Annotated in this window: 55 protein-coding genes (1 of these 55 running past the window's edge); 39 read left to right on the forward strand and 16 right to left on the reverse strand. The window is 53.5% G+C overall.

The window, feature by feature from the left end; genetic code table 11:
* Nucleotides 1-27 precede the first annotated feature (27 nt).
* The 3 genes from V1572_RS13505 to V1572_RS13515 all read left to right on the forward strand — a co-directional run bounded on the left by V1572_RS13505 (nucleotide 28) and on the right by V1572_RS13515 (nucleotide 21,458).
* On the forward strand, nucleotides 28-18,033 hold the full coding sequence (locus V1572_RS13505) for an Ig-like domain-containing protein (RefSeq protein WP_395299210.1): 18,006 nt from the start codon (nucleotides 28-30) through the stop codon (nucleotides 18,031-18,033).
* Between the two features lie 72 nt (nucleotides 18,034-18,105).
* Nucleotides 18,106-20,286 (forward strand): type I secretion system permease/ATPase, encoded by a 2,181-nt coding sequence (locus tag V1572_RS13510; RefSeq protein ID WP_395299211.1) that lies wholly within the window; start codon nucleotides 18,106-18,108, stop codon nucleotides 20,284-20,286.
* Nucleotides 20,283-21,458: an HlyD family type I secretion periplasmic adaptor subunit gene (locus V1572_RS13515; protein WP_045910492.1), complete on the forward strand. Its 1,176-nt coding sequence runs from the start codon at nucleotides 20,283-20,285 to the stop codon at nucleotides 21,456-21,458. Before V1572_RS13510 ends, V1572_RS13515 begins: the two co-directional genes overlap by 4 nt.
* 35 nt (nucleotides 21,459-21,493) lie before the next feature.
* Here V1572_RS13515 and V1572_RS13520 read toward each other — a convergent pair whose 3' ends face one another.
* Nucleotides 21,494-22,378, reverse strand: coding sequence for a hypothetical protein (locus tag V1572_RS13520; protein ID WP_048223123.1), 885 nt, complete (start codon nucleotides 22,376-22,378; stop codon nucleotides 21,494-21,496).
* A 276-nt stretch (nucleotides 22,379-22,654) separates the two neighbouring features.
* On the opposite strand from V1572_RS13520, the gene V1572_RS13525 reads away from it, so the two are divergent.
* A complete protein-coding gene (locus V1572_RS13525; protein ID WP_395299212.1) occupies nucleotides 22,655-24,118 on the forward strand; it encodes an EAL domain-containing protein in 1,464 nt (487 codons plus the stop codon).
* Nucleotides 24,119-24,149: 31 nt separating this feature from the next.
* Here V1572_RS13525 and V1572_RS13530 read toward each other — a convergent pair whose 3' ends face one another.
* From V1572_RS13530 to V1572_RS13540, 3 genes are all read right to left on the reverse strand, one after another.
* Nucleotides 24,150-24,422 carry a YqjD family protein gene (locus tag V1572_RS13530; RefSeq protein ID WP_045910495.1) on the reverse strand — a complete coding sequence of 91 codons (273 nt, stop codon included), beginning with the start codon at nucleotides 24,420-24,422 and terminating at the stop codon, nucleotides 24,150-24,152.
* Between the two features lie 119 nt (nucleotides 24,423-24,541).
* Entirely contained in the window at nucleotides 24,542-25,210 is a 669-nt protein-coding gene (locus V1572_RS13535) for an epoxyqueuosine reductase QueH (protein WP_063621585.1), read from the reverse strand.
* Nucleotides 25,211-25,334: 124 nt separating this feature from the next.
* Nucleotides 25,335-25,811 (reverse strand): GNAT family N-acetyltransferase, encoded by a 477-nt coding sequence (locus tag V1572_RS13540; RefSeq protein ID WP_126533907.1) that lies wholly within the window; start codon nucleotides 25,809-25,811, stop codon nucleotides 25,335-25,337.
* Nucleotides 25,812-25,901: 90 nt separating this feature from the next.
* Here V1572_RS13540 and V1572_RS13545 point away from each other — a divergent pair, with 90 nt between their 5' ends.
* The 5 genes from V1572_RS13545 to V1572_RS13565 all read left to right on the forward strand — a co-directional run bounded on the left by V1572_RS13545 (nucleotide 25,902) and on the right by V1572_RS13565 (nucleotide 28,293).
* Complete coding sequence (locus V1572_RS13545; RefSeq protein ID WP_233100164.1) at nucleotides 25,902-26,900, forward strand: LysR family transcriptional regulator; 999 nt, start codon at nucleotides 25,902-25,904, stop codon at nucleotides 26,898-26,900.
* Between the two features lie 166 nt (nucleotides 26,901-27,066).
* On the forward strand, nucleotides 27,067-27,153 hold the full coding sequence (locus tag V1572_RS13550) for a hypothetical protein (protein ID WP_324252045.1): 87 nt from the start codon (nucleotides 27,067-27,069) through the stop codon (nucleotides 27,151-27,153).
* A 10-nt stretch (nucleotides 27,154-27,163) separates the two neighbouring features.
* Entirely contained in the window at nucleotides 27,164-27,424 is a 261-nt protein-coding gene (locus V1572_RS13555) for a bacteriocin immunity protein (RefSeq protein ID WP_395299213.1), read from the forward strand.
* Nucleotides 27,425-27,494: 70 nt separating this feature from the next.
* A complete protein-coding gene (locus V1572_RS13560; RefSeq protein WP_395299214.1) occupies nucleotides 27,495-27,773 on the forward strand; it encodes a hypothetical protein in 279 nt (92 codons plus the stop codon).
* A 16-nt stretch (nucleotides 27,774-27,789) separates the two neighbouring features.
* The gene (locus V1572_RS13565) at nucleotides 27,790-28,293 is read left to right on the forward strand and encodes a hypothetical protein (RefSeq protein ID WP_395299215.1); all 504 of its coding nucleotides are present in this window, start codon (nucleotides 27,790-27,792) and stop codon (nucleotides 28,291-28,293) included.
* A gap of 52 nt (nucleotides 28,294-28,345) precedes the next feature.
* Here V1572_RS13565 and V1572_RS13570 read toward each other — a convergent pair whose 3' ends face one another.
* From V1572_RS13570 to V1572_RS13610, 9 genes are all read right to left on the reverse strand, one after another.
* Entirely contained in the window at nucleotides 28,346-28,840 is a 495-nt protein-coding gene (locus tag V1572_RS13570; RefSeq protein ID WP_395299216.1) for a surface-adhesin E family protein, read from the reverse strand.
* Nucleotides 28,837-29,460, reverse strand: a complete 624-nt coding sequence (locus V1572_RS13575) for a hypothetical protein (protein WP_223540473.1) — start codon at nucleotides 29,458-29,460, stop codon at nucleotides 28,837-28,839. Before V1572_RS13575 ends, V1572_RS13570 begins: the two co-directional genes overlap by 4 nt.
* Nucleotides 29,461-29,675: 215 nt before the next feature.
* On the reverse strand, nucleotides 29,676-30,956 hold the full coding sequence (locus tag V1572_RS13580; protein WP_395299217.1) for an Arm DNA-binding domain-containing protein: 1,281 nt from the start codon (nucleotides 30,954-30,956) through the stop codon (nucleotides 29,676-29,678).
* On the reverse strand, nucleotides 30,956-31,168 hold the full coding sequence (gene xisR, locus V1572_RS13585) for an excisionase family protein (protein WP_058659973.1): 213 nt from the start codon (nucleotides 31,166-31,168) through the stop codon (nucleotides 30,956-30,958). The genes V1572_RS13580 and xisR overlap by 1 nt, the downstream gene beginning before the upstream one ends.
* A gap of 151 nt (nucleotides 31,169-31,319) precedes the next feature.
* Complete coding sequence (locus tag V1572_RS13590) at nucleotides 31,320-31,535, reverse strand: hypothetical protein (protein WP_333073470.1); 216 nt, start codon at nucleotides 31,533-31,535, stop codon at nucleotides 31,320-31,322.
* Complete coding sequence (locus V1572_RS13595) at nucleotides 31,535-33,403, reverse strand: exodeoxyribonuclease VIII (protein WP_395299218.1); 1,869 nt, start codon at nucleotides 33,401-33,403, stop codon at nucleotides 31,535-31,537. Before V1572_RS13595 ends, V1572_RS13590 begins: the two co-directional genes overlap by 1 nt.
* A 289-nt stretch (nucleotides 33,404-33,692) precedes the next feature.
* Nucleotides 33,693-33,890 carry a DUF1482 family protein gene (locus tag V1572_RS13600; RefSeq protein ID WP_395299219.1) on the reverse strand — a complete coding sequence of 66 codons (198 nt, stop codon included), beginning with the start codon at nucleotides 33,888-33,890 and terminating at the stop codon, nucleotides 33,693-33,695.
* Entirely contained in the window at nucleotides 33,841-34,029 is a 189-nt protein-coding gene (locus V1572_RS13605) for a hypothetical protein (RefSeq protein ID WP_395300009.1), read from the reverse strand. The genes V1572_RS13600 and V1572_RS13605 overlap by 50 nt, the downstream gene beginning before the upstream one ends.
* Nucleotides 34,022-34,327: a hypothetical protein gene (locus V1572_RS13610; RefSeq protein ID WP_395299220.1), complete on the reverse strand. Its 306-nt coding sequence runs from the start codon at nucleotides 34,325-34,327 to the stop codon at nucleotides 34,022-34,024. The genes V1572_RS13605 and V1572_RS13610 overlap by 8 nt, the downstream gene beginning before the upstream one ends.
* A gap of 239 nt (nucleotides 34,328-34,566) precedes the next feature.
* Between V1572_RS13610 and V1572_RS13615 the strand changes: the two genes are divergently transcribed.
* Nucleotides 34,567-35,013: a hypothetical protein gene (locus tag V1572_RS13615; protein ID WP_395299221.1), complete on the forward strand. Its 447-nt coding sequence runs from the start codon at nucleotides 34,567-34,569 to the stop codon at nucleotides 35,011-35,013.
* Here V1572_RS13615 and V1572_RS13620 read toward each other — a convergent pair.
* A complete protein-coding gene (locus V1572_RS13620; protein ID WP_395299222.1) occupies nucleotides 34,958-35,179 on the reverse strand; it encodes a hypothetical protein in 222 nt (73 codons plus the stop codon). The genes V1572_RS13615 and V1572_RS13620 overlap by 56 nt on opposite strands.
* A 165-nt stretch (nucleotides 35,180-35,344) precedes the next feature.
* Between V1572_RS13620 and V1572_RS13625 the strand changes: the two genes are divergently transcribed.
* Nucleotides 35,345-35,845 (forward strand): hypothetical protein, encoded by a 501-nt coding sequence (locus V1572_RS13625; protein ID WP_395299223.1) that lies wholly within the window; start codon nucleotides 35,345-35,347, stop codon nucleotides 35,843-35,845.
* Nucleotides 35,846-36,077: 232 nt separating this feature from the next.
* On the opposite strand, the gene V1572_RS13630 is transcribed toward V1572_RS13625, so the two are convergent.
* Nucleotides 36,078-36,488, reverse strand: coding sequence for a helix-turn-helix domain-containing protein (locus tag V1572_RS13630; protein WP_234099698.1), 411 nt, complete (start codon nucleotides 36,486-36,488; stop codon nucleotides 36,078-36,080).
* Between the two features lie 80 nt (nucleotides 36,489-36,568).
* On the opposite strand from V1572_RS13630, the gene V1572_RS13635 reads away from it, so the two are divergent.
* The 6 genes from V1572_RS13635 to V1572_RS13660 all read left to right on the forward strand — a co-directional run bounded on the left by V1572_RS13635 (nucleotide 36,569) and on the right by V1572_RS13660 (nucleotide 39,346).
* Nucleotides 36,569-36,808, forward strand: a complete 240-nt coding sequence (locus V1572_RS13635) for a Cro/CI family transcriptional regulator (protein WP_395299224.1) — start codon at nucleotides 36,569-36,571, stop codon at nucleotides 36,806-36,808.
* Complete coding sequence (locus V1572_RS13640; RefSeq protein ID WP_333073485.1) at nucleotides 36,808-37,248, forward strand: toxin YdaT family protein; 441 nt, start codon at nucleotides 36,808-36,810, stop codon at nucleotides 37,246-37,248. Before V1572_RS13635 ends, V1572_RS13640 begins: the two co-directional genes overlap by 1 nt.
* Nucleotides 37,249-37,377: 129 nt before the next feature.
* Entirely contained in the window at nucleotides 37,378-37,524 is a 147-nt protein-coding gene (locus tag V1572_RS13645) for a DUF4222 domain-containing protein (protein ID WP_234099735.1), read from the forward strand.
* Nucleotides 37,521-38,459: a helix-turn-helix domain-containing protein gene (locus tag V1572_RS13650; protein WP_395299225.1), complete on the forward strand. Its 939-nt coding sequence runs from the start codon at nucleotides 37,521-37,523 to the stop codon at nucleotides 38,457-38,459. The genes V1572_RS13645 and V1572_RS13650 overlap by 4 nt, the downstream gene beginning before the upstream one ends.
* Nucleotides 38,460-38,487: 28 nt before the next feature.
* Nucleotides 38,488-39,144, forward strand: coding sequence for a DUF1627 domain-containing protein (locus tag V1572_RS13655; protein WP_395299226.1), 657 nt, complete (start codon nucleotides 38,488-38,490; stop codon nucleotides 39,142-39,144).
* On the forward strand, nucleotides 39,137-39,346 hold the full coding sequence (locus V1572_RS13660; protein WP_395299227.1) for a hypothetical protein: 210 nt from the start codon (nucleotides 39,137-39,139) through the stop codon (nucleotides 39,344-39,346). Before V1572_RS13655 ends, V1572_RS13660 begins: the two co-directional genes overlap by 8 nt.
* 212 nt (nucleotides 39,347-39,558) lie before the next feature.
* Here the strand turns inward: V1572_RS13660 and V1572_RS13665 are convergent, their stop codons facing one another.
* Nucleotides 39,559-40,320: a hypothetical protein gene (locus V1572_RS13665; protein WP_395299228.1), complete on the reverse strand. Its 762-nt coding sequence runs from the start codon at nucleotides 40,318-40,320 to the stop codon at nucleotides 39,559-39,561.
* Nucleotides 40,321-40,918: 598 nt separating this feature from the next.
* Here V1572_RS13665 and V1572_RS13670 point away from each other — a divergent pair.
* The 22 genes from V1572_RS13670 to gpFI all read left to right on the forward strand — a co-directional run.
* A complete protein-coding gene (locus tag V1572_RS13670; protein ID WP_395299229.1) occupies nucleotides 40,919-41,938 on the forward strand; it encodes a hypothetical protein in 1,020 nt (339 codons plus the stop codon).
* Between the two features lies 1 nt (nucleotide 41,939).
* The gene (locus V1572_RS13675; RefSeq protein ID WP_395299230.1) at nucleotides 41,940-42,551 is read left to right on the forward strand and encodes an NADAR family protein; all 612 of its coding nucleotides are present in this window, start codon (nucleotides 41,940-41,942) and stop codon (nucleotides 42,549-42,551) included.
* A 184-nt stretch (nucleotides 42,552-42,735) separates the two neighbouring features.
* Nucleotides 42,736-43,071 carry a hypothetical protein gene (locus V1572_RS13680; RefSeq protein ID WP_395299231.1) on the forward strand — a complete coding sequence of 112 codons (336 nt, stop codon included), beginning with the start codon at nucleotides 42,736-42,738 and terminating at the stop codon, nucleotides 43,069-43,071.
* 82 nt (nucleotides 43,072-43,153) lie between these two features.
* Nucleotides 43,154-43,408 (forward strand): hypothetical protein, encoded by a 255-nt coding sequence (locus tag V1572_RS13685; RefSeq protein WP_395299232.1) that lies wholly within the window; start codon nucleotides 43,154-43,156, stop codon nucleotides 43,406-43,408.
* Between the two features lie 154 nt (nucleotides 43,409-43,562).
* The gene (locus tag V1572_RS13690) at nucleotides 43,563-44,495 is read left to right on the forward strand and encodes a hypothetical protein (RefSeq protein WP_395299233.1); all 933 of its coding nucleotides are present in this window, start codon (nucleotides 43,563-43,565) and stop codon (nucleotides 44,493-44,495) included.
* Nucleotides 44,485-45,234, forward strand: a complete 750-nt coding sequence (locus V1572_RS13695) for an HIRAN domain-containing protein (protein ID WP_395299234.1) — start codon at nucleotides 44,485-44,487, stop codon at nucleotides 45,232-45,234. The genes V1572_RS13690 and V1572_RS13695 overlap by 11 nt, the downstream gene beginning before the upstream one ends.
* A gap of 78 nt (nucleotides 45,235-45,312) precedes the next feature.
* Nucleotides 45,313-45,570 (forward strand): DNA polymerase III subunit theta, encoded by a 258-nt coding sequence (locus V1572_RS13700; protein WP_395299235.1) that lies wholly within the window; start codon nucleotides 45,313-45,315, stop codon nucleotides 45,568-45,570.
* Between the two features lie 659 nt (nucleotides 45,571-46,229).
* Nucleotides 46,230-46,541 carry a Ref family recombination enhancement nuclease gene (locus V1572_RS13705; protein ID WP_333073503.1) on the forward strand — a complete coding sequence of 104 codons (312 nt, stop codon included), beginning with the start codon at nucleotides 46,230-46,232 and terminating at the stop codon, nucleotides 46,539-46,541.
* The gene (locus V1572_RS13710; protein ID WP_395299236.1) at nucleotides 46,538-47,137 is read left to right on the forward strand and encodes a hypothetical protein; all 600 of its coding nucleotides are present in this window, start codon (nucleotides 46,538-46,540) and stop codon (nucleotides 47,135-47,137) included. The genes V1572_RS13705 and V1572_RS13710 overlap by 4 nt, the downstream gene beginning before the upstream one ends.
* 376 nt (nucleotides 47,138-47,513) lie before the next feature.
* Nucleotides 47,514-48,056 (forward strand): hypothetical protein, encoded by a 543-nt coding sequence (locus tag V1572_RS13715; protein ID WP_319853913.1) that lies wholly within the window; start codon nucleotides 47,514-47,516, stop codon nucleotides 48,054-48,056.
* The gene (locus tag V1572_RS13720) at nucleotides 48,056-49,207 is read left to right on the forward strand and encodes a DGQHR domain-containing protein (RefSeq protein ID WP_333073509.1); all 1,152 of its coding nucleotides are present in this window, start codon (nucleotides 48,056-48,058) and stop codon (nucleotides 49,205-49,207) included. The genes V1572_RS13715 and V1572_RS13720 overlap by 1 nt, the downstream gene beginning before the upstream one ends.
* Before the next feature lie 130 nt (nucleotides 49,208-49,337).
* Entirely contained in the window at nucleotides 49,338-49,709 is a 372-nt protein-coding gene (locus tag V1572_RS13725; protein WP_333073510.1) for a hypothetical protein, read from the forward strand.
* A 33-nt stretch (nucleotides 49,710-49,742) separates the two neighbouring features.
* On the forward strand, nucleotides 49,743-50,225 hold the full coding sequence (locus V1572_RS13730; RefSeq protein WP_395299237.1) for a TIGR02594 family protein: 483 nt from the start codon (nucleotides 49,743-49,745) through the stop codon (nucleotides 50,223-50,225).
* A gap of 8 nt (nucleotides 50,226-50,233) precedes the next feature.
* Nucleotides 50,234-50,422, forward strand: coding sequence for a hypothetical protein (locus V1572_RS13735; protein WP_333073516.1), 189 nt, complete (start codon nucleotides 50,234-50,236; stop codon nucleotides 50,420-50,422).
* 212 nt (nucleotides 50,423-50,634) lie between these two features.
* The gene (locus tag V1572_RS13740; RefSeq protein ID WP_395299238.1) at nucleotides 50,635-51,201 is read left to right on the forward strand and encodes a hypothetical protein; all 567 of its coding nucleotides are present in this window, start codon (nucleotides 50,635-50,637) and stop codon (nucleotides 51,199-51,201) included.
* A complete protein-coding gene (locus tag V1572_RS13745; protein WP_395299239.1) occupies nucleotides 51,188-53,053 on the forward strand; it encodes a phage terminase large subunit family protein in 1,866 nt (621 codons plus the stop codon). Before V1572_RS13740 ends, V1572_RS13745 begins: the two co-directional genes overlap by 14 nt.
* Before the next feature lies 1 nt (nucleotide 53,054).
* Entirely contained in the window at nucleotides 53,055-53,291 is a 237-nt protein-coding gene (gpW, locus tag V1572_RS13750; RefSeq protein WP_395299240.1) for a gpW family head-tail joining protein, read from the forward strand.
* Complete coding sequence (locus V1572_RS13755) at nucleotides 53,288-54,856, forward strand: phage portal protein (protein WP_395299241.1); 1,569 nt, start codon at nucleotides 53,288-53,290, stop codon at nucleotides 54,854-54,856. The genes gpW and V1572_RS13755 overlap by 4 nt, the downstream gene beginning before the upstream one ends.
* Entirely contained in the window at nucleotides 54,856-56,142 is a 1,287-nt protein-coding gene (locus tag V1572_RS13760; RefSeq protein WP_395299242.1) for a S49 family peptidase, read from the forward strand. Before V1572_RS13755 ends, V1572_RS13760 begins: the two co-directional genes overlap by 1 nt.
* Nucleotides 56,139-56,462, forward strand: a complete 324-nt coding sequence (locus V1572_RS13765) for a head decoration protein (RefSeq protein ID WP_395299243.1) — start codon at nucleotides 56,139-56,141, stop codon at nucleotides 56,460-56,462. The genes V1572_RS13760 and V1572_RS13765 overlap by 4 nt, the downstream gene beginning before the upstream one ends.
* A 59-nt stretch (nucleotides 56,463-56,521) precedes the next feature.
* The gene (locus tag V1572_RS13770; protein WP_395299244.1) at nucleotides 56,522-57,556 is read left to right on the forward strand and encodes a major capsid protein; all 1,035 of its coding nucleotides are present in this window, start codon (nucleotides 56,522-56,524) and stop codon (nucleotides 57,554-57,556) included.
* A gap of 37 nt (nucleotides 57,557-57,593) precedes the next feature.
* Nucleotides 57,594-57,671, forward strand: partial view of a DNA-packaging protein FI gene (gpFI, locus tag V1572_RS13775; RefSeq protein WP_395299245.1) — the 5' portion only. Its footprint extends 330 nt past the window's final position; 78 of the gene's 408 nt are visible here — the first part of the coding sequence; the start codon lies at nucleotides 57,594-57,596; its stop codon lies beyond the right edge, outside the window.

Raw genomic sequence — 57,671 nt, forward strand, 5'->3', positions numbered from 1 at the left:
AATCCGTACACCTGCAAGGAGAGAAATATGAGTAACATAAAGGTTGTTGATGTCATCATTCGCAAAACGGCGGAGAAAACGAAATTAACCGGCGAAGGGAATTTGTCGGTCTCTATTTCATCCCCGAGCGTGATTGAAATCCAGGGTTCTGCTCAGGATGTGGCGCGTTATGTCCGTCAGGGGAAAGACCTCCTCATTTATATGAAAGATGGCAGCGTGATTCGCTGCAATAACTATTTTGTTGAAGATCCTGAAACGCATACTCAGTCAGAGCTGGTATTCAACGATCGTCAGGAACTGACGCATATTTCTTTTGCCGATGCCGGGGAAGCATCAGGCGTGGCGGTGACCGAGTTAACCGCGCAGGCCACACCGATTAGCAGCATTCAACCTTTCCTGGAGCAGGAAAGCGTCTTAAGCGATGCGCCGTGGGGCTGGATTGCGGGAGCTGCATTAGGCGGCGGTGCCATCGGGGCGCTGCTGGCAAACGGCGGCGACGGCGATACTAAAACAAAAGTTATTGATAATACGAAAGAGGTGGAAAGCGCCACGCCAACCTTCCTGCTGTCGGATAAAGCGGGCGACAAGCAGGGCGTGCTGACAGCAAACGCGATCACGGATGACAACACGCCAACCTTTAGCGGTACCGGTCAGCCGGGCGCGACGATCCAGATTAAAGACAGCAGCGGCAGCACCATCGCCAGCGCCATGGTGAGTAAAGAGGGCACCTGGACGGTAAAATTACCGACCCAGACGGACGGGGAACACACCTGGTCGGTGGTGCAGATCGACGGCAGTAAGACTACCGATGCGGGCAATATCACCGTAACGGTCTCGACCGCCGAGGCCGCCATTACGCTGGCCACCACGGCGGGCGATAACGTGCTTAACGCCAGCGAGCAATCCGCAGGCTTTACGCTCTCCGGCGCCAGCAAGAATCTGGCGCAGGGCACCGAACTTACCGTGACGCTGAACGGTAAAACCTACGGGGCCGTGGTGGGCGCTGACGGGACGTGGAGCGTTAACGTACCCGCGGCCGACGCGCAGGCGCTGGGCGATGGCACCTGGACGGTCAACGTCAGCGGCAAAGACGCGGCGGGTAACACCGTGAGCGGCAGCCAGACAATCGGCGTGGATACCGTCGCGCCAACCCTCTCTGTCGATACCCTCTCGCAGGACAACATTATTAATGCCGCCGAGCACAGCCAGCCGCTGACGCTGACCGGCAAAACGAATGCGGAAGCCGGTCAGATCGTCACGGTCACGCTGAACGGTAAAAACTACAACGCCACGGTGGGCAGCGACGGCACCTGGTCCGTCACGCTTGCGGCGGGCGATGTGCAGGCGCTCAGCGAGGGCAATCACACCCTGACGGTGAACGTCAGCGATAAAGCGGGCAACGGCTCGTCTGTCACCGCCGATTTTGCGGTGGATACCACCGCGCCGGTCGTCACCATCGATACCGTGGCGGGCGACGATATTCTCAATACCAGCGAGCAGGGCCAGGCGCAGATTATCTCCGGGCAGGCAAACGGCGCCGCCGCGGGGGATGTGGTCACCGTGACCGTTGGCGGCCAGTCCTTCACCGGCGTGGTGCTGGCGGACGGCAGCTGGAGCGTAGGCGTTCCGGCGTCCGTGCTGGGCGCGCTGGGGGAAGGTAACCATACGATTTCAGTTTCCGTGACCGACGCGGCAGGCAACACCGGCAGCGCCACACACGGCATTACGCTGAGCGGCAACCCGCCAGAATTTACGATTGATGCCATTAGCCAGGACAACGTGTTGAATGCTCAGGAGGCAATGCAACCGCTGAGCCTGACCGGCACCAGCAACCTGCCTGACGGCAGCGCCATCACCGTGACGCTGAACAACGTCAGCTATCAGGCCACCGTTGAAAACGGCATCTGGGCGGTCCAGGTGCCGGTTTCCGACGTCCTGAATCTGGCGAACACCCTTTACACCGTCAGCGTCAGCGGTACTGACAGCGTGGGTAACAGCGGCTCTGCCGCGGCGACGCTGCTGGTGGATACCGTGCTGCCGCAGGTGATCATCAACACCTTTGCGGGGGACAACCTGGTCAATAACGCCGAAGCGGGTGTGGATCAAACGCTCAGCGGTCGCGTCACCGGCGCGGCGGCGGGCGATACCGTTTCTGTCACCGTGGGCGGAAAGAGCTACACCGCCACGGTGGGCAGCGATCTGACCTGGAGCGTAAAAATCCCGTCAGCGGATCTTCAGGCGTTCGGCGACGGCGATTTAACCTTCACCGCGTCGGTGACCAATTCGCACGGCAATACCGGTACCGGCGAGCGCGATATCAACATCAACGCACAGCTGCCGGGCCTGCGTGTGAACACCATTTCCGGCGATGACGTGGTCAACGCCATTGAGCAGCAGCAGGATCTGACCGTCACCGGCTCCAGCACCCATCTGGCTGCCGGCACGCAGATTACCGTCACCATCAATAACGTTGAGTACGTTACCGCGGTGAACGCCAGCGGCCACTGGCAGATCGGCGTCCCGGCCGCGGACCTGCAGGCCTGGACGGCGGGAGAGGTGACGGTAAGCGTCAGCGCTGAAGATGCCTGGGGCAATACCGTTGCGGCTGAACACCCGATTGAACTCGATCTGAACGCCGTGGCGGTCACCATTGATACCGTCTCCGGCGACGACCTGCTGAATGCGGCAGAAAAAGGCGCCGATTTAACCCTTTCCGGCCAGACGCAGGGCGTGGAGGCGGGGCAGACCGTGGTGGTGAAATTCGCCGACCAGACCTTTACCGCACAGGTGCAGCAGGACGGCTCCTGGAGCCTGACCGTGCCTGCCAGCGCCATGGAAACCCTGATCGACGGGCGCGCGCAGGTGAGCGTCAGCGTCACGAACGTCAACGGCAACAGTGCCGACGCGTCGCGCGTGGTCACGGTGGATACGCTGCCGCCAGCGATTACGCTCGATAATCTGACCGCCGACAACATCATCAACGCGGCTGAGGCGCAGCAGGATTTAGCCTTGAGCGGCACCAGCAGTGCGGAAGCAGGCCAGACGGTCACCGTGACGCTGAACGGCAAAACGTACCAGACCACGGTCCAGACGGACGGTACCTGGCAGCTGATCGTACCGGCGGCTGATGTCGGCGCCCTCAACGATGGCATCGTGACCGTGACGGCCACCGTGAGCGACGTGGCGGGCAACAGCAGCAGCGCCGACCGCGTGGGTCTGGTGGACGCGACCGTGCCGCAGGTGACCATTAACGACTTTGTCACCGACACTAACACCGTTAACCAGCTCGCCCATTCACAGGCGCAGATCCTGAGCGGCTCCGTCACCGGTGCGGCGGCGGGCGACCTTGTGACCATTACCATTAACAGCGTCGATTACACCACCGTGGTGGATGCAGCGGGCAACTGGAGCCTTGGCCTGCCGGCGTCCGTCGTGCAGGGGCTGACGGACGGCACCTGGACCATCGACGTCTCCGTGACCGACAGGTCCGGCAATACCGGAAGCACTTCGCTGGATGTGGTGGTGAATACCGTGACGCCTGTCATCGGTATCAACACGCTGGCGGCAGACGACGTGATTAACGCGACCGAGAAAGGCGAAGATCTGCAGATTTCCGGCACCAGCAACCAGCCGGAAGGCACGACCATTACGGTGACCCTGAACGGCATACACTATACGGCCACCGCTGACGCCAGCGGCAACTGGAGCCTGACCGTTCCGGCGGCAAACGTCTCGGCGCTGGGCGAAGCGAATTACACCGTGACGGCGAACGTCACCGATAGCGTAGGCAACAGCGCCTCAACCTCGCACGATGTGCTGGTGGACAGCTCGCTGCCGGTGGTAACGATCAACACGCTGGCGGGCAACAATATCGTTAACGCGGCGGAAGTGGTGGCGGGGCAAACCCTTTCCGGTAAGGTGACGAACGCGGCGGCAGGTGACACTGTCACGATTATCCTCGGCGGTCAGACATACACGGCAACCGTGCAGGACGATCTCACCTGGAGCCTGCCGTTAACGGAGAGTCAGTTCACCGCGCTCGGCAACGGCGATCTCACCGTATCGGCCAGCGTGACCAACGGCCACGGCAATACCGGCTCTTCTTCTCTCGACTTCACCATCGACGCCCAGCTTCCGGGGCTACGTATTGATACGGTCGCAGGCGACGACGTGATTAACGTGATTGAACACGCGCAGAACCTGATTGTGTCCGGCACCAGCACCGATCTGGCGGCGGGCAGTGCCGTGACCGTGACCATCAACGGCAAAGCGTATTCCGCAACGGTGCTGGCAGACGGCTCCTGGCAGGCGGCGGTACCGGCGGCGGACGTGTCCCAGTGGGCGGATGGCTCGCTGGATATCAAGGCAAGCGCGCAGGATGCCTCCGGCAACCCGGTAACCATCGGGACCGTCGTGGACGTCGATCTCGCGCCGGTCGCCATCACCATCAGCAGCGTGACCGACGATAACGTGCTTAACGCGGCGGAAAAAGGCCAGGATCTGGTGCTGTCCGGTACGACATCCAACGTTGAAGCGGGCCAGACCGTCACCATCACCTTCGCAGGGAAAACGTATACCACGACGGTGGATGGCAATGGCGACTGGACCTGGACCGTTCCGGCTGCCGATCTGAGCGGCCTGAAAGAGGGCGACGCCAGCGTGCAGGTCAGCGTCACCAACGTGAACGGCAACACGGCCTCTTCGGCGCAGGCATTCAGCGTCGACACCACCGCGCCGACGGTGACCATTAACACCATCAGCGGCGATAACATGCTGAATGCGGCTGAGGCGGCGCAGGATCTGACCCTGAGCGGGACGTCTACGGCCGAAGCAGGCCAGACGGTCACCGTGACCTTCAACGGCAATCAGTACAGCGCGCAGGTGCAGGCGGACGGCAGCTGGACGCTCGACGTGCCTGCGGCGGATCTGGCAGGCATTACCGACGGCAGCGCGGCGGTCACGGCGACCGTGTCCGATAAAGCAGGTAACCCGGCCAGTGCGGGATCCTCGGTGCTGGTGGACACCACCGTGCCGCAGATCACCTTCAACATCGTTGCCGGCGACGACATCGTGAATATTGCCGAGCACGGCCAGGCGCTGATCGTCTCCGGTAAGGTGACGGGCGCGCAGGCGGGCGACGTGATTACCGTGACCCTGAACGGTAAAGACTACACCGCCATGCTGGACGCGTCCGGCAACTGGAGCGTGGGCGTTCCGGCGGCGGACGTGGGCGCGCTGGCCAATGGTGACCAGACGATCTCCGCGACCCTCACCGACAAAGCCGGTAACAGCGCCACTGCGACACACGAATTTGACGTCTCCCTGACCGCGCCGGTCATTGCCATCAATACCCTGGCGGTTGACGACGTGATCAACGCGACCGAGAAAGGCCAGGATCTGCAGGTATCCGGCACCAGTAACCAGCCGGACGGAACGACCATTACGGTGACCCTGAACGGAATCAGCTATACGGCCACCACCGACGCGAGCGGGAACTGGAGCGTGACCGTTCCGGCGGCAAACGTCTCGGTGCTGGGCGAAGCGAGCTACGTCGTGACGGCGAGCGTGACTGACGCCGCGGGCAACAGCGCGAGCACCGGCCACAGCGTGCTGGTCGACAGCGCGCTGCCGCAGGTCACCATCAACCCGGTCGCCACGGATGATGTCATTAACGCCGCGGAAGTAGCTGCCGGGCAGACCCTGAGCGGGAAAGTGAGCGGTGCGGCGAGCGGTGACACTGTCACAATTTCCATCGGCGGCAATATCTATACTGCGACGGTTCAGGACGATCTGAGCTGGTCGGTCAACGTGCCGTCCTCGGTCTTAACCGCCATCGGTAACGGCGATCTGACGGTGTCAGCCAGCGTCACCAACGGCCACGGCAACACCGGCACCGGCGAGCGCGACATCAGCATCGACGCAAACCTGCCGGGCCTGCGCGTCGATACCGTGGCAGGCGACGATGTGATCAATAGCATTGAGCACGCTCAAAACCTGGTTATTACCGGCTCCAGCGACGGACTGGCGAGCGGCTCCGCGCTGACGGTCACCGTCAACGGCAAAACCTACGCGGCCACCGTACTGGCGGACGGCACCTGGACGGCGGCCATTCCGGCGGCAGACGTCAGCGCGCTCGGCGCGGGCACGGTTACCGTGACCGTGGAGGGGCAAAGCGCGGCGGGGAATCCGGTGACCATCAGCCATGACGTGAAGGTGGATCTGGCGGCAGTCGCCATCAGCATTAACCCGATTGCCTCTGACGACGTGATTAACGCGGCAGAGAAAGGCGCGGACCTGGTGCTGTCCGGCTCCACCACCAACGTGGAAGAAAACCAGACCGTTACCATCACCTTCGGCGGCAAGTCGTACACCGCGACGGTCGATGCCGACGGCAACTGGACGGCTACCGTACCGTCTGCCGACGTGGGCAGCCTGAAGGACGGCGACGCCAGCGTGCAGGTGAGCGTGACCAACGTGAACGGCAACAGCGCGTCGGCGGGCCGTGAGTACAGCGTGGACGCGACCGCGCCGACGGTGTCTATTGAAATCATCAGCGACAACAACATCATCAATGCGGCTGAAGCGCAGCAGGATCTGGTGATAAACGGCGTCACCAACGCCGAAGCGGGCCAGACCGTCACCGTGACCCTGAACGGTGTGGACTATACCACCACCGTGCAGGCCAACGGCAGCTGGAGCGTGACCGTGCCGTCCGCGGATCTCAACGGTATTACCGACGGGAACTACACCGTCAGCGCTGCCGTATCGGACAAAGCGGGCAACCCGGCCTCCGCGGATCGCGACGTGCTGGTGGATACCACCGTTCCACAGTTGACCATTCACACCGTGTCCGACGACGACGTGATCAACAGCGCCGAGCATGCGCAGGCCCTGATTGTCACCGGTTCCGTGACGGGCGCGGCGGCGGGCGACGTGGTCACGGTCACCCTCAACGGCAAATCGTACACCGCCACCCTGGACGCCTCCGGCAACTGGAGCGTGGGCGTGCCTGCGGCGGACGTCACCGCGCTGGCCGCCGGGGATTACACTATTACCGCGGCGCTGACCGATAAAGCGGGCAACAGCAACAGCGCCACGCACGGCGTGGAGGTGAACCTGACCGCGCCGGGGCTGACCATTGACACCGTTTCCGGTGACGATGTGATCAACAACACAGAGAAAACCCAGGACCTGACCCTCTCCGGTACGGCTTCCGGCCTGGCGGCAGGCGCGGTGGTGACCGTGGTGCTGAACGGCAAAGCGTACAGTGCGCAGGTGGACGATAACGGAAAATGGACCACCACCGTTCCGGCGAGCGAAGTCGGTCAGCTGGGCGAGGCGCTTTACACCGTCACCGCCTCGGCGACGGACAGCGTCGGTAACAGCACCAGCGCGTCGCACACCGTAAACGTGGAGTCCGTTCTGCCGGGCGTGATCGTCAACACCATTGCGGGCGACGACGTGATTAACGCCGCCGAGCTGGCTGCCGGCCAGACCATCAGCGGTAAGGTGGTGAATGCCGAAGCGGGCAACACCGTGACCGTGACCATTGGCGGCAACAGCTACACCGCAACGGTGCAGAGCGATCTCACCTGGTCCGTTAACGTGCCGTCGGACGTGCTGACTGCGCTGGGTAACGGCGATTTGACGGTGTCGGCCAGCGTGACCAACGGCGTCGGCAACAGCGGATCCGCTGAGCGCGATATCACTATCGACGCTAACCTGCCGGGCCTGCGCGTGGATACCGTGGCGGGTGACGACGTGATCAACAGCATCGAACACGGGCAGAACCTGATTATCACCGGCACCAGCGACGGGCTGGCGGCGGGCGCGGCGCTGACCGTGACCGTCAACGGCAAAACCTATCCGGCGACCGTGCTGGCGGACGGCACCTGGCGCGCGGCGATCCCGGCTGCGGACGTGGGTGCGCTGAATGCAGGCACGGTCACCGTGACCGTGGCAGGCCAGAGCAGCGCCGGTAATCCGGTCTCCATCAGCCATGATGTGACGGTGGACCTGGCGACCGTTGCCATCAGCATCGATGCGATTGCCGCCGACGACGTGATTAACGCCGCCGAGAAGGGCGCGGATCTGGTGCTCTCCGGGGCGACCTCGAACGTTGAGGAAAACCAGACCGTTACCATCACCTTCGGCGGCAAGAGCTACACCGCGACCGTAGGCGCTGACGGCAAATGGACGACCACGGTGCCAGCCGCCGACCTGGCGGGTCTGAAAGACGGCGACGCCAGCGTGCAGGTGAGCGTCACCAACGTGAACGGCAACAGCGCCTCGGCGGGCCGCGAGTACAGCGTGGATGCGACCGCGCCGAGCGTGACCATCAACACCCTGGCGACGGACGACATCCTTAATGCCGCCGAAGCGAAGAGCGATCTGACCGTGTCCGGTACCAGTACCGCCGAAGCGGGCCAGACAGTCACCGTGTCGTTGAACGGCAAAGACTACACCACCACCGTCAGCGCGGATGGCAGCTGGACGCTGAACGTTCCGGCGGCCGATGTTGCGGCCCTGACGGACGGCAGCGTGACCGTGACCGCAAGCGTCAGCGACAAGGCGGGTAACCCGGCGTCCGTGGACCACAACCTGACGGTGGATGTGACCGTTCCTGCGGTCACTATCAACACCATCGCGGGTGACGATGTGATTAACGTGGCTGAACACAGTCAGGCACACGTTATCAGCGGCACCGCCACCGGCGCGGCAGCGGGCGATAAGGTGACCGTCACCATCGGCGGCCAGACGTACACCACCGTGCTGGACGCGGCGGGGAACTGGAGCGTGGGCGTACCGGCCAGCGTGATTTCCGGCCTCAGCGACGGCACCGTGACCGTCACGGCGTCGGTCACCGACGCGGCGGGCAACACCGGCACCGGCAGCCATAACGTGACCGTCGATACCGGTCTGCCATCGGTCAGCTTCAACGCCATCAGCGACGATAACGTGCTGAACGCGGTGGAGAAAGGTCAGGATCTGAGCGTGAGCGGCACCAGCGCCAACCTGGCGGAAGGCACCGTGGTGACCGTGACCCTGAACGGCAAAAACTACACGGCGACGACTGCGGCAGACGGTACCTGGAGCCTGACGGTTCCGGCGGCGGATCTGGCCGGTCTGGGTCAGGCCAACTACACCCTGAACGCGACCGCCACCAACGGGGTGGGCAACAGCGTCAGCAACACCGCGAACCTGCTGGTAGACACCGCGCTGCCAACGGTCACCATCAACACCGTGGCGGGCGATAACGTCATTAATGCGGCGGAAGTGGCCTCAGGCCAGACCCTGAGCGGCACCGTGGCGAATGCCGAAGCGGGCAATACCGTGACCGTGACCATTGGCGGCAACAGCTACACCGCAACGGTGCAGAACGACCTGACCTGGTCCGTCAACGTGCCGTCTGACGTGCTGACCGCGCTGGGCAACGGCAGCCTGAGCGTGACAGCGACCGTCACCAACGGCCACGGCAACACCGGCACCGGCGAGCGCGAGATCGCGATCGACGCTAACCTGCCGGGCCTGCGCGTCGATACCGTCGCGGGCGACAACGTGGTCAACAGCATTGAGCATGCGCAGAACCTCATTGTTACCGGCTCCAGCGACGGGCTGGCACCGGGCACGGCGCTGACCGTCACCATCAACGGCAAAGACTATGCGGCCACGGTGCTGGCGGATGGCAGCTGGAGCGCGGCGATCCCGGCTGCTGACGTGAGCGCGTGGCCGGAAGGCACCGTCAAAATCAGCGTCACTGGCGACAGCGCTGCGGGCAATCCGATTACCATCAGCCACGATGTGACGGTAGATCTGGCGACCGTTGCCATCAGCATCAATGCGATTGCCACCGACGACGTGATTAACGCGGCGGAGAAGGGCGCGGATCTGGTGCTGTCCGGTGCGACCATCAACGTGGAAGCCGGGCAGACCGTGACCATCAGCCTGAACGGCAAAATCTATAGTGCGAAAGTAGACGACAGCGGCAACTGGACCTGGACCGTACCGTCTGCGGATCTGGCTGGCCTGAAGGACGGCGACGCCAGCGTGCAGGTGAGCGTCACCAACGTGAACGGCAACAGCGCCTCGGCGGGCCGCGAGTACAGCGTGGATGCGACCGCGCCGAGCGTGACCATCAACACCTTGGCAACGGACGACATTCTCAATGCCGCCGAAGCGAAGAGCGATCTGACCGTGTCCGGCAGCAGCTCTGCCGAAGCGGGCCAGACGGTGACCGTGTCGCTGAATGGCAAAGACTACACCACAACCGTCGGCGCAGACGGCAGCTGGACGCTGAACGTCCCGGCGGCCGATGTTGCGGCCCTGACGGACGGCAGTGTGACCGTGACCGCATCGGTAAGCGACAAGGCGGGCAACCCGGCGTCCGTTGATCACAACCTGACGGTGGACGTCACCGTTCCGGCGGTGACCATCAGCACCGTGGCGGGTGACGATGTGATTAACCTTGTTGAGCATGGCCAGGCGCACATCATCAGCGGTACCGCCACCGGCGCGGCCGCGGGCGATAAGGTGACCGTCACCATCGGCGGCCAGACGTACACCACCGTGCTGGACGCGGCGGGGAACTGGAGCGTGGGCGTTCCGGCGAGCGTGATTTCCGGCCTCAGCGACGGCACCGTGACCGTGACTGCGTCCGTCACCGACGCGGCGGGCAACACCGGCATCGGCACGCATAACGTGACCGTCGATACCGGTCTGCCATCGGTCAGCTTCAACGCCATCAGCGGTGACAACGTGCTGAATGCGGTGGAAAAAGGTCAGGATCTGAGCGTGAGCGGCACCAGCGCCAACCTGGCGGAAGGCACCGTGGTGACCGTGACCCTGAACGGCAAAAACTACACGGCGACGACCGCGGCAGACGGCACCTGGAGCCTGACGGTCCCGGCGGCGGATCTGGCGAGCCTGGGCGAAGCCAACTACACCCTGAGCGCGGCCGCCACCAACGGCGTGGGCAACAGCGTGAGCAACACCGCGAACCTGCTGGTAGACACCGCGCTGCCGGGCGTCACCATCAACACCGTGGCGGGCGATAACGTCATTAACGCGGCGGAAGTGGCCGCGGGCCAGACCCTCAGCGGCAAGGTAACGAACGCGGAAGCGGGCAATACCGTCACCGTGACCATTGGCGGTAACACCTACACCGCGACGGTGCAGAGCGATCTGACCTGGTCCGTGAACGTGCCGGAGTCCGTCCTGACGGCGCTGGGCAATGGCGATTTGACCGTGTCAGCAACCGTCACCAACGGCCATGGCAACACCGGGACCGGCGAGCGCGACATCGCGATCGACGCTAACCTGCCGGGCCTGCGCGTTGATACCGTGGCGGGCGACGATGTGATCAACAGCATCGAACATACTCAAAACCTGATCGTCTCCGGCACCAGCGACGGGCTGGCGGCAGGCACAACGCTCACCGTGACCGTCAATGGCAAAACTTATGCGGCCTCCGTGCTGGCAGACGGTTCCTGGAGCGCGGCGATCCCGGCGGCAGACGTCGCGGCCTTCGCAGCAGGTACGGTCACCGTGACCGTTGCAGGCCAGAGCGCGGCGGGCAACCCGGTGACCATCAGCCATGACGTGACCGTCGATCTGGCGGCGGTGGCTATCAGCATCGATGCGATTGCCACCGACGACGTGATTAACGCAGCGGAGAAAGGTGCGGATCTGGTGCTCTCCGGCAGCACCTCGAACGTGGAGGAAAACCAGACCGTTACGGTTACCTTCGGCGGCAAGACGTACACCGCGAAGGTGGATGCTGACGGTAACTGGACGGCCACCGTGCCGTCCGCGGATCTCGCGGGCCTGAAAGACGGTGACGCCAGCGTGCAGGTGAGCGTCACCAACGCGCACGGCAACAGCGCCACGGCGGGCCGGGAGTACAGCGTGGACGCGACTGCGCCAACCGTGACCATTGATACGGTCGCAGGCGATAACGTGATTAACGGCAGCGAAGCGGCTGCGGGCGTTGCTATCTCCGGCACCACCACGGCGGAAGCCGGGCAGATGGTCACCGTGACGCTGGGCGGTAAGAGCTATACCGCCCAGGTGCAGCAGGGCGGCGTCTGGAGCGTGAACGTTCCGGGCAGCGATCTGACCGCACTGGCGGATAGCGGCTACACCGTGCAGGTGAGCGTGAGCGACGCGGCGGGTAACCCGGGCAGCGCGGGTAAGACGATTACGCTTGATACCACGCCGCCGACCGTCAGCTTTAACGTGGTGGCGGGCGATGACGTGATTAACAGCGTGGAGCACGGCCAGGCGCAGATCGTCAGCGGGTCGGCAACCGGCGCGAACGTCGGTGATAAAGTGGTTATCACCCTCGGTTCGCACCAGTACACCACTACCGTTGACGCCAGCGGCAACTGGAGCGTGGGCGTTCCGGCCAGCGTGATTTCCGCCCTGACCGACGGCACCGTGACCCTCAGCGCGACCATTACCGACAGCGCGGGTAACAGCAGCACCCAGACCCATGACGTGGTGGTCAACACCGCCTCCGTGGCGCTGACGGTGAACACCGTTAGCGGTGACGACGTCATCAACGCGGCTGAAGCCGGTTCGTCACTGGTGATTAACGGCTCCAGCGCGCAGTTCGCCAGCGGGACCCAGGTCACCGTGACCCTGAACGGCAAGACCTATACCGCCACGATACAGAACGACGGCACCTGGACGACCACCGTACCGGCCGCCGACGTGGGCGCCCTGGCCGATGGTGCACGCTATCAGGTGTCCGTATCGGCACAGGACAGCGCGGGCAACAGCGCGTCGGCAACGCACGGCATCAGCGTGGATACCACTGCGCCGGTGGTGAGCATTGGGACGCTGTCGGTTGACGACATGCTGAACGCCGCGGAAGCGCAGCAGCCGCTGACCGTGCACGGATCTTCCAGCGCGGAGGCGGGTCAGACCGTTACCGTGACGCTGGGCGGCAAAACCTACACTGCGCTTGTCGGCAGCGACGGCACCTGGACGCTCGACGTGCCGGCAGCCGACCTGGCCGCCCTGAGCCAGGGCGCGCTGACGGTCACTGCCTCGGTCAACGATAAAGCGGGTAATAACGGCCAGACCACGCACACCTTAACAGTGGATACCGTTGCGCCAACCGTAACCATCAGCACCGTGGCCGATGACGATATCGTCAACAACGCGGAGCAGCTGGCGGGCCAGACCATCCGCGGCACGACCACGGCGGAACAGGGCCAGACGGTGACCGTCTCCTTCAACGGGCACAGCTATCAGGCGACCGTCGGGGCAGACGGATCGTGGTCGGTCTTCGTGCCGGGCCGTGATTTCCTCGGCCTGAGCGACGGGGAGTACACCATCACCGCGTCGGTGAGCGACAAGGCGGGCAACCCGGGCAGCGCAACGCACGACGTGACGCTGAACGGCGATGTTCCAACCATCACCATTAACACCTTTGCGCAGGACGACATCGTCAACGCCGCCGAGCACGGCACGCCGCTGGTCATCAGCGGCACCACCGATGCGCCGGCAGGCCAGACGGTGACCATCACGCTGAACGGTAAAACCTATGCGGCTACCGTCCAGAATGACGGTACCTGGAGCTACACGGTGGGAAGCGCTGACGTGACCGCGCTGGCAGACGGCGGCTCGTACGTGATTAACGCGCAGGTCAGCAATACCATCGGCAACAGCGCCAGCGATAACCATACCGTCACGGTCGATCTGACCGCGCCGTCGATGGGGATCGCTATTGATTCGCTGCAAAACGACACCGGCCTGAGCGCAACGGATTTCATCACCAACGACAGCCAGGTCGTCGTCAACGGCTCGCTGACCGCGCAGCTCGGCAATAACGAGAAGGCGCAGATCAGCCTCGACGGCGGCGTCACCTGGATTGACCTGACCGTGACCGGCACCACCTGGCGCTACGCCGATGGCCGCACCCTGACGGACGGTACGTATCAGTACCAGGTCCGCGTGATTGATAACGCGGGCAACGTGGGGGCCACGGACAGCCAGGACGTGGTGATTGACCTGACGAAGCCTGCGGCAACCACCATTACCGTGGATTCCATTACGCAGGATACCGGCCTGTCCGGCAGCGACTTTATCACCAGCGACAACCAGATCAGCCTGAAAGGGACGCTGGGCGCGGCGCTGGGCAGCGGCGACCACGCGCAGATCAGCCTTGACGGGGGCGTCTCCTGGACCGACGTCAGCGTCAGCGGCCTGAGCTGGACGTTTGTCGATGGCCGCACGCTGGCTGACGGGGATTACAACTACCAGCTGCGCGTGATTGACGATGCGGGCAACATCAGCGCCACCGCCTCTCAGGTGGTGACCATTGATACCGTTGCGCCGGACGCCAGCAAAACGATCGCCATCGACAGCATCAGCGACGATACCGGCCTGAGCAGCAGCGACTTTATTACTCGCGACACGTCCCTGACGTTGCACGGCTCGCTCGGCGCGACGCTGGCCGACGGCGAATACGCCCAGATCAGCATCGACGGCGGCGTCACCTGGCAGAACGTGATCGTCACCGGCAACAGCTGGTACTACGTCGATAGCCGCACGCTGGGTAACCAGACCTATGACTACTACGTCCGCGTGGTGGATGCCGCCGGTAACGTGGGGGCCAGCGCCCATCAGCAGGTGACCGTCGATACGGTCGCCCCGGATGCGGCGATTACGGTGACCGTGGATAACATCACCGTCGATACCGGCTTCGACAATAACGACTTCCTGACCAGTTCGACCTCGTACACGCTGCACGGAACGCTCGGCGCAGAACTCGGCGCGGGTGAATTCGTGCAGGTGAGCATGGACGGCGGCACGACCTGGGTATACGCCACCGTAAGCGGGACGCAGTGGAGCTACAGCGACACGCGTACCCTGACCGACGGCAGCCATAACTACCAGGTGCGGGTCGTTGACCTGGCGGGGAACGTTGGAGCCACCACCTCGCAGGCGGTGACGGTGGATACGCAGGCGCCGCAGTACGGCGTCACTATCGACAGCATCAGCGAAGATACCGGCCAGTCCGGCAGTGATTTCATCACCATGGACACCACGCTGACCATCAACGGTTCGCTGGGCAGCGCGCTGGCAAGCGACGAGCGCGTACAGATCAGCCTCGACGGCGGGAATACCTGGCTCGATGCCACGGTCACCAACCAGCGCTGGAGCTACACCGATACCCGCGATCTGCCTGACGGGGACTACACCTACCAGGTGCGGATTATCGACCAGGCGGGCAACGTGGGTTCCACCGCGTCTCAGGTCGTCACGGTAGACACCACGCCGCCGACCACGGTTGGCACGGTCGTGAGCTATACCGACGGTGAAGGTGAGCGTCAGGGCACCTTTGGCAGCGCGGTGGCCACGGACGATAACTCGCCGCTGATCAACGGGACGCTTAACCGCGCCCCGGATGACGGCGAGATCGTGCAACTTTACCGTGACGGGGTTCTGCTCGGCCAGGTGACCATGAACGGCAGCGCAAGCTGGTCCTTCCAGGATAACGGCCTGAGCGACGGGAATCACACCTACATCGTGCGCGTCACCGACAGGGCCGGAAACTACACGGAATCCGACGGCTTTGTGCTGAACGTTGATACCAGCATCCCGACCACCACGGCGGCGATCACCGCGCAGACCACGTCGGATACCACGCCGATTGTCACCGGTACCGTCTCCGCTGACCTGGTGAACGGTGAATATCTGGTGGTGACGGTGAACGGCAAAACCTACACCTCCCAGACGGGCGGTGCGGTGGTGGTCGACCCGGATCACAACACCTGGTATCTGCAGATCCCGGACGGCGATGCGCTGGGCGTGGCGAGCTACAGCGTGACCGCGCAGGTGAAGAGCAGCGCGGGTAACGGCAACACCACGGGTACGGCGACCGGCAGCCTGGTGATTGATACCACCTCGGTGAACACCGACTGGGCAACCACGGCGGGGAACAGCAACAACTCCACCATGACCCTCGGCATGAACAGCAGCGGTCTGTGGAATATCATCGCTAACGGCCAGTCTTACTCCAGCAGCGATAGCTCGACCTATGCCGGCAATACGCTGACTAACACCCGTAACTACTACGTGGTGAGCCAGACCGCCGCCGACTTTGACCGTAACGGCACGCAGGACATTTTCGCGACGGAAAATACCTACGCCGGGTCAACGCAGGTGATGTGGACCTACGATGGCAGCACCTATAACGCCAGTCAGCTGGCAATGGGGACCACCATCTGGTACGGCGGTGTGATTGCGTACGATAAAACCGGGGATGGGTATCTGGATCTGGCGTACGGCGATGCCGGTATGGACTCCCTGACCTATCTGGTGAACAACAAGGGTGTCCTGTCTCCGGACGGCACCGGTGGAGAAGGCGGTTTCTACGGCCAGTTTGATTCCGGGCGCGAAATCTCCGGCGTTGACCTGAACAACGACGGTACGGTGGATATTGTTCAGCACACCAACCGCAGCGGCGCGTACTCGTTAACCGTGATCAACAACAACGGCAACGGGACGTTATCCATCGGTCAGAACCTGACGAACGTGTTTGTGGCTAACGCCTCGAATACCACCACGGCGGCGTCCATGACGTGGGCGGACTTCAACGGCGATGGCTACATGGATCTGTACCTGGGCAGCAGCTACAACAACAACGGCGGGGTGATCTACTACAACGACGGTACCGGGAAGCTCTCGGCCACCAAGAGCGCGGTCGAGGCCTCTAACGCCTCGGCGGGCTATCTGTCGGTGGCGGTGGACTGGAACGGTGACGGGCAGATGGACATCGTCAAGCTCAGCACCTACGGCGGCTCGCAGACGGCGACGCTGTTCACCAACAACGGCTACGGCTCCACCTGGACCTCAAGCCAGCTGGCGTCCGGCATTGCTTACGCCACCGGCGTGGCGGCAGTGGACTACAACTGGGACGGCGCGCAGGATCTGCTGGTCTCTCAGCAGAATGGCAAGGTGGTGCTGGTGCAAAACAGCAAAACCATTGCTGACGGCACCGCGATGCATCTGCACATTGTCGACAGCGAGGGCATCAACGCCTACTACGGCAATACGGTCAACCTGTACAACGCCGCGGGCGTGCTGGTGGCCTCGCAGATCATCAACGCCCAGTCCGGTATCGGGTCGAACGACACCTCCGCGCTGGTGAGCTTCTACGGGCTGGATCCGAATGAAACCTATTCGGCCGAGATCCTGAAGCTCACCAACGGCGTGTCGGATAACGTCACCTGGAGCGGTCTGGAAGCGGGCAACGGCAAAGAGGGCTACGTCCTGACGGCCGAAGCGGCCACCGGCGGCCACAGCGGAACCATTACCGGAACCGGGTATAACGACACCTTTATCGCAGAGCAGGGTACCTATACCTACAACGGTTCCGGCGGCTGGACTACCCATTCCGACCATGACACCTGGAGCAACACCGGTGGGATGGACGTGGTGGATTACCGCAATGCGACCTCTGGCGTGACCGTTGACCTGCGCCTCTCAACCGCGCAGGACACCGGCTTCGGCACCACGCGTCTGCTGAACATTGAAGGGATTAACGGCTCGGATTACGACGACGTCATCACCGGCAACAGCGGTGATAACCGGTTCGAAGGCCGCGGCGGAAACGACACCTTCAACATCGGCAGCGGCGGCCACGATACGCTGCTCTACAAGCTGATCAACGCCTCGGATGCCACGGGCGGTAACGGTCACGACGTGGTGAACGGCTTTACGGTCGGCACCTGGGAAGGGACGGCGGACACGGATCGTATTGACCTGCGCGATCTGCTTTCCGGCAGCGGCTATACCGGCACGGGCTCGGCGAGCTACGTGAACGGCGTGGCCACGCTGGACAGCAGCGCGGGCAATATCAGCGATTACATCCGCGTGGTGCAGAACGGCAGCAATACCGAGATTCAGGTTGACCTTGACGGTACCGGTGGTCAGTTCTCGCCAACCACCCTGGTGACGCTGAACGGCGTGCAGACGGATCTGGCGACGCTGCTGGCGAACCATCAACTGTTAATTGCGTAAAACAACGCCGCGGGGAGCGATCCCCGCGGCCTTTTGGCGTTTCTTTACACGAATTGCGTTAACCCGGAGATTATGAAGACACATCCACAGTACGAACCCTGGCTGCAGGGCATGCTCATCATCGCGAAGCACTACCGGCTGGACTTTTCGGTGGAGCATGTTCGGGTCACGATTAACCATGAAAGCCAGTCGCCGCGCCAGCTGGTGCTGGAGGAGATGGCGCGCCAGCTTGGACTGGGGATGCGTGTGGTGGCGGCGGAAGCGGTCTCCCTCGATCCGTGGCGTCTGCCGCTGCTGGCGGAATTCACCGGCGGGCAGATTGCGGTGATCAACCGCATGGACAACGAAGGCAACGTCAGCCTGCAGTTCAGCGGCGACGGCGGCCTGGAGACGACGCTGACGCGCGAGGCGCTCGGGTCGCGATTAAAGGGCCTGATGGTGCTGCGCCCGCTCGAGTCCACGCCGGATGCCCGCGTGGATGACTACATCAAACCGTATGAGAAAAACTGGTTCTGGCAGCTGGCGCTGAAGGACTGGCGACGCTACAGCGACATTATGCTGGTGGCGCTGGTCGCCAACGTGCTGGCGCTTTCCGGCATGGTCTTCTCCATGCAGGTCTACGACAGGGTGGTACCGTCGCAGTCAGAAGCCACGCTGTGGGTGCTGTTTGGCGGCGTGATGATTGCCATCGTGTTCGAATTCATCATGCGCATGCTGCGCGTACACATTTCTGACGTGGTGGGGAAGCGCGCCGATCTGCGCATCTCTGAACGCGTTTTTGCCCACGCGCTGCGGATTAAAAACGGCGCACGCTCGAAATCAACCGGATCGTTTATCGCGCAGATCCGCGAGCTGGAGTCGGTGCGCGAGCTGATCACCTCGACGACCATTGCGGCCCTCTCCGATCTGCCGTTCTTCCTGCTGTTCGTCTTCATTCTGTGGATGATTGGTGGTCCGCTGGTGCTGGTGGTCCTGCTCGCCGTGCCGCTGCTGCTTATTCCGGGCCTGCTGGTGCAGCGCCCGCTGGGGAAACTCTCCAGCGAAGGGATGCGTGAATCCGCCATTCGTAACGCCACGCTGGTGGAAGCGGTGCAGGGCATTGAAGACATCAAGCTGATGCGCGCCGAGCAGCGTTTCCAGAATCAGTGGAATAACACCAACGACGTTGCCGCCAGCGTCGGCATGAAGCAGCGCTGGCTGACGGGCCTGCTGCTTACCTGGACCCAGGAGGTGCAGTCGATTGTTTACGCGGTGGTGCTGCTGGTGGGCTGCTATCTGGTCATCAGCGGCGACATGACCACCGGTGCGCTGGTGGGGACCTCGATTCTGGCGTCGCGGACCATTGCGCCGCTGTCACAGATCTCAGGCGTGCTCTCGCGCTGGCAGTCGGCAAAAGTGGCCCGTAAGGGGCTGGACGACCTGATGCAGCGGCCGATTGACGATCCGCAGCACGGCAAGAAGGTGCACAAAGCTCACCTGCGCGGCGACTATGCGCTTGAGGACGTCGGGTTTTACTACGACGAGGAAGAGAAACTCACCGTGCTCAACATCAGCAAGCTGCAGATCCGCGCCGGAGAACGCGTGGCGGTGCTCGGGCGCAATGGCTCCGGCAAAAGCACGCTGTTACAGCTTCTGGCGGGCATGCAGGAGCCGCAGCAGGGCAGCATTCTGCTGGACGATATTGCCCTCAATCACCTTGATCCGGCCGACGTGCGTCGCGACATGCAGTTGCTGAGCCAGCAGGCCCGTCTGTTCTTTGGCTCCGTGCGGGACAACATCCTGATGGGTAACCCGCTGGCGACCGACGATGAGATTCACCAGTCGCTGGTCAACAGTGGCGCGCTGGAGTTTGTGCGCAAACAGAAAATGGGGCTGAACACTATCATCAACGAGGGCGGAACGGGCCTCTCGGGCGGACAGCGTCAGGCGCTGCTGCTGGCGCGCGCACTGATCACCTCGCCGACTATTCTGCTGCTGGACGAGCCAACGGCCTGGCTGGACGAAATGAGCGAGAAGCAGTTTATTCAGCATCTTCACACATGGCTGGGTAAGCGCCGCACGCTGGTGGTGGCGACGCATCGCCTGCCGATTCTGGACCTGGTCGACCGCATCATCGTGCTGGAAAACGGCAAGGTGGTGATGGACGGCCCGCGCGACGCCATCCTGCACCAGCATGGTATGGCGCCGCAAAAGACAGCACAGCGCACCGTGACCATGAAACCGGCGGCGGTTGCAGAGGAGGGCGCGGCATGAATGATTTCTCCCGTTTTAATAGCCGACTGAAGGAGCCTCGCCTTCCGCGCTCTACCCTGGTGGCATGGTCCTTGTTCGCCCTGCTGGTGGTGTTTATCGCCTGGGCGAGCCTGTTCCATCTTGATGAGGTGACGACAGGCAGCGGCAAGGTGATACCGTCTTCGCATGAGCAGGTCATCCAGTCCCTGGAAGGCGGCATTATCCACAGCCTGATGGTGCGCGAAGGCGACATCGTCGAGCGCGGCCAGCAGCTCGCGCAGCTTGACCGGACAAAAACCGAGTCGAGCGTGCTGGAGAGCGAGTCGCGTCTGAATGCGGCGCTGGCCACGGCGGCACGCCTGAAGGCTGAAGTTAACGACACGGAGCTGACGTTTCCCGAGGAGCTGGATGACGACGTTGAGCTGGTTAAGCAGGAAACGGCGCTCTATCAGTCCCGTCGCGAGAGCCTTGAAAAAGGGCTGGCGGGTTTACGTCAGGGTGCCGAGCTGGTGCAGCGCGAGCTGTCGTTGACCCGTCCGCTGGTGACCCAGGGGGCGGCCAGCAAGGTGGAGGTGCTGCGTCTTGAGCGTCAAAAAAATGAGCTTGAGAATAAAATCACCGAGATGAAAAACCAGTATTACGTCCGCGCCCGCGAAGAGCTGGCGAAAGCCAATGCGGAGATTGAAGCCCAGCGTTCGGTGATGAAGGGGCGGGAAGACTCCCTGACCCGACTGACCTTCAATGCGCCGGTGCGCGGGATCGTGAAGGATATTGACGTCACGACCGTGGGCGGCGTCATCCCGCCGAACGGCAAGCTGATGAGTCTGGTTCCGCTTGACGATCAGATGGTGGTAGAAGCGAAAATTTCGCCGCGCGATGTGGCGTTTATCCATCCCGGCCAGAAGGCGCTGGTGAAAGTGACGGCCTATGACTACTCCATTTACGGTGGGCTGGAAGGGGAAGTGACCATGATTTCGCCGGACACCCTGCAGGATGAGGTGAAAAGAGATGTTTATTACTATCGCGTCTATATTCGTACCGACAGTAACCATCTGACCAATAAGCAAGGTCAGGAATTTCCGGTCTTTCCGGGCATGATTGCCACCGTTGATATTAAAACCGGCAGCAAAACTATTCTGGATTATCTGTTGAAACCGCTGAACAAGGCAAAAGAGGCGCTGCGGGAAAGATAAGTGAACGGCGTTCGGAACACCGAACGCCTGGTGGATTATACGGTTGACGTCACGTTGTGAACGTGGCGTCGCTCTTTAGGAACAACGTTGATGTAATGCGTAACATACGCAAAATATAACCCGGCATAATTTTCGACGAGTTCGATAAACGCCGGATAGACCGATAGCCGACCATCACCCCGATCTTTCAGATAGCCTGCCTCCTGAGCCGATTTGATAATCCGGTTGACGTGGATACGCGATACAAAAAATTCTTTTGCGAGCGTGCTGGCTGAATAGTCGATGACGGCACCATGGGCAGATTTATTTTTCATAGCCTGCAGGTAAAGATAAAGCATAATCATACGTCCGCCATCTTTATCGATAAATAATCCCACTTCAGGCAACACTTTTCTGAACGTTAATCCCCGAAAAAGATATTCTGCCGCGCGGCGGAAGAAATTATTTCTCAAAATGTCATTATCCAGCAGGTTCACGTTAATATTGAATGTCGGATAAAGAATACTGACGGGCAAAAAAGCGCCGGACATATATCGCTTAAGTTCATTCAGGCCTTTTTCGGTTGGCGCGATTCTCGTTTTGCGTCTGTCTTCCGTACAGCGCCAGGTCCTGATGCGCCCGGTGGTTCTGAGTATCGTGATGATCGCAATAACGCTGTTGGGGCTGGCTATCTTATAGCGAGAACATAACTCTTTAATTTCTGAGACTGACTCGGCCTGATTTCCAAAAATAAAACAACACATGGAGAGGATAATGTTGAACCGGGATTCCTGTAGCATTGTCTTGTAGAACAAAGGTTGTTTTTTGTAGATGGTGTCATTAATTGTGTAGTGCTCTAATATTGCCTCACCGAATCGTGGATTGCTCTTTATGACATCCCTTCGATGTAGCAAGGCCCTGGATGAGATATGATTATCCATAGCATTTTTCTCGTATTTGAATGAGCCGATAGATGAAGTATCCAGTCTTCTTTTTCGGAATTTTCATTATACCCTGAGAATAAAACATTTGCCGTGGTTATTTGAAAAGAAAAGTATATTTAAACGCGGGTGATTAACGCAAAGATGTTCCGGTGAATTAGGCTGATAACAGTTTCTTAACCCTGAGTGCTACTGTAAAATTATACTTCGCAACAGATGCAATAAATTTTAAGCATACTCAAATGGAAATGGCGCTTTGGTGCCCAGGAGCAGGTTATGACCCACAAAATTTCTCTCAGAAATGGGGCGTGCGATGAACATAAGTTTGTCATCTCAGCCTGCGGTTTCACATTCCAGGGATATTGTTCGATCCTTAATAAATACGGAATCCATGCTTCCCGGATCCACTTTAACGGAGATGAGGCATCTCAACAGGATATTGAAAATATCCTTAAAAATCAGGATGCGCATATCGTGGTGTTTCTCGGGAAAGGCGTGGTCAACCTCCTGGAAAGCCTGAAGCGACTGGCATCCATACTCAATGCACTCCCCGTCATTCGGCACGTCACCCTGTATGGTGATATTCCTGATGGCTGGCTGTACCGCACGCTGGGCAGTCTTTTAAATAACCGCTATCAACTATCATTAATTCGCGTAGCCAGCGTTTCTGATGTAATCGCCTGTTTTCATACCCATTACAAAAGTTTTAAGGATCGCTCTCGCGCATTACGCGAACGCTACATGGATATTTCCTCGCAAGAAAATCTCAAGTGGTTAACACGAAGAGAAATTGACGTATTATTAAGTTTTTACCGCGGCATGTCCGTAAAAGAAATGTGCGATAGAATGGGGTTGTCGAATAAAACGGTGTATACCCACCGTAAGGAAGGTGTGCTTAAATTACACTTAATTAAGCGTTGGCTACACGACCCGCATAATTTTAAAACAGAAATGCCTGCTAAACACCCACGTCAAAAAACGGGGCTCACGGAGAAGGAAACCGACATTTTTAATGCCCTACGAAATCGCGAAATATTTCCGGCATATCAGATCATTACCGATCGGGATAAAAAGGGTGTTGGGTTTGAAATACTGATTCGCTGGAATAAAAACGGTAAAATTGTCAAGCCTGCCAGTTTTTTAACGGATATTACCAATCATGAGATATGGCTGCAAATAACGGCCTTGGTCATCCATGCTGCCGTTTCAGGTATTAATAAGTATAACGGGAAATATTATTTTTCTGTGAATATCCCGCCTCGTCTGGCATCCGGAAATGCCTTGCCTGATATGGCACGAAAGGCCATCGATATGCTGCTCAAACCGCAGTGGGCGGAAAAGCTGGTCTTTGAATTTGCAGAGGATATTGACGTGACGAAGGATAAAAGGATCCCTGAAACCATGCGGCATTTACGCAAAACGGGGTGTCGTTTATTTCTGGATGACTGCTTTTCTAACCATCAAACCATGTTCCCGGTGCGCCAGGTTCATTTCGATGGACTCAAACTGGATCGGGACATCGTCGATCACTTTGTGGCAAATGACAATGACTACAATTTGATAAAAGCGATTCAGATTTATAGCGACATGACCGGCACTGACTGTATTGCAGAAGGGGTTGATAGCGAAGAAAAGTTCGAGAAACTCGTCGCGCTGGGCGTTAAAAACTTTCAGGGATATTATCTTTCACGTGCCGTGAAAGAGGATGAGTTAGACCGCATGGTACGGTTATTTAGCTGATGAGAAAAATAAAGCCCCGAAGGGCTCTGATTTATTTTCGACCCAGCAACAGGCCGAGAACAATACCGACAGCACCCGCGGCGATGAGGCCGGTGAGGGGATTATTTCTGACCGCTTCTGTGACGTCGGAAACGGCATCGCTGGCCTGAGCGGCGTATTTTTTCGCGGCACCTTTAACCTGATGTTTTGGTGAATCGACGAATTCACCAAACTGCTGCTGCGCTGAACCTGCAAGTTCATCAAATTTATTTTTTGCCTTGTCTTCAGCAAACTGGGTGTTTTTATCAGTACCGATATCAGACATTTTTGCCTCCTTTTGTTGATAGTTAAAGGATAGCCGCTCTTTGCGGATGTGGGAGACGCAAGGCTAAATTCGGCACCTGACAGGGCGGTTTTCGGATATATCTCTATACCGGGAACCCGTTATTTCTCATTGTCATCCTGACCGTAATACAGTTTCCCGATGCGGATCAGCGGGCGACCCTGAGACTTACGGTGCAGGTTACTGTCCCTGAGCGAATAAACGCACCCGCAATATTCCTGCTGGTAAAACTGTTCCCGCTTGCTGATCTCAATCATGCGTGAGGAGCCGCCCTGTTTGCGCCAGTTATAGTCCCAGTAAACCATACCCGGATAGCGCGCGGCCGCACGCTGGCCGCAGTCGTTTATTTGCTGCATGTTCTTCCAGCGGGAGATCCCCAGCGAGCTGCTGATAACGCTGAATCCATTTTCTGCCGCATAGAGCGCCGTGCGCTCGAAACGCATATCGAAGCACATGGTGCAGCGGACGCCGCGCTCGGGTTCCCATTCCATGCCTTTCGCGCGCTCAAACCAGTTATCGGTGTCGTAATCGGCATCAACAAACGGCACGCCGTGCTTTTCCGCAAATCGAATATTCTCCTCCTTACGAATGAGGTATTCCTTTTGCGGATGGATATTGGGGTTATAGAAGAAAATGGTGTACTCAATGCCCGACGCCTGAATAGCCTCCATCACTTCACCGGAGCAGGGGGCGCAGCAGGAGTGCAGCAGCAGTTTGTCAGCGCCGTTGGGCAGGGTGAGTTGAGGGCGGATAAAAGGGGCTGTCGTCATGGCGTTCTGCACTATGTTGATGAAATTTATGGAAGGGTAGCATAAATTCGGAAACTGTTGAGACGGGATCGACGCAGGAAAGCGCGATCCCGCGGGGCGGGATCTTCTCGGGTAGCGCGTGCCGCTATTCGGCAAAATTCAGCAGCGCTTCACCATCCAGACGATAGCGTACCCACTCGGGCTGCGGCAGCGCGCCGATGCTCAGATAAAAATCGATGGCGGGCTGGTTCCAGTCCAGCACGCTCCATTCAAGGCGACCGCACTGCCGTTGTACGGCGAGCTGGGCGATATGTTTCAGCAGTGCTTTTCCCGCCCCCAGGCCGCGATAAGCTGGGGAAACATACAGGTCTTCCATATAAATCCCGTTGCGTCCGAGCCAGGTCGAATAGCTGGTGAAGAACACGGCATAGCCGGCGATCTTGCCTTCACACTCCGCGATCAATGCCTCGGTTTTAGTACCTGCGCCAAAGAGCGTTTCCCGGATCTCCTCCGGCGTGGTAACCACTTCTTCCGGGGCTTTTTCATACACCGCCAGCTCGTAAATCATGGCGTAAATGGCCGCCGCATCTTCGGGACGGGCCTGACGAAGGGTGATGCTCATTGTTTTTCCTGCTTTTTAGCGTGTGTCCTGATTGATGGCATTAAGGATACGGCGTATTGTCCGAAGAATTAAGTGCAATGAAATCAACATATGATGAATATTATGCATCCGATACTGAGACGGCTTGATTTAAACCTGCTGCCCGTTTTCGACGCGATATACCGCCACCGCTCCGTTCGGCTGGCCGCTGACGAGCTGGCGATGAGCACATCCGCGCTCAGCCATGCGCTGTCGCGTCTGCGTGCCACCCTGAATGACCCGCTGTTCTTCCGCGAAGGGCATCGCATGTCCCCCAGCGTGTATGCTTCTCAGCTCGCGCCTTCGATTGCTTCCGCACTGTCGTTCCTGAATCATGAGCTGACCCCGCAGCCGGAGTTTGATGCAGCCAGCAGTACGGAGAGCCTTCAGATTGCGATAACGGACTTTACCGCGCTTTGCATTTTTCCGGCTCTGATGCACAGGCTGCAGCTTACAGCCCCGGGTTTACGCTTTGAATTGCGCTATCTGCCGCACAGCCCGGCGCTGACGGAACTGCTGGCGGGCGAGGTGGATCTGGCGCTGGGTTTCAGCACTCAGGAGGACATCCGTCATCCGGAACTGGAAGAGATCGACTGGTTTGAAGATGAGTATGTGGTCATCAGCAACGCGCGCCGGACGCGTCTGACGCTGGAGGAGTATCTCGCGGCCCGGCACCTGGTGGTGACGCCGTGGAATGAGAAGCAGGGCGTTCTGGACGTGCGTCTTGAGCAGCTGGGCTATACCCGACAAATCGCGATCAAAACGCCGTCGATGCTTAGCGCACCGTTTATCGTAGCGGAAAGTGACCTGCTGATGGCGATCCCTCGCTATGCCGCGGAGAAGCTGATTAAGACAGCGGATCTCCGGATTTTTGCGTTACCGTTTCCGATACGCACGTTTGAAGTGAAAATTTACTCGCATAAACGCAGCGGCCAGCGGGGCGCGACCCGCTGGCTGAAGGAGGAACTGCAGATGCTGGCGCAGGCTGTAGGGGACGGTAGGCCGGGTAAGCGCAGTGCCACCCGGCAGAAAGGACGGTCTGTAACGGATCGTCAATTTAACGGCAGGTAGATATCCGTTTGCAGCGCGTGTTCCGGCACCTCGTGAATAAAGTTGGATTAGCGAAGCAATTAAATAATGCTAATCTTGGTCAGACAAAATTAGGGAAAACAACTTTTGTGAAAAAAGGCGAGCGAGGGGCAAGAGGTTAAAACATGAACTTCACCATAAAAAATCAATACAAGATGGTGGCGAGGTATATGATATTGATAATTTAAGGGTGTTAACACCTAAGCGCCATGTTGAAATTCATAAAAAGGAGTGAGGTACCTGGTATGGACCATAAAAAAAGAATCACTGATTATTCTGAAGCTGAGTTTTTAGAGTTTGTTCGCGGAATTTTTAATCCAGCAAATTCCTCTGAAAGTAAAGACGTTGAGAATGTGCTTTATTTTGAAGAGATAACAGAACATCCAGATGGTTCTGACCTTATTTTTTACCCTTCAAAAACTCGTGAAGATACCCCTGAGGGGGTTGTAAAAGAAATCAAAGAATGGCGAGCAGCAAATGGTAAACCCGGGTTTAGACCGGAGTAATAGCTAACTCATAATTTACAATAATTCCTCAGGCGCAATGTATATGCATTGCACAGAGGTAAGCGCATCCATGAAAAAGGAGCTATTTTATGGCTTTGACAAGAAATTCATTAGCTATGCTGTTGTAGGGGCTGTCACGCCGTTTTCGACGCCTGAGGATGCTTTTTTTGTCCGCTTTTCCCAAAGCCTTTCGACCGGCGCGGATACCCTGATGCTGACCAAAGGTACCAGTAAACCTTCTGTGTATATGGGTTACGGTTGGCGTGGCTGGTATAGTCGGGATCTGAAATCCCACCAACAGACTGTTGAACTGTTCAACAGAAACTTCCCGGGAGGCCAATCTGGTTAATCGTGACCAGGTACTGATGGGGTATGCCCTGTCAACGAATGGCTCAGTGACAAGCAACGCCAGCTATTTTGTGACGGACTTTATCCCAGTAGCTCCCCTAACAACGTATATCTGCAATAAAGCCAGTAATGTGGTCTGTTGCTACGATGTGAACCTGAAGAACGTTGATGTTCTTAGCATTCACACCAACACGCCATTCACCACGCCAGCCAGTGCGGCCTTCATTCGGATGCATGCCACACCGCTGAACACTGCTGATGTGCTTATGGTGCTGCATGGCAATGAAATGCCTTCAGACTATGTACCATTTGGTGCGCCAAACAAGCAGGATATAGAATATGTACAAGCAATCAAAGACGTCTGCTCATTATTCTCCGTACCGGTCTGTGATCTGTTTAATGAAAGCGGGGTTAATCTGTATGACCTGTCAGTCTTTACGCTGGATAATCTGCATCCTAATGACGTGGGGGCAGAGCGGATATCACACAATCTGGTCCAGCAATTTAATACTGTATTGTGAACCATAACATAGAGATGCAGAGCCTACGCTCTGCGTCTCTGCCTCACCTGTATTAATCTAATAACGGTATGCGATTATCTTTCGCTGGCTCTGGCTTGAGTTTTTCAACGGGAATACTGCACATGCTTTCCGCTATTATCCCAAAAAGAGAGTCTTTCGGGTAACTTTCCCATTGTCCCACATCCTGTGTCACATGTACGACATCGCCTTCCGCGAACGGTTTCGAAAAATAGGTTCGCGCCATAACGGCACGCTGGTTTTTGTCGCAGTTAATCACGTCGATTGCCCGTGAGCTCGCTATGTAGACGGGAGGATTTTTTATAATGAGTGTCTGCTCGGCGTAGTTATTGATGAAATAAAAGCGGCGTAAGTGATCGTTACCCTGATAAGTTGAAATCACCCGAAAATCGATATACGAAGCAATTCTTTTATCTTCAAGGATTTTTATGACGCCTGCCGGTGGCTTGGGGGTAGACTGGGGCTGGGGTTTATTTGTCCCGGTACAACCTGTCAGCATAAGTAATACCAGCCATGTTAGCTTTTTCATTTCGCATCCCCTGCGGATAAATCAGGCCGTAATGTCGTCAGCATGTCAGGCGTTACATTTCCCTGAACGGTACAGAGCAATAATGTCCCGTCTTTGCTTTTGCTGAGCATTAACAGCTTTTCGGTACTTTCTTTTGCCGGAGCAATACCTGTCACCGCCTGCGCGTTATCTTCCCACTCACTGTTTGGGTTGATTTTAATCATCGTCTGAGAAACATAATCGTCTCCCGCCTTTTTCCAGGACAAATGATCAAGTCTGGACATCACTTCTTCTTGTGACTCTTTGAAAATGAGTCCCCAGTAATAGTACTTACCGTAATTGATTTCATCGAGATTGCTGGTTTGCAGGTAATATCCCGATACCGTCAGATTTAATTCATGCAGCGGTTGAGCAAACCAGATGGTGCGATTGCCGTCTTCAGGGGCTTTGAACCAGGCCTGCGAATGCTTGTTTAGCGTTAAGGGGGCTACGTGGCTGAGTTTGGCTCGCTGATGATAAATCTCGTTGAAAAAGGTTGAGTCGCAGCGGGTCAACGTTTGTGTCAACGTGCTGGCGTGAACCGCGGGTGTGGCTACAGCCATACCTGCTATGAGCCCAATGGAGGAGATGAGTTTACGCATGTAATATCCCTATATTAAAAAAAGACCCTATTTTTATCGGCTTATCAGGATGAGACTTTACGCTTTTTTATTTTGCTTCGTTATCTGGCGTATTCAATGCCTCCCCCGAGTTTTGTACAAAACCTCAACCCTCTAATCTTTAGGTTTACACAGCGGTAACAAAATAGGTACCATACCCCCCTATAGTAAGTGGTGGCGCTCTCAACTTGCTGTTTTTACTCGTTTATTTTTATGACTTTTCCTTCCGGGGGCGTATTGGGGGCAAACCCTAACCGCTCATTCAACAGCTCCACCTGCTCGCCGTCAAACTCCTTGATCCAGGCTGAATACACCCGGTAGACCATTTCTGCATCTTCGTGCCCGAGCTGACTGGCGATGAACGATGGGTTTGCGCCAGCGGCCAGAGACCAGCATGCAAAAGTATGTCGGGACTGATAAGGCGCCCGGCGGCGGATTCCTGCTTTCTCAACGCATACATCCCAACGATCTGAAATAGACTGCGTTGAAAAAAATTTTCCCGGTTTTTTTGTCTTGAGACTAGGCAGAAATACAAAGCGATGTTTATGAACTTCTGTTCTTCCGTACTCTCTGAAGTGCTGAACAATTTCCGTTTCTGGCAGGTGACCAGTTAATGCAAATTGCGCACGTAGCGCATCGAGAGCAGGGGCTAGAAGGGTGAGCACCCGGTCGCCCGCTTTTGTTTTGGGAGGGACAAAATCGCCCTGCGCAGTCAGGTTGCGCTGGATGTGAACCTTACCTGATTCAAGATCAACATCATCCCATGCGAGCGCAGCAATCTCACCGTGGCGCGGTCCGGCGTTCATCGCGAACTGCCATAAATTACTGTCTTGGCCGCCGATCGCCAGCATCATTTTGGCGTATTCATCCCGCTGTAACGGGTCAGGCTTTTTCCTGTCTTTGTGCAGTTTCGTAATGTGCTCGAAAGGCTTATCGGTAATGAACCGGCTGCGGTGAGCAAAGCGCAGCATCTGGCAGACCACAGAGATATAGTCGTTAACTGTATTAACACTGCGGCCCGATTTTTTCCGTTTGTTTCCTTCCGCGTAAAAGCTCTCTCCCCGCAATAGCTCCTTCCTGTACCGCAGCATGTCACTGTGAGTAATATCCGCAATCAGCGTATTTTCGCCGATAATACGATTAATCGTTCTGAGCTGGGCAAGCAGTCGAGTCATAGTATTCCTTGAAACGTCCTCCTCTTTGGCGGCCAGCCACAGTTCGTTGAGATCGCCCCAGGTGTGAGCCACGCGGGTAGAAGTAAATTTCTGAACGGCTTTCGACTCAGGGAACCGCCGGGAATAGTCAAACTCTCCCATCTGAATTTCGCTGACGATCAGCGCCCGGAGATTTCCGGCCTTTTTGATGTTTGCAGGGGTGTTCATCCATCCTTTCAACACTTCGCGGCAACGCTTGCCGCGGTAGGTGAAAGAGATTCGGATTTTGCCGTTATGGATTTCAACGCCCGTGGGAAAAGACATTACAGCTCCTGCACTAACTGATTGATGCGAGGGTAGTTGTACCAGAGGAGACCGCGTTTGGTTTCTCCGCCTTTCATTGACTGGCGTTTGAAGTGTATACCTTCCAGCCAGGGGCCACTGCGGAGAGCTTTTATTTGCCGCTCGCTCAGGCCCGTAAGTGCAGTCAGTTCTGCCTCAACAACCCATTCTCTATTAAAAATGATTTGCGCCATGATGACTCCATGCGCCGCCACGATACCGCGGCGGCAGACAGTTTGTTGATTAACTGAAATCAGTCATCCAGCAGGTATCCCAGCATCCTGGAAACGAAGTACCCGACAGCAATAACCACAACGATAAATAAGGCGATCGCATAGAACCCTATCATTTACGCTTTCTCCCTGTTTTTTCCTCCAGGTCGACTGCCAGCCACCAGAAACCGTTGGACTGGTCGACCTTTTTACGCTTCTCAAGATCCAGTAGTGCTGCGATCACTTCTTCATTCCTCATACCGGCCCGGCACGCGATATCCCGCGCTCCAGCCCGACCCCGAAGCTGCAGCGCCCTGACGACACGCGCCGTTTCATCACCCAGTTTCATCAGATACCGTCCTGGTTTATCACGCTATCGGCCAGTTCGATTGCCATGGCGGGTAAATCCTCAAAATCACAGCGATAGGAAGGGTTGGCACACATACCCTGCATAACGGCAAGGATGAGCTGCTGGCGGTAGTTCAGTGGTGCCTCGGTGCGGGTTTCAGGAACTGGCTCTGCTGCTTTTTTGGGTTTGGCCGCGATGACTGGCGGATCAAGCACGACCGCTTTCGGTGGCGCTGGGCGGCGGTACTCGACTATCGCATCCAGGGCGATTTTCTGGCGAACGCTGATATCCTCAGACCAGCTATCCAGTATTGTTGTTGCGACGTCGTGGATCTCCTCGTCGGAGAAATCTGGCGACAGGCAGAATTCGGTTGTGCCGATATCGGCAAGCAGCAGGGGAATGACATGAGAAACAGGGTAGCCGGTGGCGGCCACTACGCCTTCGGCCTCATCTTTACCCATGGTACGTGTCCAGCCAGCGATCAAATCATTCAGTGCATGAGCAATTTCGATTTCGCGAGCGGTTAATGCTGGTGGCACTTCCTGATCTTCACCTTCATTTGATGGGGTATTGTTTACCAGCGCGTCGACAGAGAAGACCCCGCCGCCCAGGTTCTCGATCTGGGGTTGCTCGCTGGACTTCTGTTCCACTGAGGGACGTTTTTCGAATGCTTCATTCAGTTCTTTGTCGAGCTGAGCAGCGCGGCCCGGGCATACTGCTGGCAAATCAGCCTTGTCCTGTACAGCAGGTTGGGCCTGATCATCATTTTGGTGTGTGGTTACGGTACCGCATGCGATTGCAACGGTTTTTGGATCTGGCTTAGCGTGATCTGACTCGACCAGTTCGCGGTTAATGTACGCGCGCAGGTCTACAGGGCGGAGATAAAGGTCTTCCGGGGCGGTTTTAATCAGCGCGATGATAGCTGCGCGGGAATAATCCAGGATGCCAGGCGTAACGCGCAATTTAGACCACCACGCTGAAAAGCGGGGATCGCCTCCGCTGCTCTCCATCTCTTTTGCGCGCCGCATGATATCGTATGGAATGGCATAGATATCGAAGTCCATTGCTGCAGCAATAATACCCAGCGCGGTTTCAATCCTGAGGGTTGCCAGGTTGTGGACCAGATCTGGGCTGCGGTCTGTTGGGTTGTTGCCGCCCAAGGTTGCTTCGGTGCCGGGTTCAGTCTTGGTGACGCTCTCCACGGGCTCACGTTTAACTGCTGGGGTATCCAGCCATTTAGCCAGCTGCTTTTTAATCTCTGGCCACTGAGTGGAAACCAGCATGGTTTTGCGGATCCATGCCAGCATCTCTTCCTGGCGTTCTGCGCTGAGCGCCAATACGCGCGGCTCTCTCGTGAATGCCTCCGCCATCTCGCGCTGGAAACATCCGTCATCATCGTTAATCAGATCGACGACCTGGCCATACTGTGCCGCGGTTATTTGCTCCACGGGCCCGAACAGCGCCAGGCATGCTGCGCGCGAATGCTGATCCAGCAGGCGCACGGACTTCATCTCTTCGGCTTGCTGGTCATCGCTCTGGTTCTGGCTCTCATCGACCTCAGGCTGTGTGGTGGCGACGGGCTCCCCGGCGTTCACATTCCATGTGGCGACCGTGCTGAAGAAGTCCAGGCTGAATTCATCGAGAGCAGGGCACGGCAGGTCTTCGCGGTGCTCCCAGATTTTGACTTTGAAATAATCGTCAATGTGTTCGGGATATGCGGTGGCCAGCTTGCCAAAAATAACAGCTTCTGCGATGCCTTTATTCAGGGCGCTGACCGCAATTGCGAGCGGCTTAAGGTCAGGGAACTTTTTCAGTGCTTTATCTTTCGGGAAGTAAGCGCCGCCAAATGTTTTTAATTTAACAGACATAATAACCTCTTTACCATTTAAATGGATTGCCCTGACGGAGTTGCCGAGGGCGTTGTGATTTACTGAAGTTTGTTTTCGCTACTTTTAATAACTGGCGTTTAAATACGTTCTCTTTGCATGTCGGGCAGTAGTAATTCTCTCTGCGATAAGCACCACGGCCCGACGGCATACTGAATAACTCAGATTTTGGGTATGGCTTTCCGCACCCGGAACAATTGCGGGTTTCGTTTTCCATATTACAACCTTTAAAAAGGCCGCCCGGCGAACGGGCGGCAAAGACTACACACAGCTACGGATTGATACTTGTCACTTCTGTTTCACCCATCTGCAAAACAGAATCAGATGGATAGCATTCAGCATTAAAATAACGTTCCTGGTAAATAATAAACTCGCATTCAGATTTGGTGTCATAAACACCTTTAATTACATCAACACAATCAGTGTTGCTGGAGCAAATAGTTAAAACGAGCGCGAATAACGGTGTCATTAAATGCAGCCTCGGCAATGAGTTTCATTTTTTCGGTTTTAACTTCTTCCATCATTTTTTGGTTATCGCAATATTCTGCAATGCATTGCTTAACCATGATCGCCTTTGCGCGATTCCGGAAAGACTGCGGATTAACCATAGAATCGAACCCTCCGAAGGTTATTTTCAGCAACCAGGAGCTTATGAAGTGCGATGTCATAAGCCGCCTGAGCTTCTGCAAATTTATCAGCCTGCTGGCGCTCGAATGGGCAGGGAGCCGCGCCGCACTCACTGCATTCCACTACCGGGCAATACGCCAGGGTAGTGGCCGCAATAGCAGGCAGCATCGAGGCTGCCGTGCATTCGATAGTGACTCGGCTAACTCCAGCCGTAAGCGCAACCTCTGCCGTTGATAATGCGGCTCCAATAGATTCTTTTCCATGCGCGATAATTTTCATATCTCTCTCCTATTAACAGGCTTTAAGGTGCAGTGACGGGTGCCTCCCGTTGATTGAAACCAGCTCACCATTTCAACCGGCCACACAAACCACAAAGAAAAAAACACCAGCTGTGCCACGTGCGCTTAGCCGTATCCACCGCACCTCAAAACCTGCTTTAGCTTTTTTTGCCCCTTACTTTTCATAACTACAAGCTCGGTGATATGCTGAAGTTCTCACACACTCAGCAAGGAGAATTTATGTACCATCAACCCACTTACTATGTTCTTTTTAGTAAATACAAGGATCACATTTCCAAGACTCGAAACGTTCCTGTTATCGGAAGCGTTAACTATGAGCAGGTTTGCTGCGTTTATAGCCGTGCTGCGCAATTAACTCTTTTGGATGTTTTTCTGGAAACATACAGAAAACAACATAAGAGTCCCTTTAATGACTTACATGGTAAACAAGCTCTCTACCATTTACTTTTAGTCCGTACAAATTGGACCTTAGATTACATTAAAAAATTGCCTCTGGCCGATGTTCTTCTCGTTCTTCATGAAGACCTCAAATTGGAGAAATTTGAGCCTGTAATTGCTGATTATTTCGAAAAAACACTCAGAAACTACGATAATTTAAACTTTTCTGATGTTATGGATGATGAGTGGAAGCCTGAATTGGCTGAAGAATCTCAACAGCACCATTAACAGTAAGTTCTTTAATGCGCAATTCCACTTCAATCAGCATTTGCTCGAGATTCTTTTTTTCGGTAAGCGCTGATTGAAGCATTTGGTAATGTTGCACCTTTCTTTTCATCCAATCATGGATTTGCTCATTCGATTGACCATAAGATAAGATTACTGGTTCGTTCATCTCAATTCTCCTTAGTTATGTCGTTATCGCTAGGCTGGCTGAAACCCGCTTAAGCTTTTAAATGCGGCTTTCTTTTAATTGCTTAAGGCTCAGCAGATCTGGCTATTCCCCAACAACCAGAGTTCGGTTAATCTGGATATCCCTAGCAACAAAATGAGTAATCAAATGATCGCCGATTTTTCAGCAGCTATGGCAGCAATTAAAGAAACAGCAAGCCTGGCGAAAGTTATTTCCGATGCCAAAACTGAAGCAGAGGTAAATGCTGCTGTCAGTGATTTAGTATCAAAGCTTACCTCTGTGCAGCGTGAATGCATGTCTCTTATTGAGCTCGCACGTTCTTATCAAGAAGAAACCGTAACGCTCAAAACAAAAATTGCAGAGGTAGAGGATTTTAAAACTCAGACGGAAGGGTATGTTTTTGACCAGCTTGAATCTGGTGCGTTCGTGTACTCGAAAAAGCAGGTTATTAATGGCGCAGAGGTAAAGGTTCTCCTTTGCCCAAAATGCTATGCAAAAAGAATAGTCTCTATACTTCAGCCTACTGGAGAGCCAAGTTTCAACACTCATGTTAACCAGTATTTTCATCAGTCTATTTGCCATAACTGTAATGTCTCATATGCGACGAACCCCTCTAGTTACCGTTTTGATCCTGGCTGGATTGGCTGATCTGCAGGGATATCCGGATTATTAAAGAGCGAAGCGTCCTACGGGGCGCTTTTTACATGTTTCTGCCCTTAAGGCCGGGCCGCCGAACGGTACATCTACTGAGTAATCACTGTGCATGTGATTGTCGATGGGATGTAGATTAGATATGTCTAACAGAATAGGCAAGTGTTTTTTGTTAGGTATGACTAACACAAGTGGCGTGATAAAAGTAACCTTTTGAATTTAGGTTACTTTATTTTTTGGATTGGCGCTGTCTGGCTTTGAGTAATTCTTCGAAGAGCTTATTGAAGTTATTCACGCGAGAACGCAATTGCTCGAGCTGTGCTTCTTGCTCTGACTCTGGAAGGGAATCGTAGAGGTCAATTAACTCTCTGTGCTTGTCAGATAATTGCGGCGCTAATTGGATATCTTCTGCTGGAACTGGAGCCTGATCGTCATCACCAAACATCAACCATGTTGGGGTGCAGGAAAGAGCCTTAGCAAGTGCAAATAATCTTGCCCCTACTGGCTGCGTCTCGTCACGCTCCCATTGCGAAATGGTTACATGCGCTACACCTGCCAGTTTGGCGGCTTCTCGTTGAGTTAATTTCAGCTCCTTGCGCCTGGCAAGGATTCGCTGTCCCAGACTGTTCGTATTTTTCATAGTTAGACAATTCTAAATTTTATTGACTTAGACATCCCGCGCAAGATACTGTTAGACATACCTAACAAAATGGAGGTCACATGAATACGTGTGATGCGCTTAATCATTTCGGCACCAAAACCAAGTTGGCAAGGGCAGCAGGTGTAGAGCTGCAATCAGTTTACAAGTGGAAAGAGCTTGTACCTGAAGCCCGTGCCCACCGCCTTGAAGAAGCATCGGGCGGCGTTCTGACATACGACAAAACCATCTACGACCAACACCGGAAAGCAAAACGAACTGGCAAGAAGAATATCTCTCACCACCAGAAGGACTCTGATTAATGGAAATCAAACACGAACGGATTCAGACGCTATTGCTGGCCCTAGCTGCGAAAGTGGGGCAGGCGGCTGCGGCGACCATGATCACCGAGAGTTACCACAGGTTGGGTAGCGGCAAATTACCGCTGGTCCCCGGAAAGATCTGGAATAACCAGCAAAACATTTACCACCGCTGGATTAACGGCGATACACCACAGCAGCGCGAAAAAATTCGCGAACTGGTGCCAGCGATATATGCAGCGATGGAAGAGGAACTGGCGCACCAGGATGGCATACACCTCCGAGCTGCCATCGCCAACAAGGAATGTGTTGAAGCCACCAATGCTGCTCTGACCGGCAAACCGAGAAACATCATCCAGCAGGAAACATTCGAAGCGATCGACGCTCTGGCACATCTTGCTGGCGTGACGGTCCATATCGCGCACGAGCGGCGTGTAGCGTAACGAACGGGGGGCAGCATGTGCACTAACCGGGATTTATCTACCAGCGACTTAATCAGTCGCATGAAAAATGCGATGGGCAGCGCGGCACCGAGTGCGCCTGCGGAACAGGGCACGGACATGATCCCCGGTATGAGATACCGCACTGAACGTGGGTGCATAGTTACAGTTTTACGCTGCTCGCCGCACCGCGTTGTTTATCAACGCGAGGGTTACAGCGGTGTGAGCGAAATGAGTCGTTATCAGTTCGAACGGAAGTTCACAGAGGTGAAGTTGTGAGCGTGAAATTGTCAGCGTGGGTATGGGACGGATGCGCCAGCCAGGGGATCAAAGGCGTTAAGTTGCTTGTAATGGCCAGACTGGCAGATTTCAGTTCGGATGAGGGTGTTTGTTGGCCGTCTGTCGCCACTATTGCGCGGCAGATTGGGGCTGGGCGCAGCACCGTGATAACCGCCATATCGGATCTGGAAAAAGAGGGATGGTTAACGCGAACAGAACGCCGAAAAGGGCAGCGTAGCGATACCAATCTTTACACCCTGAATGCTCAGAAATTACGCGCTACTGCCGCGCAATTTCATGGTTCAGTTTCTGAACGTTCAGATTTTGGACACCCTGAAAACACTAGGGCGGGCGCTACCCATGGTTCAGATTCTGAATGTTCAGGTTCTGAACGTCCAGAAAACCCGCAAAAAGGGGGTTCTGAGGGTTCAGAATCTGGACACGATCCGTCAGTAACTACAGATCCATCATTAAAACAGATCTCTTCGTCCGGAAATTCTTATGAATCTCCGGACCGGGAAGATTCAGGCAAAAAATCATCATCTCCAAAAAAATGGGGAACACCAGAAGACCTGAAATGCGCCGAATGGATATTTGGCCGGATCCGCGCGCTTTACGAAAAAGCGGCAGAGACCGACGGCGAAGTGGCGCGGCCAAAAGAACCTAACTGGAATGCTTGGGCCAACGAGATCCGTCTGATGCGCACTATCGACGGACGAACACACCGCCAGGTTTGTGACCTGTTTAAACGCGTGCAATCCGATCCGTTCTGGTGCCGCAACGTGCTTAGCCCGGCGAAGCTGCGCGAAAAGTGGGACGAACTGACGCTGAAGCTGGCGCCCGCCATTCACGCTGGAGTAATGCGCACTTCTTTCGGCGATGACTATTACAAAAACGATTCTGAGGCCGCAGCGAAAGCGGGTTTCAGGGTCTGATGCGACAGAATCTTATCAGGAGAAATTTATGAAAACCGTATTAGACGTCCTAAAAGCCATGGGCAAAGCCACTTACCGTGATGTTGCTGCGCGGCTGGATATTGAACCAGTGGTAGCCCTTAACATGCTGCGCGAGCAGAAAGAGCAGGGGCTGTGTGATTTTGCAGACGGCGGCTGGTTCATCGGTACCGCGACAGAGCAAAAGTCAAAGCGTATCCGGCCAAAACAGGAATCGGAGCTTGTTGGCCGGATCCTTGCTGCGATGCAAGGGCAGGGAGCCATAAGCGCGGAGAAAATCGCGAAACTGCTCGGTAAAACCTCCCGGGCCCTGAATGCCTCGCTGGGTTCTTTGGGCAAAGAAGGGCGGGTTGTGCGCCATGTGGACGGGAAAAATATCACTTGGAGCCTGAAAAACGACGATGGGCCAGCACCGGCAACCGCAGCCCCGAACGCTAACGCCAGCCACGCTGAAACGGCGCCAGCAGAGAAAACCACTGCGCAGATAGTTCAGGATATCCCGGCATTCGCAGCTCGTCCGGATGACCTGGTGATCCCGTCATCTCGTTTTATCTCAAGCGAAATTCGCCGCACCAAAGCGAAACTGGCCAATCTGCAAAAACTCCAGGGCGCCATGCGAGAACTGCGCCGCCACAAGAACCTGCTGGTGGGGATAAGCAATGACTGATTTACCACGCTGTCCGAACTGCGGGCAAAGACCGGCCATGCGATTACGTAGCCGCGGTATCAACTGGGGAGCGGCAGAGATCCGTTGTTCGAACGGCTGCCTTGGCATGCGCGCCGGGTTCTCTTACCCGCCCGGCGGCGAGGCGACTGCGAAAGAAGACCTTAACTCGAAATGGAAGGCGCTGATAAGCCGGGAGGAATAATTGTAATGAAAGAGCGCGACATGCCTTTCAACAGCGCGATGGCTCGCGCGTTGCTCAATCGCTGTAAGATGCCAATGCAGCGGACAATGAAACCTCAGCCCAAACCGTACTCACCGCCTCGTGGCGGTGACTGGTTGGCCCATATACAGTTTAAAACGGTATAATGCTAGTGACTTATATCTGGCCTTATTAATATATAAGGCTAGCTACGATTAATTGTGCTTATCGAAACTTGGGCGATATTCTGTATCATCTCTTTCGGCGTGTTCTTCTTCGCGTATAACAGTATTCATTTTTATGCCTAAGCCAATACCCGGTGTGGGCTCCATTTTTAGTAATGAATATAAGCGATCCAGCTCTTTATTTAAATCTTCAACTTCTCCCATAAATCTACTCTCAGCGATTTTTTTACGTTCGATTTCATCAACAAGTTTTTGATTCCTATTATTTGATTCTTGTAAAAATGCACTAAGTTCGTTGTTTTTTTTGTTTAACTCAACTAGCTGAGCATTCATTTCGCCAACTCTTTCTTTTGAATTCACAATCTCTTCACGCATGTCTTGAATCTCTCTCTCAGCACCAGCAACGTGCCGCTCATAAGTCACATCACGTTTAGCTCGGTATTTTTCTAGGCTGATATCCGCAACTAATGCTTTTTTTGCTCTTATAGATAACAATACTGCTGTTCTTGATATTGGTCTCGATTGAAGATAAGTGATTTTTTCATTAATAATAGGGAGAATGTATGCCAAGCAAGCAGAAATTCCGAGGGGGATAACAAAGTTAAATGGGTAAACTGCATTTATATAAGCTATTCGGTTCTCCATCTTCAGTTCGCTAAACATCAAGACCGCGACTGGCTGCCAATTGAACGCAAGCCAGGTTAATACGAAAACTCCATAAAATGGACTTTTAATCCTTTCTGTTGATGTTTTTTTAACCGAAAGGTAGATTTCTTTTAGCGTTTCCCACATTTTTCATAATCCATTTGAAAACTCCTATTTTGTATCATGCATATTATTGTTGCAAGTCCCTTAAAAGCTTGATGTGCAAACAGTCTTCGATGCGTTCGGGTTTAAGCTATTCAATATGAGGCATTAACTTCACGTCGCATAACACCCACTCGAAAAAGACAGGCTAACGGAGAGCCGATGAGGCAGGGGCTCATGATCAGTGCGAAAAGTGAAGAACGTCTATTCGAGGTAAAGGGCAAGCGACTACCGCGGCAGGATGCTGCAATCATCCAGCACTTCTAAGATAAGTGGTGCGAGCATCCAAGTAAAAATGTCTGCCTGAACTAAGTGGATTTCTATTGAGACTCCTGCGAGATGTGCCATGCATCGTGCATTTTACATGTAGATCTACGGCTATAACGTCTGGGAAACAAGTTCGATTCGACAACTTTGGCTCTAGGTAAGGCTAGAGTCAATGAAATTTAACTTAAGGCTTGGTATAAAAATGTGATGCAATCTCTTTATTAAGTAAAAAACAGTTGTTAAAATCCTCAATATCTGAAATATATAGGAGAAATCTTAATGTTTTTACATTCTTAACTGAAATGAAAGGGATTATATGTTTTCTGACCTGTCGTCTGATGAAATCTTATATCAACAAATAGCTTCTTTACTAAGCGACTATAGACATATACCTAAAACGGGAATGGATGCGGCTCATGTAAAAAAATGGGTTATGCAGTTTGATGAATGTGATAGATCATTTATTTTAGAGCAAACAAGTTATTTGCTTTCTGTTGGATACCAAACTAAGGAAGCTTATAAAAGGCGTATAAGCCAAATCGCTCACAATCCAAACAACGAAAGATTTCATAAGCATTCTGGCTTTCTAAGTATTCAAAAAAAAGGCTCAAGCCAACGTGAGATAATCGATGATTTATACTCTGAAGTTGGTACAAAATTTAAAGTCATAACAAGGTTTTCTGCTTATGATGAGGTGCGCGCTTATAAATCTTTTGTTTATATTGATGATGTGTCGTTCTCAGGAGAGAAAGCAGTAAATGATTTGAAATGGCTTATTAACACCTACAATCTTAGGGATGTTAATATTCAGGTGTATCTTTTCACTGCACACACTCTTTCTATGTACTACATTAAAAATGTTATAGAAAATACTTATCACGATAGAAATATAACTATCGTTGTCGGTACATCTGGTGTGCGCACTGTTGAAAATCGTAAGTATTGTTCAAGTCAGTCGGGAGTATTTTGGCCAAGAGAATATAGTGTGAGTATCCCAGAGGAATTTAAAGACTGTGAATATTACAAGGGTATATTTAGAAATGGCTATACTCAAAATAATAGTTTTAGAGATGAACTTTCAAGAGACCGTTATGAATCTATCCTCACTAAAGTGGGATTCAATATATTATTGCATAGAAAAACCCCAAGTGATGTGCTCAAACCGCTAGGTTTTTCAACTTTTGATGGTTTAGGCTTTGGAGGGACTACATTTACATATCGAAACTGCCCGAATAATGCACCACTGGCATTTTGGTGGGGGGATTATGAACCAACAGGAACTACAGCATTGGACTGCTGGTATCCACTTATGAAACGTATTGGGTATAATGAGTAACATGAGCTACCGACTATATCCATCACTTAACACCGTTGCCTTCAGGAAAACCACTGAAAAATGGGGTGGACTTTCCAACATGGCTAAAGGTTACCCACTGTTAATCAATGGGTTGCCAATCCAATCGAGCGAAATCCTGTACCAAGCATGCCGGTACCCTGACTACCCTGAGATACAAAAGTCCATCATTACTCAAGGCAACCCCTTCGAAGCCAAGCAGACTGCCAGGTCGTTTGAAGCAAAGACCCGTTTAGGCTGGGAAAAGAATCGAGTTTCGATTATGAAGTGGTGCGTTTGCGTTAAGCTTTGCCAGAACTGGGAAACATTTTTCGCTCTTTTGGATAGCACTGGTGAACATGACATCGTTGAACACTCAGAGAAGGATCAATTTTGGGGGGCGAGTAAAGACTCCGAAGGGAACTTTTATGGCATGAACGTGTTAGGCCGTATCCTTATGGATGTTAGAGACGTTGCCAGAAAGAGGGGACCGACAGGGTTTGCTAGCATACCGCCGCTCTCCTTGGATAAGTTTCTTCTGCTCGGTGATCAAATTCGCGACGTCACTTTCACTCCACCACCAGTGGACACTGGGCATAGCTTATCGCTTTTTTAATATGGCTTTTTTTCCTGTCACTGTCGAGACTGATCGGCAAACCCGCTTCGGCGGGTTTTTTATTATGTCAAGAATGTAGCTGTAAAATCAGTACTCGGTGGTCTAGATCAAGTGACAGTGTGGAGTGACATACTAAGATAATTCTTACTACACGTCATCTTAGTAACATACCCCGAGGGATCAAATGAATATTGAAGTTTTACGCTATTTAGAAAGTGACGGTCGCGAACACGTTGAGGAAATGGTGGAACCGACTAAGTATGATAGTGAAGCAACTTTTGCAGTAATAAAGATTCTCATAGCGAATGATGGCAATGCAGATGCTCTGAGTGATAAGCAAAAATTCCATCTGAAAACTTTCGTAGAACCTTTAATCTACCGTGTTCCTTGCTCTGGTATCTATGGTGAAGATACCTGCACAGGCGATGGCTTTATTGACGATGAATCTCTGTTGATGAGCTATCAAGAGGACGATTTTATGTGTCAACACTGCCGGTATGATGCGGAAAATCAACATTAATTTTCTACCTTGGAAACCCCGTATCGACGGGGCTTCCTCTATTTACACGTAGAAGCTGTTCCAACCAATGCAGGAGGTTAGTATGCACGATTGTATTCTTGTTGAAGGAACTGGGCGCTGCAAACTAGTGAGGATTGAAGAAGGGAGGCAGGAGGTAACGATCGCCAATCCCGGTTCAGGTCACTACTTTGGATTTCGCGTGAGAGAGTATTCCATCGAGAAAGAGGGTCACTTAAAGGTTTATCTTATCGCAAGCGAAGATTTGCAAGATCAGGACGAAGTTGAAGAGCTTGTACGGGAATTTAATCCCTCGCCGATTGATTCTCATTCAGTGTGAGAAGTTCTACACGCCACGGCGGGTTTGCCCTTTTGTGTCATTTACCAAGTCATAGCTGTACATTTAAACAGTATGTGGTAAGGTCATTGTGCTTCATTTGTAGAAGTATCTCGGATATGCTCAAGCAACTACGTTGGTTGTGGAAAGGAAGCCTATGGAATATCCGATAATTGAGCTGAATGTAGTTCCTAAGGACCTCGAGTCGCTTGGCACAAAAGAAAAATTTTGGTTCAAATACTCACCAGATCCGCAAGCTGAAGCTTGGATGTTTAAATACTCGAAGGGCTCAACTGGCGAGCATTGGTCAGAAAAATGTACTTCAGAGTTATGCGATCTGCTTCAGATACCCCATGCCAGATATGACCTTGCTAAAGTCAATGGCCGATTCGGGGTGCTCACTAAGAATGTTATTCCTCATGGCTATCGTATGGTTATGGGGAATGAAGTTTTGCATACGAGAACTGCTGACTATCCGGTGCCTGAACCATCGCATGTTGCGGAACGAGTGGTGAGAGTTAGAGAACACACTGTCAGCCGTGTGCTTGGCTGTTTAGATCGTGAACACATACAACCTCCTGAAACAAGTTTCGATATTGATGGGTTGAATGCCGGTGATGTTTTTTGTGGGTATTTGATGCTTGATGCGCTGGTAAGCAATCAAGATCGCCATCATGAAAACTGGGCCATTATGCTCAATATTGAAACCCAAGAGTGTTTTTTATGTCCAACATACGATCATGCTGCAAGCCTAGGAAGAGAACTTCCAGAGGCTCAGTACATAGAGCGTCTCCATACGCGAGATCGCAACAGAACCGTTCCTGCATTTGTTGCAAAGGCTCGATCTGAGTTGTTTAAGTTGAAAACTGATACAAAAAGGCTTTTAACATTAGATGCATTCTTGTTGGCTTGTGATAAGCGGATACATGCTAAAAATCACTGGCTTTCAAGACTACAAGGAGTTAGTGATGACGATATTGCCAATATTTTCAACAAATTACCATTGGAGTGTGCAACACTAAATGCTAGGGCTTTTGCCACAGCAGTCGTCATTGAAAATAAGAAAAGGCTTCTGGAACATGTCTCATAACAAAAATGAATCTGTCTACGTAGCTTGGCAGTCTCCGGACAGCAGAGACTGGCATGTAATTGGAAACCTTCAGAAAAAAGGTTCGTGTTACTCCTTCAATTACACACGAGGTGTTGAAAATTTAGTAAAATTTACCCCATTTAGTGGAATGGAAGATCTATATAAAACATACATTTCTGAAGATCTTTTTCCGCTCTTCAAGAATAGACTTTTGTCTCCTAGGAGACCTGAATACCCATACTTCATCCAGTGGCTAGGCCTGAACAATGAAAGCGCAACACCACTCGAAATCCTTGGGCGTTCTGGTGGTCATCGAACAACTGATCAACTGCAGATGTTTAAACGCATCGAAGTGAATGATGATGGTAGCTTTGAACATGTATTTTTCTGTCATGGCTTGAGCTATCTTTCGCCTTCAGCACTTGATCGCGTTACATCGTCGCTAAAAATTGGTGAAGAGTTAAAGATGTGCCTTGATGTACAGAATAGCTACGATCCAAACGCAGTAGTTATTCGTGGCTCGAACCCCGCTGAGATCATCGGCTATTGTCCGCGGTACTTAGCTGAAGATATTCTGAATATGCTTAAGGACAATCCACGATCCGTTCAACTTTCGGTAGCTAATTTAAGCGAAGAAGCTCCAAGTAATTACAAGGTCATGTGCAAAATCTCTGGAACTTTAAGTCTCGAGGTTTCTTGTAATCTAATGAATAGAAAAGAATATCTGCATATCGCCTAACAAATGAACTAATCCTAAGACCCGCCTCGGCGGGTTTTTTGTTATATAATTTCCGTGGATTCATCTCCGAGTACCGAAATGTCAGACTTCAACATAGCAAATGAATCCATGGACGAACGCGACAAAGTAAACGTAGACATAGCTGCTTCGGACGTAGCGTTTAAAGAGCGCATGAACATGCCGGTTATCGCTGAACAGGTTGCGCGCGAGCAGCCAGAACACCTTCGCGAGTACTTCATGGAGCGCGTGCGGTTCTATCGCGAGAAATCCCAGGCTCTGCCAAAGGCCAGCGATCCGCAATACACCCAGATGGCTGAGCAGAACGCGAAGAAATGAACGCCTTTAAAACTGGCGGCGCGAGCAAAAGAAAATGTTCCCACCAACTCGCTGAGCGGATTTTTTTATCTTCGAAATAAAAGAATGAATAAAGTAAATCGCACAAATTCCTTAAATAACAAGCATATAACATTCTGAAGAGATTGTTTTTTATATGAATTAATAAGGTTTAATTCACGTGAATTATAATTTAAGTATTACTAATTAATCGTCTAAGCATTTTTAAATTACTCTGATGTCTCCAACGAATATGCACTGTAAAAATATACAGTGTGCTAGTTACCAACGGGAGATATTATGCACATTTCAGACGATGTGATACCCGACGCGGCTGGGCATACTGGCCCTATTTTAGTCTATCTCGAATGCGGCCGAATTAGCGGCGGATTTGTTTTGCGGCCAGACGAATTTGTAACATCACTGGCTGCGCTTGATGAAGCGCGACAGCACGCAGGGCTTACGCCGTGCTCTTTTAGCCATCCAGTAAGTGATTTATAATAATCACTGCGAGCCTGAACAACTCGCGACTGAGTAAGAACTGTGCCAGGGGACTTAACCATGGCACAAACTGAATCAACCAGCACACCTGCTAACCATCTCGCACCTGTTAACGCCGAGGCCCTGGCAACTCCAGAACAATGGAATGAAAGGGCGGCGGCATGAGCAGGAAAAGCACATACAAGACCAAAGCTGAAAATGAGCACCTGGCCCGCGTTGCCGCGCTGGGATGCATCGTCTGTAGAAACATCGGGCATGAAGATACTCCGGCTGAAATCCATCACTGCAGCAAAGGCACCGGCTTAGCCGTTCGTGCCGACAATTATCACGCAATCCCGCTTTGCGCCATTCACCACAGGCAGGGTGGATATGGCGTTGCAGTCCATGCCGGGCGGAAGTTCTGGGAAGAGAAATTCGGTACCGAGGCGGAGCTTCTGGCGCAGGTCAATGCAGAATTGGGAGTGCAGGAATGAACACACCGAAACAGCGTCGTTCCCATCAGTATGCACTTGAAGCTGCAGCAGCTGCACCACGCAAAAGCTACCTGGGCCGGTTTACGCCGCTCACCAGCATACAATCCGCATGGATAAAGTCTCTCCTTACCGTTTGGGGAGAAGGAATGCGCGGCAGCACGGCACCACGAAAACCCCGGGGGCAGGCATGCTGGCGTTTAAGTAAAAACCAGCGCTGGTCTGATGCTGCACTCGAGAAGTTCACAGCGGCGCTGAACCAGGCACGCCAAGAAGGTTTCCGGGGTCAGCATGCGATGAACCGGGCGCACGCTATCCTCTGGCCAGCGCCTGCAGTCAGCGTTATTGATGCGGCCCTGGAAAATGACGACGTGGAGTTTGTGGAGCACTGCGTGCTGGAGGCGTTCGACGGAAACGATCCGGTTTACGTGATTGGCCGGGATTATTACACCACCCGGAAGAAAATATCGGACCTGACCCGGGAACTGCAGCGAATTGCGCCATGGCTGAGCCCGGAAATGGCGCGCGAACGAGTAAAGTGGTGTCTGCAGATATTTAGAGCGAAGGTGTATTTGTCGGCGAAAAATCACTCAAAATGAGCGAATTGTGCTTATCGTCGACGAAAAAGTTGAATTCCACCCAAAAAGTCAGATAATCCATTTATGCTTGGCAGAGCTGCGCCGCAACGGCAGCGACGAAAAGCGAACAATTTGAACATAACGAGAACCTCGCCTGCGCGGGGTTTTTGCTTTCCGGCGATACGACAGGGGTATTCGCGAAAGATGCTTAGCATCAGTACCCCTGTCATATCGCCTGCAAACTTCTTCTGGGGCTTGCTCTACTGAACTTTCACTTTCATAAGGAACAGCTAACGTTTATTTCCATTCGAAAGTAAGCGTCTGTTTTATATCCCTTGACTTTAATGTTTTTTTTTGCGATTTTTCTCATTTAATGTTGATTTTTCATGGATGAGTTATGGTTAGTATTTATGATTCCATCGATAATGCGGTTGAGGACCTTGATGAAGTCGAGAGAAGGGAAATGTATCTCAATCAGTTACGAACTAACTTTCCTTTTCTCTTGTGCCCTCCTTTGTTTGTAAGAAGGCAAGACTTGCCACAATTACAATGGACTCGGGTTAAATATACCGATCATGCTGCACATGATTTTCCTGAGCAACAAGGCGTGTATTTATTCATGGTAAGTATTGAAGATGGTAATCTACCAAGTAATTCATATGTAATGTATGTTGGAAAGGCAGGTGACGTAACGTCTGGAAATACTATAGCAAGAAGATTTAGGAATTACGTCAATGAGTCAGGTTATGTAAACAGAATGAGTATCAGAAAAATGATCAAGCATTATCGAGATCATCTTTTCTATTATTATGCAACTATACCTGATGGCCAATCAACAGCACAAGTTGAACAGGCTTTAGCTGATATTTTTCTCCCTCCATGTTGTCATGTTGATTTTTCAGCAGAGGTCCGCTCATTACTAAGAGGGGTTCGGATATAATGTCTAAACGATTAGTGTTGCCTTGTTTAAGAGGTAAAATGGGCAGTTGGGATACATTCAGTTGCATGATGCGCTTGTCTGATGTATCTGAATTAATTGGATTTGCCCATGAATTACATCAAATTAAAAATTTATCTGATAAAATACAGAGGGATTTGATAGATGGTCGGGCAGATGAAATTGCGAATTATCTTTTAACTAATGAGGATAGATTTTTTAACTCTTTAGTCGTGGCAGTATATGATGGTGATCCTAACTGGCATGAAATTGGTAATATAAGACCTGAAACACATGAGGCTTCTCTTTTAGAGTTCCCAGACTATGCTGAGACTTGCATCGGTTTTCTCTCTATAACTAAAGAAGAGAGATTTTTTGCGCTCGATGGCCAGCATAGGCTTGCTGGTATTCAGGCTGCCATAAGTAAAAATGAAACCATCGGGGATGAATTAATTAGTGTAATAATTGTTGCACATAATAACTCACCAGATGGAAAGATAAAATCTAGGCGATTATTTACAACCTTAAACAAAAAGGCGAAATTGGTTAGCAAGGATACTATTATAGCTTTGGATGAGGATGATATTTCAGCTTGTATAACAAGGAAGTTAATCGAATCACCGTCATGTACTTTCTTTAATGAAAATAATGTGTCGTTTAGCTCGGGGCCTGTACGAGATAAAACAAGCATAACCTCTATCGTTAATATATATGACAACGTGCAGAAGCTGGTGTGTTGTAAGCTGGGAGTAAGTGTTTCTGATTTGGAAAAACTAAAGTATAGGGATCACGAATATCTTTTTGAATTTGTTCGTGAGGTATTCCTTTATACATTTACCCTCAGTGCGGAGTTAACTAGTGTTGTCCTCAATGCTAAAACTGCTGGTGAGTTCAGAAGCGTAGATAAAGGTGGTTACTTACTTTTTAGGCCTATTGGTTGGGATGTTTATATTGATACGATTATTGACGCTCTCAATTCAAAAGGCAACTCGGACGTTAAAAATTTAAAAGAAGTAATTGACAAAATACATAAGCATAATCTTAATCTCGATGGCAATATATTTGCAAATAGGATATGGTCAACTAAGTTTAAAAAAATCATGAAGCTTAGTGCAAGGAATATTAATATAATAAAACGTTCTTTGCTGTCCTGATATCATGAGATCCGGTTTTTTAACCGGATTTTTTATTTTACGTGTCTTTTTGTTCTAATTGACTGTTGGTATTATTCACGCAATCCCTCTGTTTATTTTCTTCTGTTTAATGTAAATAACTGGAAACCCTATGCCACACATAACTGCTTGGTGGGGGCCGATAATAGAAATATATCGCACTCACAAGACCTCGCTTGATATTTTTTTGCTGGTTATGCTTGGTGTCATCGTTCGAGTGTTTTATTGGGGTGGGCGTTTTCGAGAATGCTGTGGAGACATAATTATTGGTACAACTATTATGATTTTCACTGTAGTACATCTCCCTAATGTAACTGTCTCGATCCCGCACATTGGTTCTTTGACATTTGCCCATACTGAAATTTCTTTTGTTATAGGTATGTTGGGTTATAAGGGCGTTAAGGAAATCCTTTTCTTCGTAATGAAACACAGATTTGGAATTGACCTACGCGAACGAATAGCGCAGCGCAAAGACAACGTATAACCCGCTTCGGCGGGTTTTTTTATGGAGCAAAAAATGACATATGAATACAAATGGGTCGCAACAGCGCGCAAGTACATCGGCGAAGCTGAAGTGCATGGCCCGAAGCATAACCCCCTCATTCTGCAAATGTGGCGCGATATCAAACGCGGTGGGATTAAAGATGACGAAACGCCGTGGTGCGCTGCGTTCGTCGGGTCAGTGCTCGAGCAGAGCGGTATTCAGTCAACTCGTTTTGAGTCTGCTCGCTCATATCTCGAATGGGGTAACAAGCTGCAAGAACCTGCATACGGCTGCATTGCTGTATTAACGCGTGATGGCGGTGGCCATGTTGGATTTGTAGTCGGACAGAACGAAGCAGGGGACCTGATGATCCTCGGCGGTAATCAGTCAGATGCAGTCAATATCAAGGCGTTCTCGCGTCAACGCGTGGCGAGCTACCGCTGGCCGCGCGTCCTGTCCCCCGTTCCTCAGCCATTACCCGTCTTGAGTGCGGGACATTCCACATCAGAAGCATAAGGAACAACATGAAATCACTTCTCTTCGTGTGCGCCCTGGCGATGCTCGCCGGATGCACGCATACCACTTACACCGAAGCAACGCGCGCAGATGGTTCGACAGTGAAGCACATCGCTATCGCACCAGGAACGAAAGTGACCGGTCCCAACGGGACCTGCATTGATTCAACCGGGACCGCAACAACCTGCCCGATCTGAGCACTCAGGCGTCAAAACGGTCAAAAAAGCAACAGATAAGCCGTTTAGACGTCCACATGACCGAAAAAAGGGGGCGGACCGCGGTCCCACCCCCCCCCGGTCGCGGGTCCTTTCCAGAACCCGAAACACCGAGGGTCGGTAGACGCGCAAAAGCTCGCTCGTTTTGAGCATTTTTTCATTTTTGGCATTTCCGGTTCCGGTTGGGAGATTCAATGGCTACGCAAGCAGAGGTCGCGGCGCATTTGCTGCTGTCAGATCGCCGTCTTCGCGATTTGTCAAAACTGCCCGGAGCGCCTGTCCCACAAGGGAGGGGCGATTGGGATCTGGATGCCTGGCGACACTTTTATATTCATTACCTCCGGGGAAACCGGAAAGATTCCGCAGTCGGCGATGAACCGGAAACGGACGACAATTCGCCGGAAAAAAAACGCGAGCAATGGCTCAAAAACGAGGAGCGGCAGGAACGAATACTGACGCAGCGCGTGAAGCGTCGGATACTCGCAAAACGTTACGCTCCGATTGAATTAATCAGCGTCGCAGTATCACGCGTCGCTGTCGAACTACGCACTCGCGTCGAGTCCTGGCCACCACGGTTGAAAAAGGTCTGGCTCGATATGCCGCAAGAGGCAACCGATCTACTTAAACAGGAGCTGGCGATAGCACTCAATGAACTTGCAGACATACGAGTCGACTTCAGCGATTACGATGTCAGCGATATCGAACGCGATATTGAACGGGTTGAGTCCCTTACGCGTGACGATACCGATGACGGGTGTTGAGTGGGCGGATAAATATTTCTATTTGCCGGAAGGTTCAAGCCACATCGCCGGTCGCTGGAAGACACAACCTGTTCAGCTGGCGATGCTGAACATGATGACAAACGATGCGATCAAAATCGTGTCTATCCGTAAATCAGCACGCCTCGGCTATACAAAAGTAATGGTCGCTGCGCTGCTGTATTTTGCAGAGCATAAGAAGCGCAGCTCGGTCACATACCAGCCCGTAGATGAAGAGGCTCAGGGGTTCGTTTCTGATGAAATAGATCCGGCGATCAGTGAAATGCCGGTCATACAAAAGATATTCCCGGACTGGGACAGCAGCAACGAACGGAACAATATCAAACGAAAGGAAATGTCTGGCGCCATTCTGGATTTTCGCGGAGCAAATACCCCAGGGAATTTCCGTCGCCTGACAAAGCAGGTCGTCGCCGGTGATGAAGTCGACGGCTGGCCGCTTGAAGTCTCGAAGAAAGGAAAAGGCGAAGGGTCGCCGATTGAACTGGCCCTAGTGCGTATTAAGGGCGCGTCATACCCGAAGGCCATTTTCGGCTCGACTCCGACCGTCACGGGTAAAAGCCAGATTGAGATGCTTGAAGATGGCGCGGATCTGGTCTTCCGGTTTTACCTCCCTTGCCCCCATTGCGGCGGAGAGCAGGAGCTTAAATTCGGTTTTGAGGGCATCGAATACGGCCTCAAATGGGATGACAGCCAGCTGACGCGTGAAGCGAAAGGGCGTTCAGCGTATTACCAGTGCTGCCATTGCCCCGGACATTTTCATTACAGCGATCTGGAAAAAATGGAGCTGGCTGGTCGCTGGATGGCGGAAGACTGCACCTGGACGCGGGATGGCATTCACTTTTTTGATCATGACGGGGAGCCAGTACGCGCCCCGCAGCACGCTGCAATCGTTGTTAACGCACTTTATTCGCTCAATCTCGACGGATGGGGCGAAATCGTTGATGCCTGGCTTAAAGCGAAGGGCGACCCGCTAAAAGAGAAAGCGTTTTACAACACGGTGCTCGGCGAACTCTGGAATGAAGTCGCCAGCGAGCAGCTGGAGCATGACATTCTGCTGCAGCGCCGCGAAGTATACGCACATGAAGTTCCTGACGGTGTCGTGTTCATTACTGGCGGTATCGACTCGCAAAAATCGGGCCGGTATGAGTGCTACGTGTGGGGATGGGGAGCAGAGGAAGAATGCTGGCTAATCGATAAAACCATCGTTTTCGGTCGCTATGACGAAGAAGAAACCCTGCAGAGGGTCGACGGAGTGATACGTAAGCAGTATCAGCGCAGCGATGGAACGAAAATGGGGGTCAGCAGGTGGGCGTGGGATACGGGCGGCATCGATCCGCAGGTCGTTTATCACCGCTCAATCAGGCACGGGCCGCTTTGGGTAATACCCATCAAAGGGGCGAGCACGTATGGGCGCCCCGTCGTCGATATGCCGCGTTCTAAAAACGCAAACAAAGTCTTTTTGTCGCTTGTCGGTACTGATACTGCAAAAGACCTGCTGTATATGCGGTTCCCGCTTGTTCCTGACCCCAAAAACGGCACACCTGGTGCGATTCACTTTCCTGCAAATGATGAAATTTTCGGGGAAGTAGAGGCGAAGCAGCTCGTCAGCGAAGTCCTGATCCCAAAACTGATTAACGGTCGCGTCGTGTATCGCTGGAGCAATCAGGGCCGTCGAAATGAAGCGCTGGACTGCCTTGTTTACGCGCTGGCAGCGCTACGTATCAGCAAAATCCGCTTCCAGCTCAATCTTGAGCTGCTCGCAGAGCAGCAGAAAAAATCCAAATCAACCCCAACGATGACGCTCGAAGAGATGGCCAGAGCGCTGGGAGGTTAACGTGACTACAGATAATGAAACACTACTGATACGGCTGGCTGAAGCTGAAACGGCGTATCACCGGATGATGGTCGGCAAACAGGCCGTTACGATATCGCACGGCGATTCAGCCGGTAACAGCCGGAGCTATCAGTATTCAACAGCAGGAATAGCAGACCTGCGCGCATACATTATCGAGCTGAAGGGCAAGCTCGGATTGAACACGGGACGTCGCCGCCCCGCAGGGGTTCGTGTATGACTGCAGCAACGCAGTTACTCGGTCCCGACGGTCAAACGCCACTACGCCGTTACGCGGGGTATAACGGCGGCGGTCCCGGCTTCGGCGGCCAGTTACTTGACTGGCACGCGCCGCAGCAGAGCGCCGATGCAGCGCTGCTGCCGACATTTTATAAAGGTAATGCCCGAGCTGATGATCTCGTTCGTAACAACGGCGTCGCGGCAAATGCCGTGCAGCTGCACCAGGATCATATCGTCGGCAACCTTTTTAAACTCAGTTATCGTCCGAACTGGCGCTATCTCGGCATATCACGCGAGGATTCTCGCGCGCTCGCGCGTGACGTTGAAACAGCCTGGACTGAATACGCGGAAGACCCGAACTGCACGATTGATATCGAGCGCAAGCGCACTTTCACGATGATGATCCGCGAAGGCGTGGCCACGCACGCATTCAACGGTGAAACATGCGTGCAGCCGGTGTGGGAGGGCAGCTCTGGCTCGATATTCCGGACTCGTTTCAAAATGGTATCGCCGAAACGCATTCGGAACCCTGGCTATGCCAGCGACACTCAGACCCGGCGCGCCGGTGTCGATATCGATAAAAATGGCGCTGCAGTGGGCTACTGGATAGCAGAGGATAGTTATCCGTATGGCGGCGTCGGTAAATGCCGACGAATCCCGGCTAGGCTCAGCAACGGTCGTCCGGCGTTCATTCACATTTTCGAACCGATGGAAGATGGCCAGACGCGCGGTGACAACATCTTTTACAGCGTGATGGAACGCCTGAAGATGCTTGATACGTTGCAACAGACGCAGCTGCAAAGCGCGATAGTGAAGGCGATGTATGCCGCGACTATCGAATCAGAACTCGATAGCGAGCAGGCGTTTGAATATATCGCTGGCGCAGGGGCTGAGAATGCAAATAACCCGCTCACAGCGTTTATTAAGAGTTTCGTTACGTATTACAACGGCGCAAACATCAAGCTTGGCGGCGTGAAGGTCCCACACCTGCACCCTGGCGATAAGCTCAATCTGCAGACGGCGCAGAACGCTGACGCCGGGTTTAGTTCGCTCGAGCAATCCCTGCTGCGTTATGTCGCTGCCGGTACCGGCGTTTCTTATGAAGAACTGAGCCGGGACTATAGCCAGGTCAGCTATTCAAGCGCACGCGCCAGCGCGAACGTGAGCTGGCGCTACTACATGGGGCGTCGCAAATTCATTGCAGCGCGCCAGGCGTCGCTGATGTTCGCCTGCTGGTTCGAAGAGGTGCTGGCTCGCGGGATCATTAAGCTGCCGGTGAATGCTCGACGGTCGTTTTATGAGGCGAGAAACTCCTGGACGAATGCAATGTGGATCGGCGCTGGCCGCATGGCCATCGACGGTTTGAAAGAAGTGCAGGAAAGCGCGATGCGTCTCACTGCTAACCTGACCACGTATCAAAACGAGCTGGCCCTGCAGGGGCTGGATTATGAAGACGTCATGGAGCAGCAGGAATATGAAATCCAGCGTCGCAAAGAGCTGGGGCTTAACGAGCCGAACTGGTCCGTCAGCTATCCATCAAACACCAATAATGGGGGGTACTATTAATGCCCTGGCGTAATTATCAACATCTCGCCGCGCGAACTTTCAATCAGCCGCTATTACTCGAACCCGCCTATGCGCGGGTTTTCTTTTCTGCGCTGAGCGAACGTTTCGGGACAGAACGTCTTATCGATGCGACTACCGGCGCGCAGCTGGCCGGTGAAGAACTTAAGCAGCTGGCGAGCAGCTGGGACAAAGAATCGCGGTCAGCCTCGAAAAGCTATCGTGTAGAACGCGGTATCGCAATTTTGCCGGTCACCGGCACGCTGGTTCATAAATTCGGTTATATGCAGCCGGTCTCCGGCATGACCGGCTATGACGGCATAGCCGCGCGCCTGCAGCAGGCCGTGTCTGACCCTGCCGTAAAAGGGATCTTGCTTGATATTGATTCGCCAGGGGGGGAGGTCTCCGGTGCATTCGATACAGCGGATTTAATCGTGCGAGCGCGGGAGCAAAAACCGGTCTGGTGCTTAGCAAGTGATATGGCCTGCAGCGCAGGTTATTTGCTCGCGAGCGCCTGCACGCGGCGTTTAATCACTCAGACCGGGGTCGTAGGGTCAATCGGCGTTGTCGTCGCGCACAGAAGCGTTGAGAAGGCGCTGGAGCTGGCAGGCGTCGACGTCACGCTGATTTATGCCGGTAGTCATAAAGTCGACGGAAACCCGTTTGAGCAGCTGCCGTCTGACGTTCGTGACGAAATTCAGGCCAGCATCGACAGTACGCGCGATCAATTTGCGCAGAAAGTCGCTGACTATACCGGCCTGAAAAAAGCCCAGGTTCTGGCAACAGAAGCGGCTGTATATACGGGGCAGGAAGCGATTAAAGCAGGCCTGGCCGACCAGATTGTTAACTATGCAGACGCGATTCAGGCGATGGCCGACGCGCTGAACACTACTAAACCGGAGTTAAGCATGACAACAACCACGGCAAAAACAGAGGAGCAGGTCGTTACGCTGACAACTGAGCAGATTAGCGCGCAGGCGGCATCAAATGAGCTGGCTCGCGTGATGTCTATCATCGGCTGTGACGAAGCGAAAGGGCGTGAGCAGCAGGCTCATGCGCTGGCTGCTATTCCCAGCATGACGCTGGATCAGGCTAAAGCGGTCCTGGCAGCAGCGCCGCAAACCGCCCAGGCGCGCACTGAAACAGCGCTTGATGCGCTGATGGCAAAAGAGTCGCCGGAAGCGGTGGCTGATATGCCCGCTCAACACAATCACTCTGCAGACGGTTCTGCAGCGAAAATTTCACTGCTGGTTCAGGCAGGTAAATCACTCATTGAGGAGCAGTTATGACAACAGAAAGCTGTCAGCCGGATGATTTTTCCGTCGGCCCTGACGTGACAACAACTACCGGCATCATGGCTTCGGGTGTGAATATCGCGAAATATACACCCGTCATGATTGATGCAACTGCCGGGACTTTTAAATCATGGGATGGTACGCCAGGAAAAGCAGTGGGTATTACAGCAATGGCGGTCAATGCCAGCGCAGGCCAGCTTGAGTTTTCGTACTACAACAGCGGGACATTTCGCGCTAACTATCTGAACTGGTCAGCTGATGCGACGAAGCGAAAGTCAGCGTTTGCTGGCACGCCGATCAGCATCCAGGAATAACCATAAATTGATCATATAAGCCGCCGAAAGGCGGTTTTTTTATGCAGGAAACAAAATAAATGAGTGATTCATACACCACGCAGGAACTGATCGCTGCAACGCAGCAGGTTTTTAAATTCCAGCCGCTTTTCCTGAGCCTCTTTTTTAAAGAGACGTATACGTTCACCACTGAAGACGTTTTTCTCGACAAAATTCCCGGTGAAGTGTCGATGGCCGTTTACTGTTCGCCATTGATCACCGGCAAAGTTGACAGAACGCGTGGATTTAAAACAACGCACTTCAAACCGGGGTACACCAAGCCGAAGCACACAGTCAATCCGCATACCGTCATCAAGCGCGCTGCCGGTGAGCATATCGGCCAGCCCAAAACGCCTGCAGAACGTCGCGCCGAAATTATTATGCAGAATCTGAAGGATGAAGAGCTGTCCATTCAGCAGCTGGAAGAATACCAGGCAGTGCAGGCCGTCTTAAAAGGCAAATACACGATCTCCGGGCCAAATATTGAGACGACTGAAATTGATATGCAGCGCAGCGTTGCAAACAATATCGTGCAGTCGGGCAGCACTGCCTGGTCAGCACAAAACAAGGACACATTCGATCCGAGCAACGATATCGAAGAGTATGCAGAGCATGCCTCCGGCACGATCAACGTACTTGTCATGGATGGAAAGGCCTGGAAGACGCTCAAAAGCTTCAAACTGTTCCGTGAAGCGCTCGACTCGCGTCGCGGCTCGAACAGTCAGCTCGAGCTGGCGATCAAAAATCTCGGCGATGTCGTGAGCTTTAAAGGCTACTACGGTGATACTGCAGTGATCGTCTATAAGGGCCAGTACATTGACCCGGACACGAAAGTCAAAACGAAGTACATGCCGGACAACACGATGGTCCTGGGGAATTTACAATCAAAAGGTTATCGCACCTATGGTGCCATTCTGGATGAAGATGCACTTCGTGAGGGTATCACCGAAGCGACACGTTATCCGAAGATCTGGACGGTAACTGGCGACCCGTCAATCACTCAGACCATGACGCAATCAGCGCCAGCAATGGTGCTCGGCGATGCAGATGCTTTCGTCGTTGTAACCCTCGCATAAGAGCCGAAAGGCTCTTTTTTTATACCCGGAGACAAAAATGGCTAATAAAACAGAACTGCTGGCGCGTATCAGTGATTTAAGCGCGCAGCTGGGGCGTGAGCTTTCAACAACTGGC

The organism is Enterobacter quasiroggenkampii, from assembly GCF_043972695.1.
Taxonomy (GTDB): Bacteria; Pseudomonadota; Gammaproteobacteria; order Enterobacterales; family Enterobacteriaceae; genus Enterobacter; species Enterobacter quasiroggenkampii.

Excerpts from the sequence above, each read along its gene's own strand:
- V1572_RS13505 (WP_395299210.1), top strand. The coding sequence starts at position 28 with ATGAGTAACATAAAGGTTGTTGATGTCATCATTCGCAAAACGGCGGAG.
- V1572_RS13510 (WP_395299211.1), top strand. The coding sequence starts at position 18,106 with ATGAAGACACATCCACAGTACGAACCCTGGCTGCAGGGCATGCTCATC.
- V1572_RS13515 (WP_045910492.1), top strand. The coding sequence starts at position 20,283 with ATGAATGATTTCTCCCGTTTTAATAGCCGACTGAAGGAGCCTCGCCTT.
- V1572_RS13520 (WP_048223123.1), bottom strand. The coding sequence starts at position 22,378 with ATGGATAATCATATCTCATCCAGGGCCTTGCTACATCGAAGGGATGTC.
- V1572_RS13525 (WP_395299212.1), top strand. The coding sequence starts at position 22,655 with ATGACCCACAAAATTTCTCTCAGAAATGGGGCGTGCGATGAACATAAG.
- V1572_RS13530 (WP_045910495.1), bottom strand. The coding sequence starts at position 24,422 with ATGTCTGATATCGGTACTGATAAAAACACCCAGTTTGCTGAAGACAAG.
- V1572_RS13535 (WP_063621585.1), bottom strand. The coding sequence starts at position 25,210 with ATGACGACAGCCCCTTTTATCCGCCCTCAACTCACCCTGCCCAACGGC.
- V1572_RS13540 (WP_126533907.1), bottom strand. The coding sequence starts at position 25,811 with ATGAGCATCACCCTTCGTCAGGCCCGTCCCGAAGATGCGGCGGCCATT.
- V1572_RS13545 (WP_233100164.1), top strand. The coding sequence starts at position 25,902 with ATGATGAATATTATGCATCCGATACTGAGACGGCTTGATTTAAACCTG.
- V1572_RS13555 (WP_395299213.1), top strand. The coding sequence starts at position 27,164 with ATGGACCATAAAAAAAGAATCACTGATTATTCTGAAGCTGAGTTTTTA.
- V1572_RS13560 (WP_395299214.1), top strand. The coding sequence starts at position 27,495 with ATGAAAAAGGAGCTATTTTATGGCTTTGACAAGAAATTCATTAGCTAT.
- V1572_RS13565 (WP_395299215.1), top strand. The coding sequence starts at position 27,790 with ATGGGGTATGCCCTGTCAACGAATGGCTCAGTGACAAGCAACGCCAGC.
- V1572_RS13570 (WP_395299216.1), bottom strand. The coding sequence starts at position 28,840 with ATGAAAAAGCTAACATGGCTGGTATTACTTATGCTGACAGGTTGTACC.
- V1572_RS13575 (WP_223540473.1), bottom strand. The coding sequence starts at position 29,460 with ATGCGTAAACTCATCTCCTCCATTGGGCTCATAGCAGGTATGGCTGTA.
- V1572_RS13580 (WP_395299217.1), bottom strand. The coding sequence starts at position 30,956 with ATGTCTTTTCCCACGGGCGTTGAAATCCATAACGGCAAAATCCGAATC.
- xisR (WP_058659973.1), bottom strand. The coding sequence starts at position 31,168 with ATGGCGCAAATCATTTTTAATAGAGAATGGGTTGTTGAGGCAGAACTG.
- V1572_RS13590 (WP_333073470.1), bottom strand. The coding sequence starts at position 31,535 with ATGAAACTGGGTGATGAAACGGCGCGTGTCGTCAGGGCGCTGCAGCTT.
- V1572_RS13595 (WP_395299218.1), bottom strand. The coding sequence starts at position 33,403 with ATGTCTGTTAAATTAAAAACATTTGGCGGCGCTTACTTCCCGAAAGAT.
- V1572_RS13600 (WP_395299219.1), bottom strand. The coding sequence starts at position 33,890 with ATGACACCGTTATTCGCGCTCGTTTTAACTATTTGCTCCAGCAACACT.
- V1572_RS13605 (WP_395300009.1), bottom strand. The coding sequence starts at position 34,029 with ATGGTTAATCCGCAGTCTTTCCGGAATCGCGCAAAGGCGATCATGGTT.
- V1572_RS13610 (WP_395299220.1), bottom strand. The coding sequence starts at position 34,327 with ATGAAAATTATCGCGCATGGAAAAGAATCTATTGGAGCCGCATTATCA.
- V1572_RS13615 (WP_395299221.1), top strand. The coding sequence starts at position 34,567 with ATGTACCATCAACCCACTTACTATGTTCTTTTTAGTAAATACAAGGAT.
- V1572_RS13620 (WP_395299222.1), bottom strand. The coding sequence starts at position 35,179 with ATGAACGAACCAGTAATCTTATCTTATGGTCAATCGAATGAGCAAATC.
- V1572_RS13625 (WP_395299223.1), top strand. The coding sequence starts at position 35,345 with ATGATCGCCGATTTTTCAGCAGCTATGGCAGCAATTAAAGAAACAGCA.
- V1572_RS13630 (WP_234099698.1), bottom strand. The coding sequence starts at position 36,488 with ATGAAAAATACGAACAGTCTGGGACAGCGAATCCTTGCCAGGCGCAAG.
- V1572_RS13635 (WP_395299224.1), top strand. The coding sequence starts at position 36,569 with ATGAATACGTGTGATGCGCTTAATCATTTCGGCACCAAAACCAAGTTG.
- V1572_RS13640 (WP_333073485.1), top strand. The coding sequence starts at position 36,808 with ATGGAAATCAAACACGAACGGATTCAGACGCTATTGCTGGCCCTAGCT.
- V1572_RS13645 (WP_234099735.1), top strand. The coding sequence starts at position 37,378 with ATGAGATACCGCACTGAACGTGGGTGCATAGTTACAGTTTTACGCTGC.
- V1572_RS13655 (WP_395299226.1), top strand. The coding sequence starts at position 38,488 with ATGAAAACCGTATTAGACGTCCTAAAAGCCATGGGCAAAGCCACTTAC.
- V1572_RS13660 (WP_395299227.1), top strand. The coding sequence starts at position 39,137 with ATGACTGATTTACCACGCTGTCCGAACTGCGGGCAAAGACCGGCCATG.
- V1572_RS13665 (WP_395299228.1), bottom strand. The coding sequence starts at position 40,320 with ATGTGGGAAACGCTAAAAGAAATCTACCTTTCGGTTAAAAAAACATCA.
- V1572_RS13670 (WP_395299229.1), top strand. The coding sequence starts at position 40,919 with ATGTTTTCTGACCTGTCGTCTGATGAAATCTTATATCAACAAATAGCT.
- V1572_RS13675 (WP_395299230.1), top strand. The coding sequence starts at position 41,940 with ATGAGCTACCGACTATATCCATCACTTAACACCGTTGCCTTCAGGAAA.
- V1572_RS13680 (WP_395299231.1), top strand. The coding sequence starts at position 42,736 with ATGAATATTGAAGTTTTACGCTATTTAGAAAGTGACGGTCGCGAACAC.
- V1572_RS13685 (WP_395299232.1), top strand. The coding sequence starts at position 43,154 with ATGCACGATTGTATTCTTGTTGAAGGAACTGGGCGCTGCAAACTAGTG.
- V1572_RS13690 (WP_395299233.1), top strand. The coding sequence starts at position 43,563 with ATGGAATATCCGATAATTGAGCTGAATGTAGTTCCTAAGGACCTCGAG.
- V1572_RS13695 (WP_395299234.1), top strand. The coding sequence starts at position 44,485 with ATGTCTCATAACAAAAATGAATCTGTCTACGTAGCTTGGCAGTCTCCG.
- V1572_RS13700 (WP_395299235.1), top strand. The coding sequence starts at position 45,313 with ATGTCAGACTTCAACATAGCAAATGAATCCATGGACGAACGCGACAAA.
- V1572_RS13705 (WP_333073503.1), top strand. The coding sequence starts at position 46,230 with ATGAGCAGGAAAAGCACATACAAGACCAAAGCTGAAAATGAGCACCTG.
- V1572_RS13710 (WP_395299236.1), top strand. The coding sequence starts at position 46,538 with ATGAACACACCGAAACAGCGTCGTTCCCATCAGTATGCACTTGAAGCT.
- V1572_RS13715 (WP_319853913.1), top strand. The coding sequence starts at position 47,514 with ATGGTTAGTATTTATGATTCCATCGATAATGCGGTTGAGGACCTTGAT.
- V1572_RS13720 (WP_333073509.1), top strand. The coding sequence starts at position 48,056 with ATGTCTAAACGATTAGTGTTGCCTTGTTTAAGAGGTAAAATGGGCAGT.
- V1572_RS13725 (WP_333073510.1), top strand. The coding sequence starts at position 49,338 with ATGCCACACATAACTGCTTGGTGGGGGCCGATAATAGAAATATATCGC.
- V1572_RS13730 (WP_395299237.1), top strand. The coding sequence starts at position 49,743 with ATGACATATGAATACAAATGGGTCGCAACAGCGCGCAAGTACATCGGC.
- V1572_RS13735 (WP_333073516.1), top strand. The coding sequence starts at position 50,234 with ATGAAATCACTTCTCTTCGTGTGCGCCCTGGCGATGCTCGCCGGATGC.
- V1572_RS13740 (WP_395299238.1), top strand. The coding sequence starts at position 50,635 with ATGGCTACGCAAGCAGAGGTCGCGGCGCATTTGCTGCTGTCAGATCGC.
- V1572_RS13745 (WP_395299239.1), top strand. The coding sequence starts at position 51,188 with ATGACGGGTGTTGAGTGGGCGGATAAATATTTCTATTTGCCGGAAGGT.
- V1572_RS13755 (WP_395299241.1), top strand. The coding sequence starts at position 53,288 with ATGACTGCAGCAACGCAGTTACTCGGTCCCGACGGTCAAACGCCACTA.
- V1572_RS13760 (WP_395299242.1), top strand. The coding sequence starts at position 54,856 with ATGCCCTGGCGTAATTATCAACATCTCGCCGCGCGAACTTTCAATCAG.
- V1572_RS13765 (WP_395299243.1), top strand. The coding sequence starts at position 56,139 with ATGACAACAGAAAGCTGTCAGCCGGATGATTTTTCCGTCGGCCCTGAC.
- V1572_RS13770 (WP_395299244.1), top strand. The coding sequence starts at position 56,522 with ATGAGTGATTCATACACCACGCAGGAACTGATCGCTGCAACGCAGCAG.